Source organism: Dehalobacter sp. DCM (genome assembly GCF_024972775.1).
In the GTDB taxonomy this organism is placed as follows: Bacteria; Bacillota; Desulfitobacteriia; order Desulfitobacteriales; family Syntrophobotulaceae; genus Dehalobacter.
Window position 1 is genome coordinate 3,796,520 of record NZ_CP092282.1, and the last position, 57,671, is coordinate 3,854,190.

Below are 57,671 nucleotides of genomic sequence, written 5' to 3' on the forward strand. Positions count from 1 at the left end.
GAAAAGCAACTCTATTTCTCGTACCTATTATTCATTAGTTTACCACCAGCAGCTAATATACCTACATAATAAGGAAGTACCATTAAATCAAAAAAAAGATATGGATCAGGAGGACATCTATGAACTTAAGGGAAAACGTTATGGCTATTTACAACAGAAAACAGCCGGATTATTACGGGGATCTGATGGCCGCGCTTGAATTCGTCATAGACCCGGTATTCGAACGAGATGGAATGATCCCGCAGGATGGGAAAGAACACAAAGATTCGTGGGGTACTGTCAAAATGTTTCTGCCCGGCTCTCCGGGAGCGCATCCGCATCTAACACCGGAAAATATCGTCATTAAGGACATTGAAAAATGGGAAGAACAGCTCGTCGTACCGACAATCGATGATCTTGACTGGTCTAAAGCAAGGGCTCAGGCGGCTTCGATCAAAAGAGATGAAAAACTGGCAGCTATCTTTTCTCCGGGAGGCCTTTTTGAACGCAGCCATTTTCTGATGGGTTTCGAGAATGCGTTAATGAGTTATATGGAATATCCGGATGAAATGAAAGCATTGCTCAGAAAAATTGCCGATTACAAAATAGCTTTTATCAGGAAAGTTGCTGAGGAATGTCACCCTGATATCATCTTCTACCATGATGACTGGGGTTCCAAACAAAATCTGTTATTACCCCCAAGAGTATGGCGGGATATCATCAAACCGCTGCAGAAAGAGATTGCAGATACGATCCATGACTGCGGCATGATCTACATGCACCATGCGGACTGCATATGTCAGCCCATTGTCCAAGACATGGTTGAGATCGGTGTGGATGTCTGGCAAGGCGTTATCGCTCAAAACGATATCGTCGAAATTCAGCGTATTACTCAGGGGAAGATGGCGTTGGTCGGCGGCATCGACGGACCGAAGATTGATATCGAGAACATCACGGAAGAAGCCATTCGGGCGGAAGTCAGACGGGCGATTGATACCTACTGTCCGGCCGGACGTTTCTATCCTTCTATCCCCAACGGCGTATGTTTCAGAGAATGGAACAACCAAATTGTCATGGATGAACTTGCTTCCTACGGCAAAAAGTACGCCCAGGAACATCCCATCGCCAATTCGTGATTTTTTTCTCAAGAGATTGAAAAAGCCCCAATCAATGCGTGTACACTAATAAAACTATACGATAAAGCCTCCAGTAAAGGCATAATATGAAACAGCCGGGACTCCTTAAAAAAAGAGCTCTGGCTGTTTGTATTTCACTCTGGCAAGAAGACTTCCTGCTACGATTACTCAGGAAACGATTCATTTTTTACCTTTTAACAGATTGCGATCGAAAATGACAAAAAACTGACCAAACCGTAAGGACTGACTGGAACATCTTGTCCTGTGACTGACATATGATGGTATTGAAAAAATTGGAAGGCAGGAGAATCAATGACACCACCTTTTATCACCTACTCAACCTTTCACCGGCTCGGTTTGAATGTCAGAAACCTGAACGCATTACTGTTAAATACGACAGATGATTTCGAGCTTCACATCATCGATAGCAATTCCCAGGACGGCACCTGGGATTTTATCAAGAGCTTAAGCGACAGCCGGATAAAATCGATAACACGGCTGCCGATGAATTACGGTCCAATCTATGCGCTGAACTACAATCTAGCCCGCAGAAAACCCGACCAGTATTTTATTGTTCTTGAAAGTGATGTCTATCATTATGTCCCGGATTGGATCAGTCGTTTTATGAAGGTGTTTGATATGTTCCCCGATGTTGGGCTTCTGGGATTAGCCCGATCACACCCGTACCCGGTTTATTATCCCGAAGTATCCCTGCAAGAAAAAAATGGCGTTCAATATCTGCAGTTAATGCACACCGAGGTTGGCAATGTTATGGATTTCGTTCCCGGACAATGCCAATTCTTAAGACCGGAGCTCATCGACCTAATCGGTTATTGGAGCGAAGAAAACGGCTACGGAGATGCCGAATTGTCGCTTAGAGTGACTAAATACACCCCGTTTAAAGCCGGATACGTTATCGACGTCCCTATCGATATGATTCAGAGTGTTCCCTGTGAATCCTGTGAAGGACGCCCATGGTGTCAGCTTGACAAGGTTAATACGACCTGTTTCAACATTTGGAAGAGCAAGCATCGAAATGAATCCTTTGTGTTAACAAACGGTACCCGAAAATATCTGGAATGTTTCGACGAACTAAGGCAGGGCAAGAGAACAGTCTATTGTGCATCGATTCATGATCCTGATTCCTACAAAAATCACCTCTACCATATGGATTGGGCCCTGGAGAATTTCGATTACTATGCCAACAATTCCAATTAGATAGAAATAACAAGAAAAATGCCTAAAAAACTAGCCCGTTCTGCTGAGAATATCCGATCTCATGTCGTCGGCAATTTTGATCGAAGCGATATTGATGTCAGTGAGCTCGGGGACCGAATTATTTTTTATGGGTTAAGGAACAAAAGCTTCTTTCCAACTTTTTATTCTGGAATAGACCTGATCGTATCTCCGAACCTTCCTTTTGTCCTGATACCAGGCAAAAACTACGATGGGTTCCCGACAGGTTGTTGTATTGACGCGGCTTTGCACAATGTCGGCAAGCGGACAGAAGAAATTTAGACAAATCTTTAATTTTCAAAAACAAATGAAAGAAAGGGGCTCTGTCATCGGGCAAGCCCTTTCCTTGAAATAATTTCTCTTGGAAAAATAACCAAATGAATGAGATAAACCCTGGGCAATCGACGGTTATCTTTTTAAAAACCCTCGTTCTTCATGTGTATATAGGGATGCTTATTTCATTTTAATAGAGTTGAATGAAGGAAAAACTGTGTTATTGTCGAAATAATGCAAAATTTCAACTTGTGAGTAATGTGGGGGACGAAAATGGAATTGAAGTATTATAAGATCATTGTTGAATCTTCTCCGAATATGATTTGGAAATCAGGCATCGACGGTAATTGTAATTATTTCAATAATACCTGGCTGGAATTCACAGGAAGGACAATTGAACAGGAGTTAGGTGATGGCTGGGCAGAGGGTGTTCATAAAGACGATTTAAAGAATTGTTTGAAAGTTTATCTCGATTCATTCCATAATAGACAGCCATTTGAAATGGAGTACCGTCTACTGCGCGCTGATGGAGAGTATCGATGGATTAATGACAGAGGAGTCCCTTTTTTTGAAGAAGGTGAATTTAGCGGCTATATCGGAAGCTGTATCGATGTCAACGAAAAAGTTGAAGGGAGACATTTAAAATTCAAAGCCCAAAGGGATGGTTTAACAGAAATCACCAATCGGGAATACTTTGAAAAAATGTTCCTGCAGGAATTCAAGAAAGCCAAAAAAATGAAATCCCCTCTTTCTATCATTATGATCGACATTGATAATTTTAAATCAGTGAATGATACATATGGACACCTTGCCGGGGATAAAGTACTTATTGCTCTTGCAAAGACAATACAAAAAGAGATACGAAATATTGACTTGTTTGGACGATACGGGGGGGAAGAATTCATCATCGCTTTACCCGAGATTGAAGGCTCGTCGGCTAAGTCAATTGCCGAACGTCTTCGGAAAAAAATCGAAAAAACGAAAATATCCTATAAAAAACAAGCTCTCCGAGTCACTGCCAGTTTTGGAGCCGCCCAATTATCCGACGAGAAAAATCCAAAAGAACTTTTGGACAAATCGGACCAAGCCATGTATTTATCTAAGGGAAACGGTAAAAATCGTGTCACACTTTTTGAATGACAAGTACCATGTCAACCCTAAATCCTATATATCCTGACGTCAGATTTCTTTTAATACTGCGTTGTCATCATTCGCCATACGCTCGGTATGCCTCAATCCTTCGCCTTGTCTTAAAAGAAATCTGCTCATCATTATATTACAGTTTTTAGGTTGACAAGGTACTGGATTATATCAGCTTCTCCGGAACAAAACGTGCTGCTGCCTTCCGCATCAGTATAAAGTCAATCATAAAGACGACAGCACCGAATCCGCCAAGAATAGCCTCATTCAGCACGAACAATCCCGTCATCTGCCCTACCAAAAGTAAAATGACCGGGATAATAATAAACGCGCTAGTTTGCTGTGCTTCTTGAAAGGTCTTCGCTTTCGCTGAAACGAGAACCATAAAATAGATGGATAGAATCGTCACGGCAGGAGAGACCCATAAGATCAGGATCAACCATTTGATGCTGGGAAAAACGATTTTCCCAAAGTACATCCATCCCCCGATATTCATAACGATGCCAAAGACAACGGCAGAAAGCAACGTAATCACAATAGCCGGTACCGCGGTAGCAACAACCTTGGCGTTAAAGAGCTCGCGGATACTGATCGGGGTATAAAAGAGAGATTCCATGGTTTTATGTTCTTTCTCCCCGACAAAACTGCTGGCCCCGATGATACTGCCGGACATGATCGGTATCAGGAGAAAAAACACAGGGAACATGTAGTTCAAAGCAATTTCAAAGAGGAGTTGGGCGTTAGTCAGGTCTGCGAACTGGTCGCCTAAAGCGTTGATCATATAATCCATACCATTAATCGCCGAGACCCCATATCGTGCCCCGATAACGAGGATTAATGGTAATATCACCATCATGACTACCGGCACAATCAGCATCGGCATGAGTATTTGTTTATCTCCTGTGACCTCCCGAATATCTTTATAGATCATGGCACGCTGCATGGCGTTCATAAAATCACACCCCTCTGAAAACTAAAATATAAATCTTCAAGATTCCAGCGCACTTGCTTCGCTTCATAGACCTTACCGCCACGCGCAAGAATATCGGCAAGGACCTGAGTGACCTCCGAATCGCCCATGATCGGAATTCGCAGCCTGCCTTCCGGTGTTATTACCGACGCGGCGATCTCCGGGAGTTTTTCGCCTCTTATTTCCAAGTAGATCTTACTATCCTTTTGTTTTAATAGTTGCTCAAAAGTACCTAAGCCGATGATCTTACCCTCGTGGATAAATCCATAATAGGTGCAGATTTCCTCGGCATATTTCAGCTGATGGGTACAGACGAAGACGGTGACGCCTTGGTGCATGGATAGTTTACGGATCATTTGAGTCACGTTCATTGCGGCTTCTGGATCTAATCCCGACGTCGGTTCATCCAGAAATAAAACCTTCGGGCTGTGCAGCAGCGCCCGAGCCAGGGACAAACGTCGTTTCATACCCGTGCTGTACGCTTTCAGCTTCTTGTCCTTAGCGTCAATGATTTCGAATGATTCCAGCAGTTCAAATCCCCGCTTTTGGATAGCCTTATCATTCATCCCATGCAGCCTGCCAAAGAACGAGAGATTTTCCATACCCGTCAGGTTTTCGTACATCAAGGCTGTCTCAGTCATTACCCCGCAAAGTTGATGGATACCCGCCCGATCTTTTATTATGTCCTTACCCATTACCGTGGCCCGACCGCCCGATGGTTCAAGAATCCCATTAAGCAACCTTACCGTGGTCGTTTTTCCCGATCCGTTGGGACCCAGGAAGCCGAACACTTCGCCCTGAGCGATGGTAAAGCTGGTTTCATTCAAGGCATACGTACGGCCGTCATAGGATTTTTTCAGTTTATTGATTTCAATAGCGTTCATTTTCTTCACTTCCCGTTTATCGTTTCCATATTTCAAGAGGCACCACCATTATCATGCACGCCATTCAATAATTCAATGATAATTTCCAATCTAACACGTATGATAATTCCCAACTGACTTTATTCATATAAAAGACGCCTGGATATTTAGGCGCCCCCATAAACGAATAAATGAATACAGCTTGATTATTTAGCCTGCGATAACCCGATTCTTGCCATATTCTTTGGCCAAATAAAGCAACTGATCGACCCGGCTGATGAGTTTCCGCTTTTCATCCCCTTCGCCAAATTCGGTGACGCCAAAGCTTGCTGTGACCTTTCCTGTAACTTTATCATGTTCAATTTCTTCAATAAGTTCTCTGAGCCGATTGGCAATATCCTTGGCAATTCTTAGCGTTGTCTTCGGAAGAATGACGATAAATTCCTCTCCGCCCCATCGGGCGACAATGTCCTCTTGTCTGACTGCTGCTTTCACGGTATCAACCATTTTTACAATGACATCATCTCCCACCATATGGCCGTAGGTATCATTGATGCGTTTGAAATCATCGATATCAAATAAAATAAGAGAAAACGGAACGTGGCCGGCGCACATTTCATTAAGTATACTATCACACGCTGCTCGATTGGATGCTTTGGTCAAGGTATCTGTTTTAACCAGTATTTCCAGCTGTAATTGCTGTAAGTAATTCAACCGTCTTTGTTTTCCGTTTTGATAGATTAACGCACTGATCACAACGATGTGTATGACTAAATAGATTATGAGATTGACTGCAGAACCAATAATAACATTGGGAATAGTCCACGGTATCAGCGCGATAAAAATGATAAATAACAAACACGCCGTAATAACATTAAAGATCCACCGGTTAGGTATCATAAACAGACATAATGTAACAATCAACAGATTAAACGCCTCGGACATGATACTAACTGGAGCAAGCTTAACGGCAACGTACTCGTGTAACAGGTAGACGACCAGCGTAAAAACGAGGATGAGAGGAACGGTCTTCGTCTTATCTTTTGGGTTCGTAAGCAGGACATAAACAATGATCCCAAGGACTAACACGATAATTCGATGAACCAATGAATACTTGATGATTACGGCTGTATCAATATCCAGAATAAAGAAGTAGTCCGAGATAAAAAACAGGAGATGCAGGATGCAGAAAATCAGGATAATGTTCCTGCTTACCCTTATCCCTTTAAAAACTTGATCATCATGATATTCCTTTTCCAGTTTTTTGTCTTTAAATTCACCTAAGCGATTAATGGACTTTTCCATGACAACCCATCCTATCGATTTTCAAGTCTTTCTATCTATGTTATCGTCAATTTTCTAAAAAATCTTTCGGTTGATCAAAATAAATACGAATTCCATTTTCCTCCACTGAGGTCTTGATTGTAACACCATAATATCTTATTGTAGATACAGAAGTAATCATTAATTATTAATAAATTATTGCAGACAATAGTTAGTTACAGACCATAAGGATATTTATTATTGACAAAACGGCTTTATCCCCTATGATTAACTTATTTGGATGCTGTATTTGGATGCCGAAATTATTTCGATGAGGATGGTCAGCTTATGAAAAAAGGCGTAATCCGTTTGATCCTATGTATTTTGATAATAATTACATTGGTCTTAATATCCGCCTGGTACACCCACCGCCAAGAAAACAATAATGCCGTCTCTGCGGAAAAATCCGCAGAAAAGATAGCTCTGGTACGCTTGGAGGATGTCGGCCCCGGCGAACATTACAAACTTCAAGAGAACATAGATAAACTGATGGTCCTGGCTGATTATCTGCAACAGGAAGGCATCCCCTTTTCTGTCTCATTGATTCCACGCATGGTGGAACCGGATAGAAACTATGATGTTTCGATTGGCGACGACACGCCCTATACCCAGCAATTCCTGGCTGCAATGAAAGGCCTGGAACAGAGAGGCGGTATTATCGGAGTCCACGGTTATACACACCAAAGCGGAAGCAGCCGTAGTGTTGCCGGATATGAATTTTACAGTAAAGCGAAAAATCCGGATGTACCAAACACTTTTACCTACGCCGAAGAACGTGCGGACAAAGCCATTGCCTTATTTAATCAAGTCGGGATCAAACCGGCCTATTGGGAAACGCCGCATTACAGCGCATCTGCTCACCAACTGGTCGCTTTTCAAAAAAAATTCGGTATAATTTATGAAAATAATTACTATTATCCGGAAGCGTGGAAAAGATACGCTGTCCTGAATGAGAATGATCAGTATTACTGCGGTTTGGACGTTGTGCCTGCTCCCATCGGTCATTTAAACTCACCGGATCGCCTTTCAGCCATGCTGGCTGTCCTGGATGATCCGGAAAAGTCCGGAACACTGGCATCTTTCTATGTCCATCCGACTTACGAGTTTCAGTTTATTAAAAAGGTAGAGCTTGAAAACGGTAAAACACAATACGTCTATGATGAAAACTCTCTCTTGCACCAGTGTGTGCGCGAATTTAAAAGCAGAGGGTATCAGTTTGTGTCTCTGTATTCCCTGGTCGGGTTCGTGCCGGCTCAACGGGAAGAGAAGATTCTGTTTAATCCGGGTGATGAATTATATGCGGGTCAATTTGTCAAGGGTACTCCGGGGAATTCTCTGCTTGTGTGGAATAAGAAAGCAGATCAGTGGCACATGTATCAGTACACCGCACCTTGGTTTGTGCCAAGGGATTTAAAAGCCTTTGCGGATAGGGGAGTCTGGCTAAAAGATTTAGCACTGCCCAAAGGCACAATTCCTTTAACCGGGTATTTTATTAATAACGCCAGGCAGGACCTCATGCTATTCAACCCGGTTTCGAGGAAAGTCATTCTGGCTGAAAACGACGGCGATAAATTCATTCCCCAGGATATGCCGATGACTGCGTTCAATAACTTGAAAAAGGCCCAACCTTTGGCTGGCGACCTGAATGGCGACGGCCTGACTGACCTTTTCCTTTATGACAGAGACAATAGCCGAATTGGAACAGCAATCAATACAGGCGGTACCTTCACCGATTTTTCATGGCAGCCCTTTAGTTTGCTTAAAAAAGAAAATCTTCAGCTGACAGTCGGAGATTATAATGGTGACGGGCGATGTGACATAGTCATCTTGGATCCGGATAAAAATCTAGGATATTTGCTATCCGGGAATACATCAAACAACTTCACTCTTGGAGATCGGATAAATAATCAAATCCAGATTAAAGAAGACGAACGTATCACCACCGCCGACGTCAACGGTGATGGCAAGGACGACTTGCTCATTATCAACCCGAATGGCCTTTGGCAATATGCCATCTCCAACGGCAGTGAATTTGACTCCGTAAGATCTTACGGCCCATGGGGGCAAGGGAAAGATGAAGCTGCTCTCGCCGCCGATATTAATGGTGATAACAAGGCCGATCTGGTTATGATCGATCATGCGGCCGGCCGTTACAACATGAATACCGCCATATCCGTTTTGGATACGAACTTATAATTCTTAGACTTAACAAATTTTATAACGTAAAAAATCCCGGTAAATGCTAAATCATTCTGCATATACCGGGATTAATTCTTCTTTATACGACCATATCCTTAAGTGTGATGGTTGGACACTGGTACCGTCCCCATTGCGTCGTTTTATCCTCAAATTGGATAGCCTGATTTGGACACCAATGCATACAGGCCAGACAAAATTCACAATGATGCTGCCAAGAAGGCGTGTTATCTGCTATCCGGATATTCCCGGCAGCGCAGACCTTTTCACACGTACCGCAGCTATTGCACTGGTCATTAAGCCAGAATTTCTTATCGATTTCATAGGGAACGAACTCCGGCCGCTGCCAGCTATCTTGTGTGTCCGTGTCGTCCAGAGTTGGGCTGAAAGTTGCTTCATTAACAATCTTGGCGATGCCCGCCATCATCTTTTCCTGGATACCGATCATCGTATTCTGCTCAGCTTCTGGGGCCGGTGGATAGAAGACATTGAAGTTATCAGGCATTTGAATCTCAAACGTATCCGCCAGGATCAGATTTTTTTCTGCAAGGAGTTGTTTCAATTGGGTGAGCGAACACCCAGAAGATTCACCGAAATTTGAAATGGCAAAAACATAGGTAGTCTGATGGGGTACAACGTTTATTTGTCGGACAAAATTCTCAACCAAAAGCGGCACGCCTTCGGCAAAAACCGGAAAGACGATGCCGATTTTCTCTGAATGGACAGGAATTTCTTGTGCAACTAATTTGCCGGTGATACGTACAACCTCGGAATCTTTCAGCAAACAGCAAAGATCCTTAGCGATTTTTAAAGAGTTTCCCGTCCCGGAAAAATAATAAATCGTCGTGCTCATAAAACCCTCCCAGTTTATTTTTTCACATGGTATTTAATCATCTAACTAATCAGCATATTAAATTATATCGAATCACATCATCTTAGGCAAAATAATTCTGATAAAATGTGGGAAACTAAAACATAATTAATTAAATTTAACCATCAGAGGTGAACTTACGATGGATGAACTGCGTATAACCAAATTGAAAAAGTTATATGAATTGGAGAATTTGCTTATCCATTATTACAAATCGCAATTGTCCGAAAGCGAGGATACGGTGTTTAACAGCGCGTTGACGAAATTTATTAAGACCGATACGGTACACGCAGACTACTTTCATGAGCTATTTCGTGAACAGGACATAGAAATTCCGGTAATCACAGCGGCGATAGCCGATATTACCGGAAATCTTGTCGGGGAAGCAGTCGAATTGACGGGGATCGGAAATGTTTGCCGTATCGGCGTCTCTCTGGAAAATCAAATTGCCGAATTATACGCCGACCTGATTGAAGAAAATCCCTCCTCGAAAATCTTGGATATACTGCTCAGTTACAAGATTGATAAGGAATTTCATGCGTTATGGCTGCAGCGTTATGGGCAGTTTCTCAAACAACAGAAGACGTGTACCACCAATCTTATTCAAAATGCTATCGATGGTCATCCCACGGTGAATATGAATGTACGCTTGATCTAACTAAAATAGCGGATCACACGTTTCAGGGCTATCGCAAACCAATACGTATATTCTTCCGGTTTTTTCCTCACCTGATCAGCCAATTGGTCTAGTCGGATCCATTGATAATCGGAAACTTCATCCGGATTGGGGACCGGATCTCGGTTATATTCGCCAATAAAAACATGGTCGATTTCATTTTCGGTCATCTCTTTATCCAGAGCAACCGTGTATTGAAAAACAAAGATTTCTTTTAATGGACAGGTAAAGCCCATTTCCTCCATCAAGCGCCGTGTTGCCGCCGACATCAGATCCTCGCCCGGACGCGGATGGCTGCAACAGGTATTCGTCCACAAATCTTCGGAATGGTATTTGGTTGCTGCGCGTTTATGTATCAGCAATTCATGCTTATCATTAAAAACGAAGATGGAAAAAGCACGATGACGCAAACCTTGACGATGCGCTTCCATTTTCTCCATTATCCCGACTTCCCGATCCTGTTCATCCACGAGGATTACCGTCTCTTGCATTGAATTCTCCTTCTGTTGTCGATGTGATCTCCGCCCTCTGTAATGTTTCTATATTATCATGTTCATTCTGTTAATTTCCACTCTAATTATTTGTAATTTGAAAAGGCATCGCGTGTATCTCCTCATATTATTTGTTTTCTTTGCCGCAAAAACAGTGTAGAATAGAAACACGAGTGTCGCAAGATATTTGTTTAAAAAACTATCAAACACACGTTCCCATTTGGTCTCTTTTATGTTAATATATGGAATATAGATTAACATAATGTTTATCTGGGTGGAGGAAAAAATGGATAACGAGAGGTTTCAAGAACGCGTATTAGAGCAACTTGGTTCTCTTGGAAATAAAATGGATCGAATGGAAACACGCCAAGAGAGTCTGGAAGTCAGACAGGACCGATTTGAAGACGTCTTGATGGATCTTCGTACCGGACAGCAGGAACTTCGTACTGATGTAAAGGAACTTCAGACCAACGTCCGGGAACTTCAGACTGACGTACAGGAACTTAAGACCGACGTCCGGGAACTTCAGACTGACGTACAGGAACTTAAGACCGATGTCCGGGAACTTCAGACTGATGTACAGGAACTTAAGACCGACGTCCGGGAACTTCAGACTGATGTACAGGAACTTAAGACCGACGTCCGGGAACTTCAGACTGATGTCCAGGAACTTAAGACCGACGTCCGGGAACTTCAGACTGACGTACAGGAACTTAAGACCGACGTCCGGGAACTTCAGACCGATGTCCAGGAACTTCGTACCGGACAGCAGGAACTCCGTACCGGACAGCAGGAACTCCGTACTGATGTTCAGGTACTTCAAACCAACGTCCGGGAACTTCAGACCGACGTACGAGACCTTAAATATGGCCAGAAACAAATATGGAACTGCATCGAAACGATTGCTATTAACCAGGAAAACATGCAGCAGGACATAACTACGATGAAAACTGACCTCCGGAGTGTCATTCAAAGTCAAGCCCGTGTGGAACATATCCTGACCGGAAAGGTTAAATCTTTATACGATTTTCGGGAATGCCAGATTGAGACAAATGAGAAAGTCGCCGCCAGACTTGACCGGCTGGAAGCAAAATGCTGAAGTACTTGGTAGGGCCGTACATACATAGTATATACGGCCCCTTTCTCTGTTACAATGATATATAATCACGATGTGAATTCAATCGCAGGAAAAAAAAGCAAGTCTTCGTCCCTCTTGTCCCCTTATGGGAATATCGCGGTGATGACGCCTGACCCGGCCGCATTGCTCGCAGTTGCTCCCGGTACGCTGAAATAGTTCTCACTGACACTATCGAGCGTGTACCCTTCTTTCGGGAATAACGTGACCGTCGCGGTGTATTGCTGGCCTTCCACAAAGGGATCATCTGCCGGCGTCCACATAATGGCCCCCGTATATTGCTCTGTTTCAGTTATCGTCGTGGCTGGTACCGCACCGGGCGTTGGCGGTGTTACTCCTGCGATGACGCCGATATCGATGGGCAAAGCTTCCGGCAGAGCCGGTTCTGAAGCCGGGAATACCGCCGTAATGATGCCGGAATTCGCTGCATTTTGGGTTGTTGCGCCAGGTACTTTAAAGAAGTTGGCTGCGATCCCTTTCAGAGTGTACCCCGTTTTGGGAACTAAGGTGATGGTTGCGGTATATTCCGTACCTGCCACATACGTACTGTCCGCCGGTGACCATGTCACGGTGCCTGTGTATTCTTCGGAATAAATCGATGTTACAGGTATAGCTCCCGGTTCCGGTATGGTTACGCCGAGTATTTCCGGCATGGTGATAACGGTCTGCGTTGTTGGTGTTGTCATATGCGCTTTGACATCGGGATCCATAGAGGTTATTACCGAGGTGTCCCAAACCTTATCGGTGGTTTTCCCCAGAAGAAGATTCTGGGCGACTTCTTTCGCTGCCTCGCGGTTGACCTCCCAGTAGCTTAACCCGTCAAGATTAACGGCATCGCCGGGCAGTGTCTGCGTAACAATCGTTGCTTCTTCGAATGACTTGGCCGCTCCGGCCAGCCTTGTCATATCTTTAAAAGTTAAGTCTGTCTCTACAGCCTCCAATAATTGCGGAATCAGCTTAGGCAATTTCAGGACCGTCGCGGGCTTTAGCATTTCTTTTGCTACCGCGGTCAATACTTTCTGCTGTCGTGCAGTCCTTCCGATATCGGCAGTCGCGTCGTGTCGGAAGCGCGCGTATTGGAGAGCCTTCGTCCCGTTTAATTCTTGTACGCCGGCCTTCAGATCAATAACTCCGTCCTGCTTATCCCCGGTCTCGTAATACATATCTTTTTCGACATCAATGGTTATTCCGCCCAGAGTATCAATGATGTCCTTAAAGCCGTCAAAATTCGTCAGAAGATAGCCATTCAGTTTGATGCCCGTCAACTCCGTGACTTGTTTTTTAAGTTCGTCAATATCCCTGAGCATAGGAACCGCGTTGATCTTGCAATAGCTGTCCGAGCCCGATAGTGTCACGCGGGTATCGCGGGGAATTGACAGCAGAGAAATAATTTTTGTTTCCGGATCGAAGCTGGCAACAATGATGGAGTCCGAATTAAATGATGTCGCCCCGGGCCGTTTATCAGCCCCGATCAAAAGAAAACTGACCCGTTTATTCAACGTATCCCCGCCGGGAAGGGTGTCGCTGCGGAGATAAAACGTCGCAAACGCTGCTGACCCGAGAAGTACCCCAACGATTACCAGTGCTATGATTATGAAAGTTCTTTTCACTTTGCTTTTCTTTTTTGGTCTCTTGGTTCTACTATCTTTGTTTGTTGCATTCGTGGATACCATTATATTCACCCCATTCTCCTTTTGAACATTAAAACCATACCACTTCTCCGTGTGGGTATCAAGACTATTTTTATTTTTTATATGATACCTGTATCCATCTTCATTGCAAAAAAAGACCAGTACGGAATAACCGACTGGTCCAAGATAACTTTCAATCTATTAAAAATGTTCTGCTCATACTTGTTAAAAAAGCAACTACAGTTCAGCAGCTAACTTATCTAAGCGAGCGGATAAACTGGCCAACTCCTCAATACTGGCATTGACCTCCTGACTCGCTGCTGCCGTTTCTCCTATGGCGTGTAGTACCTCCTTGGAGGATCCGGTGGTTACCCCGACAGAGCGTTGGATTTCATTAGTAAGCTCGCTGATTTTGACTACTGTTTTCCGGGATTCTTCGGATAACTTTCTGATTTCATCCGCAACGACTCCAAATCCCTTTCCCGAATTTCCTGCTCTGGCTGCCTCAATGGCGGCATTGAGACCGAGCATGTTGGTCTGTTCCGCAATCTCTTTGATAAAGGTCATAACTTTGTCGATGTTGTCGGTTAATTTTTTTACGTTCTGCACTTCGGTATGCAAATGAGTTTGGCTTCGATTGATTTCAGTGGCGGATGCTGTGATTTCTTGCATGGCCGCTGAGACGCCTGCCAGACCATCACCCAGTTTTCGCGACATTTCTTTCAGATCGGTTGCCAGCTGACGGGGAAGAACTAAGCCCAACGCGGCAATAGCCTCGCCCGAGTCTTCATCGATCATCGGTGTACAGGTGAGTGAACAGGGAATTCCAAAATAGGATGGATCAATATCGGCTACCACTTCTTTGCCGGTTCTAACCGCTTCCAGGGCTATTTCATCGGCTTGCTCGCCGATCTTTATATTCTGAACATCAAACTTTTGGGAGCCTTGTTTGTGCCGGTATACTTGCTTATCATTGATAAATAACACGCCCCCCTCGGGCAGAAGGTTGGTCAGAATAGGCGCGTAATATTTGAATGAACTGGCTAAAGGGTGCCTGCGCGGTAAAGCAAAAGCCCAGCTTCCGATAACTTCGGAGTCATCATCGGCCCAAATAGGCCCACTGATAAACATCACTCTGACACCATAAACATGCGCATCATACTTTGTAACATCAACCCGTTGATTCTTTATTGCGTTGTCTGCTGCATACCCTGCTTTGATCCGATCGCCGACTCTCACACTCAATGCTTCAAATTTATCAGCAACACAATACGTCACGTTTTCTAAATCACTCAGTAAAAAAGCGGCTCCCTGTGAATATGTCGTCACGAGAAAGGTAAAAAGTGCTTTCATTAGATCTACCTCTCTGGCATGAACTCGAATTTCCTCCATATTATCCCTCCGTTTATTCAACATTCCTTATTCAGTCAACACATGGCATTATTGCAATAAAGATGCCAGAATCAATAGAATCCCCAAATAGTGCATTATTCCTGGAATAATAACGTGTATCGCTGATTTCTTTCAACCGGTTGATTATTTTTTTGAGAATAGCAGAGGTTGTTTTATATTAGAAAAGGGAAAATTCAGCCATTTTAAGCTATTTTTCTACAATATCCCTTTTTGCTACATTTTTCTTCTTTTGAGATATTACCATAGCAATATACGTGCAAAAAGGAGACAAAGCCTACGTCCCTTTGTCTCCCAACCTGGCAAAAAGGAAAAAAGGAGACAAAGTTCTACGTCCCCTTTGTCCCCTTAGAATGAATCATCTAAAAGTGCGGGTGTTGTTAAAATGATGCGTTCAACGACATTGTCCGCCCGTATATCTTTTGGTGTTTGTCCTTCTTTCAGATTAAAATTGAAATAGAGGGCGGCCGCACCTTCGACCTTGAACAAACCGTACAGCTTACCGCCATGAACGCTTTCCGGCTCGATATAGGTATTCCGATAGATTGAAAACACCTTATCCGCCCTGTCACCGACACCGGCGCCCAGATTGGTTTCCGCATCGGAGGCTGTGGCTGAGATTTCAAGAACTTCCCCTGACTCCGCACTAATGAACACACGGTAGCCTTTACTGTAGTCCCAACGATACACTTTTCCCGGAAAGTTCAATGTTTCTTCACCTGGTGGTGTTTCGACGTAATCAGAGCCCAAAGCCGCTTTCACTTAATCTTTAGCAGTTTACTCATGGTACTCACTCCTGTTCACAGATTATTGTCAAAACGTTAAACCAAATAAGACCATCATCAATGTACCCCTTTTACACACAACACACATACAAAGAAAATGACGGATATAATTGATTAATCCTGACGTTGAAGACAGCTGTCCGATTCAAAAAAAACTCTGTTTGCATACCCAGTAAAAAAATAACTCGTTTACATAGTGTGTCCAGCTGAAAGATAATATGCAAAAGTGTTATTTTATTGGGGTTAGTAAACAGAGTGTAACAGAAGGAAACCAAGTTTATTGAACGGTTAAATGCTTACAGCAAGTAAGCACTATCAAATCCACCGGCAATGGCGCTGCGGATTCTGCCGGGTTTATCGGCGTCACCGATCACACGGACCCGTTCAAAATTTCGTACGATCTCTTCCACGAATTGGGTGTTGGCGCGCATGCCCAAAGAGACAACGAAATAGTCAAACTCGAACTCCTGTGTTTTGCCTTCGGCAAGGAGCTCAAAGGTCGCTATACTGCCATCGATCTTTACCAGCTTATGCTTCGCCAGGGTTGGGACTTTCGCTTTACCCAGCCGCATCATGATATCGATCAGGTTCTGGAAGAACAGATCCGGCCCGATATTATCCGCCATTTCAAAAACGGTAACCTTATTGCCTTTTTCTGCCAGGAGGTCGGCTGTCTCCAGTCCGGTCATACCCGATCCGACAACAGCGATATTCTGATTATAGAGCTGGACTTTACCGGTTAAAATATCCGGCGGGGTAAACACGTTTTTCCCGTCCAGTCCCGTGATCGCTCCGGGCAGGATCGGTTTCGATCCCTGAGCGACAAAAACAGCGTAGGGGTTTAATGTTTTGATCGCTTCCACCGTCGGTGCGGTGTTCAGTCGGATTTCAATACCCAGCTTTTCCGCTTGGATCTTCAAGTAATTAATCAACCAGGTGATCTTGTCTTTAAAGGGCGGCTTATTCGCCAGTTCGAGCTGTCCGCCGACCTGTGAAGACTTTTCAAAAACGATTGGCTTAAACTTACGCATAGCCAGGACTCGGGCTGCTTCCAAGCCGGCCGGACCTGCACCGATAACCACGACGACTCGGCCGGCACCATCCTCTTTGATGTCCGAATATTTCAATTCCCTGCCAGCCATGGCATTGACAGCACATTCCGCCGGTTCACCGGTCATGTCTGCTTTGGTCAGGGATTCCATACAATGCAGACAAGAGATACAAAGCCGGGCTTCATGCGCTCTGTTTTCCTGCGCTTTGATCGCCCACTCCGAATCAGCAAAATGCTGCCGGGCTGAACCGGCAAAATCCATAATACCTTCTCCAATGATTTTATCGGCAAAGGCAGCTTCTCGTATTACCGAAACTCCGATGACCGGGATCTTCACTGCTTTCTTGACTGCTTCAGACAAGTGGAGCTTCCAGCCCTGAGCGAAGGAAGAAGGCTCCCATGCGACGTTCATGGTCTCATAAATCCCGGAACTGACATCAATGGCATCGACGCCGAGTTGTTCCATTCTTTCGGCGATCCTGACGCCTTCGTCCAAGGTCAGGCCTGTGTCCTGAACGCCGGCATAGTTTAAGATCTCATCAACGGATAAGCGAACGATCAGCGGAAAGTCCTTGCCGCATTTTGCTCTGACTCCAAGAACGATCTCCTCCAGAAAACGCATCCTGTTCTCAAGGTTTCCGCCGTACTGATCTGTTCTCTTATTGGTATACGGGCTTAAAAATTGGTTGATCAAGTAACCATGAGCCCCATGCAGCTCAACGCCGTCAATTCCCGCTTGTTGAATTCGCCAAGCGGCCGCGACGAAATCCCGGATCACTGCTTCCACTTCGCTGATCGTCATAGGGTGAGTATCCTGCTGAACCATGCGGCAGGGAACATCACTTGGCGCCAACATGGGCTTATTGCCGTTAAGCGCTGTGATACCCTGTCTACCGGGATGGTTGATCTGGACGATAATTTTCCCGCCGTTTTCATGCACCGCAGCGGCCAGCTTTTTGAGCCCCGGAATGTGTTTGTCGCTCGCTGCGGACATTTGATGGCGATTGGCGACACCATTTTCGTCATTGATTCGGGCGACTTCCGTAAATATAAGACCGACGCCCCCCTTGGCCCGGGCGGCATAAAATGCGATCAATTCTTCAGATACGGTTCCGTCTGTGTTACTGAGGGCATTGCCCATTGGCGTCATAACAATGCGGTTCTTTAAATCCAGTGTGCCAATTTTTCCTGTTGCAAATAGATTGGGGTACATACCTTTCTGCCTCCTGTAATCTGTCAATTCTCTGGTTCATCATTGCTAACGTATTAAAAGAACGTTATTAGGATTATAATGCAAAAAAAGTGCCAACGATCGCATTAACGAAAGGGCCAAAGAATGGGCTTTTTCTTGCACAATCCTGTTTACGTTTCCGCAAATTCGTTGCTGCGTATTTTCCGTTACTGTAAATTCAAGGATTCCCTTTTTCGTTACAGTAAATCCATCACGATTGTTCATTTTACCGAAAACACAGTATCAAATCAACCTGCCAAATTAACAGCGAAAATCAACACCCACCGAATACAAAATCCACATCACCTGCTATGTGGCGATGTGGATTGTTTTTCGATGAAAAACGCATGGATTGTTTAACTTTATTTCGTCGATAGTCCGTACTCCTTGATTTTACGATAGAGAGTCGCTTTACTCATGCTCAATAACACTGCCGCCGTTGAGACATTCCGACCCGACTTGACTAACGCGTTTTCGATCATGATTCGTTCAGATTCTTTGATATAAGAATGCCGGGTGGCGTCATCATGACGAATCTGCCTTAAATCAGTCTCAGTTGATAACGCACTGACAATATCTTTGGGCAAATGATTCTCTTCGATTCTGTCTTCATCCGCCAGATTCATCGCATAAATTATCGTATTCTCCAGCTGTCGGACATTGCCGGGCCAATCATAAGCCATGATCCGACGATAGGCACCCTGGCTCAATGTCGGAACACTCTGTCCCCGGCGCTGGGCATGACGTTTAAGAAAATACTCCGCTAAAAGAGCAATGTCCGTTCCCCGCTCCCTCAGGGCGGGAATCTCTATGGTCAGCACCGATAGTCGGAAGTAGAGATCCTGCCGAAATGCCTTTTCCTGAACCAATTGCCGTATATTCTGGTTCGTCGCTGCGATCAACCGGAAATTGACATGCAGCGGATATTTGCCCCCAATACGGACAACCTGCTTGTCCTGAAGCACCCGTAGCAAGACGCCCTGCAGGTCATAAGGCATATCCCCTATTTCATCCAGAAACAAGGTTCCTCCATTCGCAAGCTCTATCTTCCCCGGTCGCCCGTTTTTATCAGCGCCGGTAAACGCACCGCTCTCATAACCAAACAATTCACTTTCAATTAAGTCCTTGGGCATTGCGGCACAATTGATCGCAACGAATGGCCCTGCTGGACAATATTTTTGGTGGATGGCCTGTGCAAAAAGTTCTTTTCCGGTTCCGCTTTCCCCAAGTAAGAGTATATTATCGGATGCCGAAGCAAACCGATCGGCTAGGTTGATGACGTCAGTCATCGGTTTACTTTCCGCAATGATGTTATCAAAGCAGATTTTGGGCGGGCTGATACGGAGGAATTTCAGTATAGCCGCATCCCATAGGCCGTTCATTTTCCGGACTGGCCAAATACTGACCCGATAGGGCTGATCATCCAGTTCCAGTTTGACGTTTTCTTCCCAGGAATCAAAACGATCCTTGCGATCCCTGAGTTTACGCAAAAATGTCCGGTCCGTGATAAATTCAAGGATATTGCGGTCTTCCAGCTGTTCATATTCGACATGGAGAATTTTCTTGCCTTCCTGATTCGCGGTAATAATGGCTCCGTCCGGGGTAATAGCGACGACACCTTGATTCGTCTTCTCCATGAGGACATTCATGATTTCCTGTGTTTTTTTCAGGTCATCTCTGACTGTATCCAGGGTATGATTACTTTTCTGCAATTTGATTTGGCTTTCAATCGCCGTTACCAGATAATTCAACCAGACAATAAATTGTGTATGTGTTTTGAATATACTCTTTTCCCAAGCACTATCGTCCATATGGGATGTCAGCGCCAGGGATCCCAGTAAATCACCGTTCTCATCCAGAATCGGCACCGCATAGCCAACAATGTTTTCCAACACATGTAAATAGTGTTCCGGGCCAACTAATAAATACGGCCGTTTATAATAGGTTGCCAGAGAAGTGGCTGTTGTCCCGGCAGTATGCTCATTCCACCGCATGTTCTCTGCCGGAGCGTTCTTAAATAATTTGAGGTGTGTTCCAATCAGAAATACGGAGTTCTTATCGAACAGCCCCAAAGCATAGCCTTCATTTGCAGCCAGCTCCAGGACCTCCCGAATCAGGGGGCCTGCAGCCCGGATCAACAGACTATTCTCTTCCCAAATCCCTTGGAGATCGCTTTTGGATTCATCAAGAGCATACTCAAATAAGAGGTTATCCGGACTTTTCCCGGAATTCATCGTCCGAACCCAGGACTCGACAACCTCCTGGCGCAGAAGAGGGCTTTGACACGGATCGATCCCCCTATTAAAAAATTGTTCTTTACAGCGGATGATTTGGTCAAAGTATTGCTTTGAGAACATCGCTGTTAAATCTAAAACATGATTACCTTCAGGCACATCGGTCAGTTCCAAGCCTTTTGATTTGATCAGCACAATGCATCCACCTCGTCCAGAATGCTCAAAGTCAACAATGAAAAATCGTTATGAGAACATTTTAACATAATCAAAAATAATCTTCTATGATACTTGTACCTCGTTAACCCCTAAAACTAACCCCCGGTTACTTCTAAGGACAATTTAATTCGGTCGCCGTCCAGGATAGCCTTTTGAGGATATTCACTTGCGGGAACAAAACCATTATTGACAATCAACATCATGAAAGGAGTTAGCAGATAATTAAATTTACCTTCCTCTTTTAACATAGCCAGCATGGATTCTGCAGTCATACCCTCTTCCCAACTATATTCAAACCCATTCACTGTGATCACCGTCATCCCTCCTTCAGTCTGTGCACACAAAGGCGCCGGTCGGCGCCCTTTGTATCTAGTACACTGTTCTGTAAATAAATAAGCAAAAAAACAACGTAAATTACTTGGGGTTGGTCTGATTGCCACAATTCCGCTTTCGGCAGATTGCGCCCTCCATGGCGCAAACAGCCGCGCTTCGCTATCCATGCTCCGCTTGACGCTGGAACTTGTGTCACTCAGACCTAATTTGGGGTAAGTTGACGTTTGAGCAGAGAATTAAAGAACGTTTTACTAGTATTATGATCTTTCAATAATTAGACAAAAATATTCTTTTCGGTCCGGTCCGCGCTCTGCAATCCTACTCCCCTTGCCGCAGGAAATGTGGTACGCAGACCAAGCTATGGGGGTTGAATGTCCAGTTATTTAGAGAACGTTGTACTAAATAACTAGTAAGAATACTAAGCTTTACTCTCGGGTTGGTCTGTGTGCCACATTCCGCTTTCGGCAGATAGCCAAGCTGTGACGGTCATGGATGACCTAATGTCACGAACACCATGGAGGGCATGGAGCGATGGAGCGATGAATGGCGCAGAAATGCCTTATCGGGCCTTTATGCTGCCGTACGCGGCTAACATTACAAAGACCAGCCCGAGCAATGCTTAATATAGATGTTTGCGAATTCAATAACCTCTACTAGCGTTTCATTTATACGACAAACTTTATACTAATACTTTCATTTACACTGTCACTAACCCCAGATCAGTCTTCGTAATGAGTAGCCAGCGTCAAGCGGAGCACGGATTGCGAAGCGCAACGGTCCATGGATGGACCTAAGTTAAAATTCGCCAAGGAGGGCAAAAGAATTTTAACTTCCGAAATGTAAATTCATGGATGGCGCTATCTGCCGAAAGCGGCTATCATTACGAAGACCAGCCCGAGCAAAGCTAAATATTCAGATACTAGCCATTTTTTTATAACATCTACAAGTCTAACGTTTCATTTCTACTGCTCAACTTCAATGTAATTCGACGTGATTAATTATAAGCCTCTTTCATTTCTTCCGGAGTAATATCGAAGATAGCCCCGGTAGCCGGCGACTTTTCTTTATAGAAGAACTCCGGCAGTAAATCATCGGCGTCTGTGAATCCCACCGCTTTATTATAGGCCCGTTCCATCATCAGCGTCTGAGCTCCGATCCCGATGACTTTATCCATATTCCATTCACCGCCGTATAACCCGGCCATGAGATCGGGTACAATTGTCGGATCAGTCATGAGAGCACCGGTGATAAACGTACAGGACATATTATCGGCAAGGCAGGTAACAATCTGGTTCTCTTTGGAGAAATTGACCGCATTCTCCTTTTTGGTACCATCGATAAATGGCCGTAACGTATTGCCTGCGGTATGATCCGCGCCCATTGGGGATGTTGCAAACGTAACCCCGTTACCCTTGACGTTTCTCGGTTCATAGGCAGCCATCGCCTGTTTTTTGGTGGTGGGAATTTTCCTGCAGTTTAAAGCTACGCCGGTGGCATGAGCGCCATCACCCAAGAGATTGCCGAATTCTGTGCCGTCATACATTTCCTGCATGGCTGCTTTTACCGCCGGGATATCTCCCCACGCTATCTTGCCTGCTTCCATACATATCCCGATAGCGACGCCAAATTCAATGGTATCGATCCCGATATCGTCACAGAAGCGATCCGCTTCCATCAAAAATTCCATATCGGAGATATCACAGTTGGGGCCTATCATCGCAACGGTTTCATATTCCAAGCCGGCTGTCACAAATTCCTTTTTGCTGTTGTTCCAGGCATTAGAGCACCGGACCAGACAACCGGGCTGACAGCCGAGTCCCGCTTTTGAACCATTCTTTTCAAAGTCTATCAGCCATCGGTCGGCACTGATTTCATCGAGCTTTTCCTTTGGGAAAAATTCCCCGCTGAAGTTGTGAACAGGCAATACACCGGTCGGCCCGGTCAGACTGACCAGCATTCCCGTCGTGCCAACTTTTCTTTGAATTTCTACGGCCGGGTCTTCGACAACCAATTTGGCCATTTTCTTCAAGGCAGCTTGGAATTTTTCTTTGTCAACATACGTAACTTCTGCTTTCTCCGCAGGCTTTTCAACGATGATTGCCTTAATCTTCTTGGATCCTGCCAGAGCTCCTAATCCTCCTCTGCCCACGGAACGCGCCGGATGGCCTGTCGCAAAATCGGTGGCTTGGAGAGACGCACTGCGATATAAACGCTCACCGGCAACCCCAATCGAAAGAACAGCAATATCGTTATTGAAGTCTTCTTTGAGTTTCTCAACGAGGACATAGTTGTTTAGTCCAAGGTATTGATCCGCCGGTAAGAGTTGAATGGTTCCTTCACGGTTGACATAGAGGATAATCCAGCTGTCATCCGCCGGCTGATCTTCACAAATAATCATTTTAATACCATGCTGGCCAAACATATAGCCGATAGTTCCGCCAACGTTTGCTTCTTTAATACCCCCGGTCAATGGGCTTTTGCCGCCTACAGAGAGTCTGTTGGAAGTAGGTACGGCTGTTCCTGAAAAGAGGCCCATGGCAATTATCATTTTATTATCCGGACCCAAGGGATCGCATTTTGGGTCAACTTCATCGGTCATAACCTTCGAGATTAAGCCCCGGTTACCAAAGGTCAGATACTCTTCTTTGATTGCTTCTTCCGTTATCGCCTTTGTCTTAAGATTAATTCTATAGACTTTATTCATTGCGCTGCCCCCTAAAAAGCTTTCTTAAGAATTCCGAGTGCTTGTTCTTCGTTAGCTTTTTTCGGTGAAGCGAATTGGAGCATTGGCTCAGATGCAACCAATTTGGCGATAGCCGGTAAATCCGATTCCGCGATACCTGCTTCGCTCAGTGTCGTGGGCATGCCGACGGATTTCACAAAAGCTACAAAGCCGTCTTTCACTTTCTGGGCTAATTCGTTTGCTGAAAGATCTTTGGGCAGATCCAAACCAAGAATCTCGCCGATCCGACGGGTCTTTTCGGGAGTCGCGTCGCCTTGATAATCGAGCATCATGATGTCGCCTAATGCGCAACTGGTACCGTGGGTAATATGTTTAACAGCGCCTATGGATTGTGCTATACAATGGCCCATATGCGTAAATGCATCCGAAAACGCCATGCCGCCGAGCATAGCAGCGAAACTCAGCGCTTCCCTGGCTTGCAGATTTTGTGAATCTTTCAATACAACAGGCAAATTCTTAACGACGAGTTCCATACATTTTTCTGCATGCATATCGGAATACATGCCGGCAACGATACTGGTGTAAGCTTCTATGGCGTGCGTCAATGCATCCACGCCGGTTTGGGCTGTAATGCTTGCTGGGAGATTGAAGGTCAGGGACGGATCGATAATGGCCAGTTTGGCAACACTTGCTTCGCCGGCTACACCGATTTTTGCGTTATTCTTCATATCGGATATAACAGCAACAGCCGATACTTCACTGCCTGTACCGGCAGTCGTGGGAATGAGAATAGTCCCTTTTACCGGATTCAACCCCACACTGAGACCGAAATATTTGCTGATCGGCGATGGATTGGTCAATAAAATATTCACGCATTTGGCCAAATCCATGGAGCTTCCGCCACCAATGGCGACAACACCGTCTACTTCAGCCTTTCTGGCAATTTCGGCAGCTTCTTCAATTTGGTAATCCGGCGGATCAGGAATACAATCACCAAAGTCGACAAATTGAATGCCTGCCTCGCTTAAACTTGCCTGAACTTTATCCACGATCCCAACTGCTTTGACACCTTTGTCGAAAATACAGATGACCTTTTTCCATCCAAATTCCTTTGCCTTAGCACCGGTTTGGTTGACAGTCCCATCCCCAAACAGAACTGATGTCTTGGAAGAAATAGTAAACATAGTGCACCCTCCTTAACTTATCGAATTATTATCATCCAATAATACACATATCTCACCCAGTAGCTAGTAAACTATTCTCGAATTAGTTACTCAAATTGCTCCAGAGTAAGGACGCGTGCACAATACCGGCGTCAAGCGGAGCACGGATTGCGAAGCGCGGCTCTTTGTGCCATGGAGGGCACAAGAGCCGAAAGTGGTATTGTGCATGCGGCCCAGCCCCATATACGAATATTTGCTAACGTATTTAAAGAATGGTGTACTAGTATACTATTTACCTTTTTTAATGACTTTTTTCTCATATAATTCTTGAATCTGCTCTTCAGTTAAGCCCAGATCGGATAATATTTCTTCATTATCCATACCCATACCCGGCATTGGCCGCCATACTTTGCCCGGATGTTTTTTAAACTTCGGAACAACATTAAGTCCTCTGATTTTTTTGCCTTGCATGGTCTCCCACTCGATAAATACATCACGTGCTAAATAATGCGGATGATTCACGATCATTTCATAATCCATAACCGTGCAGCAGGCAACGCCGGCAGCTGTCAATTCTTTTTCTGCTTCTTCCACGGTTTTCGTCGCGCAGTATTCTTCGAGTTTTTGATCCAGGATCGCCGCACCTTTGCTTCTTCCCTTCATAACATTTGGGCTGCCCGCGGGGAATTCCTCGGATCCGTACCCCAACCCTAAAAACTCGACAACATTCTTGACGCCGCCGCCGCCGGATACCGCGATAAACAGGTCTTTACCGTCTTTACAGGTGAATCCGCCCCAACCGGCCAGCATAGCGCTGCGGTTGCCTTCACGGGGGAATGTCATTCCCGGCACGTTCATATAATCGACCATATAACATTGGATACGCGCCATGGCTTCGAACTGAGCCAAGTCAATACTGTCACCCTCACCTGTGGTTTTGGCCTTATACAAAGCGGCCAAAGCCGAGCCCAAAGCGAACAGGCCGGTAATATAGTCAGCAACCTGCGGCGCAGCAGGGATAGGCGGCCGATCCGGGAAGCCATTAATACTCATGAAGCCGCTAAACGCCTGTGCAATCGGGTCATAGGAGGGACGGCTCACATGTTCCGGAATACCGGTTTGGCCAAAACCCGAGACATGAACGATAACCAGAGCGGGATTCTGCTCCCATAACACTTCGTCGGTAAGTCCCCATTTGGCGTACTGACCGCCTTTGGATGATTCAACAAAGATATCCGCATCCTTGAGCATCTTCAAAAAAATTTCTCTTCCCTCGGGTGAAGGGATATTGAGTGAAACGGATTTTTGATTACGACGGTCCTGTTGTCCCAGCATACCCGGGCCTACCCGGGAAATATCCGGCATCAGAGGGCTCTCAATCCAAGTGACATCCGCGCCATAATCCGCCATCATCATGACAGCAAACGGAGCGGCCATCGCCAATGCTGCACTGACGACTTTGACCCCTGACAAAGGTCCAAATTCCGGAACTACGGTTTTTCCAGCCATATTAATTCCCTCCTATTTCTTATAAATATGTTGTTTTCTTAGTTACTTATTACCAATTCGGAGTATGTCTAGCAGTTGTCTGCTTTTCTTATCCTTGTCTATAGATAATACCAAATCCACCTTGAGGGTATTTCCAGGAAAGCGCGTCCTTAGTGCACACTGCCAGACAGGTCCCACATTCTAGGCACCCTGCCCACTCTACGGTGATTTCGCCGTTTTGTTCGCTGTAAAGCTGGGCAGGACAAGCGAATAAACAATTCTTCTCACCGCACGTCCTGCACTTTTCTTGATTAATAAGGATATGCGGTTCGCCCTCGTTAACTTCAAACTTATTTAAAGCGAGTTTATCTGCCATGGTCAACCGGATCATAGGGCTTTCACTCCCTTCCAGCCGTCTTTGATCAGATCCAGCATGGAAATGCCGTTATCCTTCATCGACTTCACGGCCGTTTTCATCAGACGTTCTTTCGGCGTTAAATCATGGGTATAGATGTCTCCAAACAACTGATTAACCATGGATGCATATTTTTTATACAGTCTGTCACTTTCCATAAAGTCGGGTGCCTTGGCATATAGCTTCAAATCTTTCATGACAAAGCTGTTTTCTAAATTCCGGCTGTAGGCACTCAGCGACGCGTCGGAATAATCGCCTTTCTTCTGGGCTTCAAGGACAGCATCAGCTGCTGCGATTCCCGAACCGATTGCCAGATCCATCCCTCTGATCACCAGACCGCTATTAATGGTAAAGCCGGCTGCATCACCGACGATCAGGTATCCTTCACCATACAGCTTTGCCGGCACCATCTTAAAGCCGCCTTCACCGGTAAGGTGCGCGCCATACTCCACCATTTTCCCGTCCTTTACCAATGGTGCCACCATGGGGTGCTCCAGTAAATCATCCAAGGCATCCGCAGGCTTGACTTTCGCTTTGACCAGGTCATCCAGACGCATAACAACCCCAATGGACAGACTATCCCGGTTGGTATAGAAGAATCCGCCGCCGGCAACGCCATACGTGGCTTGGCCTAAAATGGCGTAAGCAGCACCTTCCTGGCTGTTTAAGTGAAATCGTTCTTCAATTACTTCCGCGGGAAGTTCAATGAGCGCTTTCGCGCCAACGGCCAGATGGTCCAAGTGGATATTTCCGCGTAACCCCGCTTCTTTGGCTAAAAAAGAATTAATCCCGTCAGCCAAAATCACAACATCGGCCAACATTTCTTCATCGCCGGTGCTAACACCCACGATGCGGTTACCTTCTTTCAGTAACTTCTCGACTTTAATTCCTGTGACCATCATGACGCCGGCTTCTTCTGCCTTATCCGCCAGCCAACGGTCAAATTTCCCCCTCAACACCGTGACGGCATTATACGGCGTGGCGGCGAGGCTTTTGCTTTTGTATTCCAGATTAAAATAATCATCTTTGGTCATCAGGGTGGTGAGATAGTTTGTGATTGGCCTTTCGATCACCGCATCTTCCCAGTATCCCGGTATGAGCTGATCCAAGACTCTGCTGTAAAGTACACCGCCGCTTAAGTTCTTGCTGCCGCAGTAGTCGCCTCTTTCGATCAAGACAACCTCCGCGCCTTGCTCAGCCAACCTATATGCTGCGGCGAGACCTGCCGGTCCTCCGCCAACGACGATGGCCTGATATTTATCCGTACTCATTTCTTCACCTCAATTATTCTGGAAAAGGAGATCTATCAAAAAGAAATCTCTTCTGATAGATCTGCCTCTATAGCTGCTTATTTTTTCAGCACCTCGATTAAAGCCGGGATGGCTTTATAAAGATCACCGACGATACCGTAATCTGCTTGTTGGAAAATCGGAGCTGCTTTATCTTTATTAATGGCAACAATGGTTTTGGCCTGGTTGCAGCCGACCATATGCTGGATCTGACCGGATATTCCGATCCCAATATAAAGATCCGGTTTAAACATGACGCCGGAGACACCAATGTAGCGTTCTCTGGGCAGCCAGTCGACACCTTCTGCCAGCGGCCGTGAGCAGCCGATTTCGGCGCCGAGAAGTCCGGCCAACTCTTCGATCATCTTAAGGTCTTCTTTATTGGCAATACCACGACCGACAGCAACAACGCGTTTCGCTGCAGCCAGGTTGACCGACTCGCCGACTTTCGGGCGTTTTTCGACACAGGTAATGGCGGAACCAGCCGCTGCAGCAACGTCTTCAATTGTTCCCTGACGTCCGCTGTCCTCCGGCAGTTTCTCAAAAACACCAGGTCCTACCGTGGCAATGGTCAGATCAGCAGCGCTTGACTCCGTCCGAACGGCCGCCCCCCCGTAAACCATGCGTTTCGCCTGGAGGCCGTTGTCCGTTGCGCTGAATTCCATGACATCCATCAAAGCAGAAGTTCCCAAGCGGGCGGCGAGACGGCCAGCCATCAATTTACACCGTTTCGTGGTGCCTAATAATACGACATCGGGTTTTTGGGTCTGAATCAGATCAAAAATGGCGGCAAAATAATCCTCGATCAATTTGCCGTCCTGTTTATCCCCTAACCAATAGACTTGGTCTGCTCCTCCGGCGATAACTTGCTCTGCATCGGTGCGGGGCGCTATAACCAACGCGGTGACTTTATCACCCAACGTACGGCCTCCTGCACATAATTCCAGTATCGCGTCCTTTTTATCTGCAAATACCCATATATTTTTCATTCCAGCCATGAATTTGCCTCCTTTCTTATAGCTCTTTACGCAGATTCTCATAGAGTTTTTGGATAACCTCTTCAGAATCGCCTTCAAATAGGATTCGTTTACGGTCCGCCTGCTCCGGCGCTAATGTACTGTCAATCTTGGTCGCACTGCCCTTGCCGGCAAGGTCAAGATCAGCAAGACCCCACTGGGTGACCGGTTTTTTGCCCGCAGCCAGGATTTCTTTCATACTGGGAATACGCGGCAGGTTAATGTCTGTTGTTACGGAGATAACCGCAGGCAACGGGATCTGGAGAACTTCCACTTCATCCTCTAGTGTCCGCTCCACCAAAAGTTTACCGTCTTGAACTGTTATTTTGCTTACCGCATTGATCACCGGGTAACCGAGCAGCTCACCGAGCTGAACCCCTACTTGCTGGGTATAAAGATCGGAAGACCCTTCACCGCAAAGCACTAAATCGACATCGCCAATTTTGTTTACCGCAGCAGCTAACGTACTGGCTGTCTGGAATGCATCGGCATTGTCCAACGCATCATCCGCAATAATGAAAAGATCCTGCGGTCCTCTGGAGAGAATTCCTTTCTTTAATTTGGAATTCTCCAACTGTTTGGTACCGGCGCTGAGAGCGGTAAGTGATCCCCCGTTAGTTTCACTTAATTGCATACCGGCTTCCACTGCACACAGATCATATTGCCCGATTTTCCATTCGGCTCTTTCCCAGTTAAGTGTACGGTCGGGACGGATGATAAGGTCTTGTTCTTCGGGAACTATTTTGTAACAAGCTACAATTTTCAAATTCTTCACCTCTCGTCAGGATTATTAATCAGGTTATTAATCTGGTTATAAATTATGAGTAAGGCCATCGGTATCATCACCTACTAAAAGTACCGTGGGAGAAACCGGCCTGCTAATAAGGCCGGTTTCTCGTCGCATGGAGTTCTTTGTGAAGGTCGTTATCCTATTTACTGTATTCTTTTAAAATGGCACGGCCGGCAATATGAACCATAATCTGGTCTGTTCCGCCCGCGATTCTCTGGGAGCGAAGGTCTCTCCAGATCCGGGATACTCTGTGGTCCGTTGTGTATCCGATCCCGCCCAGAATCTGCATCGCATCGTCGGCGATTTCAAAAGCGGATTGAGCACAATACAGTTTCGTCAGTGCGGAAGAAGTTTTAACGGAGATGTTGTTGTCTTTCTGCCACGCTGTTTTGTAAACCATGTTCTTCATGTTTTCAATTTTAATTGCCATATAGGTCAGTTTTTCCTGGATCAGCTGGAAGGAGCCGATAGGTTTGCCGAACTGTACTCTCTGGTTGGCATAGCGAGCAGCATCTGCAAAAGCGCATTGCGCAGCGCCGAGACAACCGGCAGACAGCATGAGGCGTTCAATTTCGAAGTTCTTCATCAGCTGAATAAAGCCCTTGCCTTCTTCACCTACAAGATCTTTTTCCTCGACCACAACGTTGTCTAAATAAACTTCGCAGGTCGGAACCATATTCATACCGAGTTTGTGCAGAGGTTCGATCGTAATGCCCGGGCTGTTCGCCGGAACAAACCACATGCTGAAGGTCTTATTCGGATCGGTGGTATCGGCATTTCTGGCCATACACAGAATATACGGTGATTGGCTGGCACCGGTGATAAAGGTTTTATGGCCATTGATAATGACCTTGCCGTCTTTGCGCGTGTAGGAAGTCTGTAAAGAACTGCTGTCGGATCCGGCTTGGGGTTCGGTAAATCCTAAGCTGAAGGACAATTCACCTTTTTTGGCATATTCCATCGTGATGGCTTTCTGTTCGTCATTGCCGAAAGTAAGCATGTCGTCGATACCAAGCGCATTACCGTAAAGGTAGGTGGGAACGCCCTGCTTCGCGATCTCCTCGGCGACCAGCATCAGGGTAAGAATATCGACTTCCGTGCCGCCGTATTCTTCCGGTACGCCAAGCATACCAAAACCGTTATCTGTCAGTGCCTGAATAAAGCTGCTGGGATAGGTGTGGTTTTCATCATGCTGTTTGATATACTCTTCGGGAGCTTCCCTGGCAACTAACTCGCGCAGGCTTTCCAATAATAATTCTTGTTCTTCGGAAATTCTAAAATCCATTGTTATACCCTCCATTTTGCTTAATTAAAATATAATAACTTTCAACCAACTGATTTATCATTTCAAGTTAGAAAGAATGACCTTTCAACTTGAACGTTCCCCTTGACCATGCTCATAATCAAATAATTTTGTCCGCGTGGAGTCCGGCAATTTTCTCATCGGAGAATCCGAGTATTGTCCTCAGAATATTTTCCGTGTCTTGACCCAGCTTTGGGCCACCGCGCCATACTTTCCCCGGATTGTTTTTCATTTTTGGAATAACATCAAAGCTGGTGACTTCTTTACCGGAGTTATCATCGATATAGGTTACAAAATTATCTCTGGACAGAAAATGCGGATGGGTCAGACAATCAGCCACCGTATTGACGACGGCAGCCGGGGTTTTGGTCTTATTATAGAGATCCTCTACTTCCTGCGCGGTGTGGCTCCTCATCCACTCATCAATTTTGGCTGCAAGTTCTTTGCCTTTGGGTGATTGGGTTGCGGTATAGCTCGCACCACAGGATATAAAATCAAAATAATCCGTATCCAGCCCCATGACTTTGAGCGCCCGATAATACGTGGACGGTCCGACAGTACCTACAGCAACATATCGGCCGTCTCCTGCCTGATAGACACCATATGGCTGAGAATCGGAACGCGTACCGGTTCTTGGCGGCAGTCTTTTGGAATACTGATATTCCACAAATTCTCTGTTCATGATGTAGGATGCCGCTTCATACTGTGCCAGATCGACGATCTCGCCTTTTCCGGTTTTTAGTCGCCGGATATACGCGGACAGGGCCCCGAAAACAGCGTAATAGGATGTTAAATAATCATCCAGCATGGGTTTACCCGGTGAGAAGTCGCCGCCGTCAACACCGGTAAGGGACAGATAACCGCTAAATGCTTGCCCGATGATATCAAACGAGGGACGATCGCAGACTTCGGGAATTCCGCCAAATTCTTTCTTGCCATACCCGCTGACATGGACAATAACGATCTGCGGATTCGCTTCCATGATCATCTCGTCATTGATCCCCAATTTTTCCAGCCAGACCAGGCTCTCCACCCAAATGTCAGACTGCCTAATCAGTCCTAAGAATATTTCCTTGGATTTTTCATTATTCATATCCAGTTCCAAGGTCATGCTCAAGCGGTTTCTCGCTTGGGCAGCCCAGAAGGAATTGACACCAAATTCCCCGGGGACAGCACGCGCCGTATCGCCCACACCCGGCCGCTCTAAATGGATGACTTCGGCGCCCATTTCAGCCATCAACCCGGCTGCATAGGGTGCAGCGATAATGTTACCGCTGGATAATACCCGTACCCCGCTTAGAGTCCCAAATTCAGGGATCAGTGACGCACTGCGTACACTTTCTGTAGACATTAATTCACCTTCCTTATAGTCACTCTGAATAAGTTATTTGTATCACTACATTAATAGATAAATAGCAAAAATCGTGCCAGGCTTTTTTTTTAGCTGAGAACCATTAAAATTAACCCTTTACGGGCTCATTGCTTCTCATTGCTTTCTCACGATTCTTAAAACTGCGTCTTTTTTACCAAATATGATAGATGGCCGAAGCGAATTCGCAAGGAAGTGCGATAAAAGATAAAACGGACAAACGTTATCTAAGGGATAAAAAAACCGGTAAGGAAATACCATTAGGCTCCCTTTACCGGTTTGCATTTTTCTTGCTATTATTTGCTTCTTTATTTAACGTACGTAATACTAGTACATTGTATTCTAAATAACTAGGCAAACAAATACGTAAGCTTTATTCTGCGGTTGGTCTGCATGCCACATTCCGCTTTCGGCTCTTGTGCCCTCCATGAATTTACATTATAGAAGTTAAAATTCTTTTGCCCTCCTTGGCAAATTTTAACTTAGGTCCATCCATGGACCGTTGCGCTACGCAATCCATGCTCCGCTTGTCGCCGGAACTGTGGCACGCAGACCTAATTTGAAGTAAATGATTGAGATATTCTTTTGTGTAGTTATTTCAAATACGTAATACTAGTTCAGTATTTTTTAATACCATGACAGAAGTACGTAATAGTGTATTATAAAACTATTCAAACTATGACATACTGACTAACTAAATAGGTCAAGCATGATCCGCTTTTGAATATTTGAGAAATCCGTGATCAATATTCAGGGTCAACCGACCTGTTTCATGCAGATATTCAATGTAAGAATGCAGCATGCGATCAACAAACGCATACTTATAGATCGTATTTACCTGAATGTTGTATTTTTTTATAGCCGCTTTAAGAATATCTTCCTTCGTCATGGCCCCTTCAACAACAGCATAGATACGCTCTGCTCTTTCCCTATAACAGTCAATGTTGTCCGTAATCAGATCTGTTATATCATCGTATATGCCTCTATGGGCTACAATGTATTTACTGCAGCGTAGACCGTAAAGTTTTTTCTTGCTTCTCAGATCCTCACTGAGGATAAAAGCGTAAGGAATTTTCGAACCTTTCATCACATCATGACTGATCAGGGCATCCCCCAGATAGGCGACATTATCCGGTGTGACGATACAGATATGTGCGGGGCTGTGCCCCGGCGTATGAATGATCTTAAACTTAACACCGCACAAATATATTTTTTCTTGCTCATCTGAAATCAGAATATCCGTCTCACAAATCATGTTGCCATAATGTTCGGTTATTTCGGTCAATGTCTGACCGCTGTAAAATGTCTTGAGATGGTTGACCGAACTGCACAGAAGCGCTTCAAATGAGGGCATGGCGATGGTACTGCCATGTTTCTCCTTATAATAGGCGTTATTCCCAACATGGTCGATATGGGCATGGCTGCATAGAATCGCTGCAACCTTGAAACCTCGCGATTCCAACAGCTCGTCGATACCTTTTCTTTCACCTTTGGCCCAGCCGGAATCCAACAGGATGATTTCCTCTTCGTTAATCTGGTAGTAGGGTATGTAGGTCATACCCGTATCAATGCAGAAGGTGTTTCCCTTGACTTGAATAATATCCATCATGATGATCAATCCTTTTATACGTTCCAATGAATTGCTTACGTCTATTATATCATAACGATGGATAAAACGATTCTTTTTAGTGTTTATCAGCAAAAGCCTTGGCGCCGCTGAGCGAATCAGCATTGCTGTCTAACAGTTCGGAAAAAGTATCACTGAGATCAAAGGCCTGCTCCAGGCTGAGATCGATCGCCGCATTGATCCGCCTCGCCACTCCTTTCCCTTCACTGGATTTATTTCCCATAACGCTATTGGTTTCCCTTTGAATATGACCTGTTATCTATTGACCGATTGATTGATCGATTGATTGACCGATAAGATCACGTACTATTTTTGCTGGTACTGAATAGCGTGTTTCTTGAGTTTTCGATATAAGGTCGTCTTATTGACACCTAAAAGCTTGGCTGCTGCAGCGATATTATTCCCTGCACTATCCAATGCGTGCAAAATGACATCTTTTTCTGAATCCTTGATGGAGAAGTGAGCAGCCTGTGTATTTTCCTTGCTCTGTGTTGACTTGGGCCAATAGCCTTCATTGTCTTTCATCTGAAGTACTTCCTTGGGCAGATGATGGATGTCAATGACCTGGTCTTCTGCTAAATTGACGGCATAAATCATGGCATTTTCCAATTGACGCACATTACCCGGCCAGTCATATTCCAAGAGCTTCATCCTTGCCGCCTGGGTCATACGCGGTACCTTAAAGCCCATACGCGTAGTGTATTGTTCGATAAAGTAATCTGCCAACAGGGGAATATCATCCATGCGCTCCCGTAAAGGGGGGATCTCAATGTAAAGCACCGAGAGTAAAAAATAGAAATCTTCACGAAATGCTTTCTTTTTAGCTAGTTCAGTCAGATCATGACTTGTTGCGGTAATCAAACGAAACTGGACATGGCGGTATTGCTTCCCGCCTAAACGCATGACCATTTTGTCATTCAGAACCCGCATGATCGCCGCTTGAATTTCATAAGGCATCTCACCGATCTCGTCAAGGAAGAGCGTTCCCCCGTTAGCCAATTCAATTTTCCCCGGGCGGCCGTTTTTCTCTGCCCCGGTCAATACCCCACTCTCATAACCGAACAGCTCACTTTCGATCAAATTTCTGGGCATGGCTGCGCAGTTCAGGGTGATAAACGGTCTATTCGGATATAATTGATTATGAATCGCTTGGGCAAATATCTCTTTGTCCGTGCCGCTCTCTCCAAGCAGCAATATATTTTCCTGAGACTCAGCGAAGCGCTGGGCCATTTTTTTCGCACGCACGACACTCTCGCTGTGACCGATGATATCTTCAAAGCGGAACTTCGCCACAGCACCGCTGCGAGCGGCAACCAGGGCATTAATCTTATCCGCATAGTCCAAGCGGAGGATTGCAAAATCAAGTTCAGTGGTTTCCGGCTTCAACACCGGCCGAATACTGAGAAGATAAGGCTGTACCTCATCATTGACGTGGATATTCTCTTCGATATAATCCACACTTCTCTTTTCGGCTAAACAGTCAGGTATAACCGATCCTCGCTGTAAAAATTCGGCGATATTGCGTCCTTCCAGAAAGCTGCGTTCTGCTTTCAGCATTTTGCACCCTTCTTTATTGACACGGCTAATGATTCCTTCGGCGTCTGTCGTAATGACACCTTCATCAAAAAAGTCCAGTGTTATCCTTAAAGCTTCGGATGTTTTGCGCAGTTTTTCATTTATTTCCCTGAGCGATACATTGCGTTTATGGATTTTGATTTGCTCTTCAATGGCCATAACCATGGAACATACCCAGGCCATGGATTGTGAGTATTTTTCAAAGGCATATTCATCCCAGGGATTTTCTCCTAATATCTGCACATAGTCCAAGGTGCCTAAGACAACCCCCTCCTCATTGATGATCGGTGCAGAGGTGCAGACAGTATTCTTAATAATCATCAGATAGTTTTCAGGCCCGATGAGTTGATAGGGTTTTTTGTGCAAAATAGCCAGGTCATGGGCCGTCGTCCCCGTCGTCTTTTCATTCCAGATCAAGCTCTCGATTTTGTCATCGGTGAGTTTGACATGGGTTCCGGAAATGAAGATACCATGGATATCGTACAACTCCAGGGAGCGATTGGGTGAGGCTGCATCGGATTCGATAAACTTTTGAATGATAGGTTCGGCAAACTCAATGAGCAGCTTGTTTTTTTCTTTGATATCTGTTATTTGCCGATAGGTCATCTTATATTTTAAGTGATCCGTATCCAATTTTACCCCATTTTGTTTGGAGCGCATCCAGGATTCGGCGACTTCCCGCCGAATAGCCACGTTACTTAACGGATCAATGTTGTTATAGACAAAATCCATTTTACACTGCTCAATGGCCTGCCAATATTCACGGGTACGGAGTAACGCAACTTTATGTTCCATCATATCCCTTTCCCAACTCCTTCGCTGCTTTTAAGTAAAAACTTGGCTGGCGCTAGTCCTTAGATAAAACAATCATTTATTATTCTGCACTAGCATTCTTTGACCATGGACACCGAAATAAGAGAACGTGAGACACTTTATATTTGCTTTAAAGCAATGCGTTTAAACAGTGCAACAAGCGTTGCTCGGCAGATAAAGATGATAAACAGAGTATTCATGAAGATTAAATACACCGGGAATGCCAACGATGCAAAATCCCATGCGGTTAATGCTGCAAATGTTGTCAGCTGACCTAATAACCCTGTGATATAGGGAGATATGTTTTCTGTTTCCGGATAATGAAACGTTTTTACTAATGTCGGTAATGCCGCAAATCCGTCACTGAGTAAGGACAAGGTGATAGCAACCCAGGGTTCCTTCGTTACTCCCCATAAAATCAGTGCCATTAAAGAAAAGACCCCGCAAACGTAATCGAACTTGCCTAACTTCCAGTAGGCATTTTTATTGACAAAGGAAAAAACAAAAACAATGAATGGGCCAAATCCCGCCATAAATGTCGGTAGAATTGCCCAACGAACACCTTCGGAGAAGGCGGCACCTGAAGCGATCATCGGAGCGATCGACCACATCAGCCAAGTCACTTTATTTGGTTTTGTTTTGCCCAACAAGGTGTCTTTGATATAAAAGAAACATCCGAACAACTGAATACAAGCACCCAGAATTACGACATACTTTATTATTTCCGGCATATAGTTCTCCACATTGTGTAAGATTTGTCGGTTCAAATCCAAATGACCAACACTTTATTATCCCCTATTTCGTGTGCTTGTTACAACCACTATTTTTAAACCATGACACGATCAACGCTATTAATATTGAGCATAACCTTTCGTAAAGCCATCTGAAATATTCCTCCTTTAGACACCGAATAATTCACATGAGAATATAATTAAAGGCGGTTGTTAGGATACGCTACCCGATATAACCGACTCATCCAGAACACACAGACTCCAATACTACTATTTGCAAGAATTGTGCCATAACATGCAGTACCCAGACGGCACGCTGTCATGGGTTGGGTATTATCTGATTACGCAATACTGAGATTCTTTTGCATTTATGAAAAAGAGTTTTCCCATTATTTAGAATCCGGAATTATTAATAAAGCGTAAAAAAGGAGCGATTGCATACGATTGATAGAAATCGTAGGGCAATTGCTCCTTTTATTTTTCAATTGTCTCCACAATGACAATGACGTCTTCCGGCATTTCCGGTATAACCATACCGAGTAATTCTGTGCTAACAGCGGCTTTGTTGCACCCGGCAGGCTGCCGCAATGAACGTTTGCAATATGGGATTAGTTCTATCCTTTTTCCAGGCTAAATCAATATTATAGCGATGGACACTGTTCATAATCTTCAGATAAGCGATACGGCTACTTCTCGGTAAACGGGGAGAGTCCGGGAGAAAAGCGACGCCTTTATCCATTTCAACCAGCAGCATATAGGCATCAAAAGATAATATCTTATCGCATTCAACAAAATTAGGTTCGTAGCCGTCCAGCCGACAAGCTTCCAGGGCATAGTCAACCATCTCCGGACCGATATCCCGTGCTGACATCAGAATTTTTTCACCGGCAATCTCTGATGCGTCGATGGTAAATTGCTTCGCCTTGGGGTGGTTTTTGCTGACACCAAGGAGCAGTTCGGCACTGCATAATCGCAGTGTTTCAATATCTTTTATGTCCCTAAAAAGCTGAGATGGTGCGATGACAGCATCATACAGGTCATTCATCATTCCTGTGTTAAGATCCATAAAACCGATTTTTTTGACATCAATCGCGTTATGGTTATCCGGATTCATTTTCTGGTATTCCTCAATAATATCGGCTAGAAATTCCCTTTCTGTTTCATCGGTGAACGCCACCAGAATGCTGTGCGGCGCGTTGTCGCGTAAGTTTTTAGCTTTCTGTACCGCCCGTTCATAGCGATCGACAATGCCTTTAACATCTTCCAATAAAGAACATCCCGACGCTGTGAGCGCCACCCTGTTCCGGGTGCGGGCAAACAGCATAAACCCAAGCTCCTCTTCCATCGACGCGATTTGCTGACTCATCGCGGTTTGCGAGATATAATGCTGCTTGGCTGCTTTGGTAAAACTAAGCGTCTCTGCAACGGAAATAAAGTATTTCATTTTTCGAATATCCACCGAAGAGCCTTCTTTCATCATAGGGTTCTGAGAATATTCTAATTCATGGTTTGTTTTTTGTAAATTTGCTTGAAGAGCAGTTTGCGATGTTCTCTGTTCTTTCATTCAAATTTAAACGGGGGTATTTATATTGGTAAGCAATAATATGTCTAATGCCTTTAAGTTAAAACAGTCCCTGAATCGCAGTCAACGAATCCATCACGTCGTCCTGACCTTTGGCTAGCATCGCCTGAATAGAAGTACCCAAAACAGTTCCCAGCAATACTCTGGCTAAAACCGCCGGCTCTTGGTTTAATGGCAATGGTCTTTCAGAATCCTCCTGCTTGAATATCAGCCTTTCAATAATTCGGGTCATGTCGTTAAAAAGATTCGTCAATAATGAACGTAAGGACTCGGACCATATTGCCTTACTGCTTAAATCAAAGAGAAGTTTAAACAGCTCTGGTTTTGTACTCAGCATTTGCTGAAAATACGTGACCAAATAATGTATCCGCTCCTTTTTTGATTTGCCGCCTTGGATTACGGACTCAATTTCACGTAAGTATTGTACCGATAGTGTTTTGACAACCTGGTTAAAAAGGCCTTCTTTATTTTTAAAATAATAGTTTAACTGGCTTAAGGCAACTCCCGCTTCATCTGCGATATCTCTTAAGGATGCTTCTGCATATCCCTTGACAGCAATGCAGCTTAACGCGGCATTCAGGATCCTTTGGGCTTGCCGGTTATCCTTATCACTACCTGCCACTACGGCCATCGGTTCCATTCGTTTTTTTCCATTTCCGTTCATCATCGTATTGCACCTCTTAATCTACAACTGCATCCCTTCAAATCCTTACTATATCAAATATACTGTCTCAGGTATACCGGGGTCAAATATCGTTCGACTGTGGATTTCTGACATCATCCGGGCAATCATGGAGACAGAACCAATAACCTCCATCCCCGTACAGTACTTATCAATCACGGATACCAGCAACGCTTCCTTACAGGCCGGCGGGACAATTGTCAGTGGCCACATATGTTTGAGAATAATATCTTCCTCGGCAGGATTCAAGCGAAAGTATTTTTTAGCATTTTTCAACGCGATCCGCGGGTGAACTAACCCATGCAAACCCGAATCGGGCTTTTGCTTATGCCAGTCATATAAGAAAAAATCATGCAGAAGTCCGCCCCGGGCTGCGGAACGGTAGTCAAACCCCCAAGCCTTGCAGAGTCGATAGCTCAAGAAAGACACATAAAAACTATGCTCGAGACAGGTGGTGTTTCCATGCTGGAGATAGTCGGCCATTGTGTAAAGCTGATCATTCCGGATTAAGTCGCCGACACATTCCAGATAGTGATCAAAATGATTGGAACCGGTTTTTGAGTTCCAGCTTAATTTTGTTAAACCGCTCATTCAAGATACTCCTGATATCGTGGTTGATGCTGCCTGCATTCAAAATCAGCAAGCGCGGAAAAGCAAAAAAGAAACGTTTATTATGATAAATTATTTTACGATAATGATTGATCGGGACATTCGCATAATTTAAGACCACTTCCCTCAGATCCAGGGTATCAATCACCGTTTTTGTCGTATCGATAAGGAAATACGCCGCTAAGACCAAAACGAGATACCCTTTGAACTCAGTCGGTATCCATGCAGCCGTAGCCGAAACTTCCGGCTGAACAATTTTTATAAGTAAGAAAGCCAGCACTCCCCATAGCAGTGAAAATCGGAGTGAAACGTATCCGCACAGATTATCCGGATAGTTACTATAATCCCACCATTTGCAGTGAAAGATCTTTTCCAGCAAATATCCCGTAACAAATTCCAGAACCGTTACCAGGAACACAATAAACAGCAGGTATATGGCAAGGTATAGTGCTTTATCCGGAAATAATGGGTCAGCCCACTTTGATAATAAGATGATCATTACCGCACCAAAGCCATAAATCGGGCAAAAACATCCGTTCAAAAACCCCCTGTTGACAAACTTCTTTTGCTCCAGACTGGCAAACATCGTTTCCAATACCCAACCTGCAAAGGAATAGAGAGAAAAATATAAAATTAAGTCTAAGCCAACTGCCATTTTACTGCACCTCTTTTCTCTAACATTCTCCCTCTAAGAATTAAAGAATAATTCAAACGTTCGTACTAATTGTAATGTGTCATATAGTTGTTGTCAATTTTTTCAATCATCGCCATTTCATGATTAATAAAATTATTATTCTCTTGGAAGGAAATTTGAATCCTCCCAGAACTATCGTCCACAACTTTAACGATAGTTTCACCTTCTTTACGCATTTGATACTATTTTATGAGGAATATCAAACTCTACAACCGGAAGTTCATCAGAAGGGAAATAATTATTAGTATATTTATCGCTGAGACAATGAGTATATAGCCCTTGTCCTGAGCGGTCATTTTCGTTCTTTTTGCCTTCGAGCAAGATTCACACGGTTGGTGTTCCGAACAACCTGCCTGTTCCGCTGTTCGCATTGGCACTTGATTAATCACTTCGTTCTTTCCTATTTGAAGTCCGACCAACCTATGCTTCAACTGTGTAGCATAATCCAGAATAGTGCCAACCGGGCAGAAATTTCTGCACCAAAACCGCAACAAGGTAATCGACATGATAACAACAATCCCCATGATGGCCCACTGTGCCCAATTGCCTCTGCCGTCAAAAAAAACGGAAAACGGTTCATAGCTCGCTGCCCCAGGATGATTCCCTATCAACGTGATCATCGCCACAAACCAGAGTATCGGCCAACGATAGCTTCTGCTCATAGATTGGATCTTTTGGGAAGGAGTAAACGTCCATAAGTTGAGACCCCGAAATATCCCTTCCTGGACTGCCCCAAAGGGGCAAAGCCACGAACAGTAAACGTTTTTTCCCCATAGAACTGTAACCAGCAGAATCCCGGGCACCATCAGATACCAGACCGGCCGTTCTAAAAAGTTCGGCAGGTTTCCTGAAATCAGATTGACATAGTTGCTGTAGGTTAGTGAGGCATTCAAAACAAACCCAATAAAAATAACGGAGACGAGCAATACCCAGGATCGGAGTTTTTTTAATTTCAGTGCTGACCCGGCAAATGCAAGAACCATCAGCGCAAGTGCCACAAAATCCTGCCATCCCAAGTTGATTGTGTTCTCAAGCGGAATATTCAGACCAAATTGTTCATTGCCTAACTGGCCGGTCCCTTTTTGGACTGCTTTGACGATGCCTCGGGTGGTTACCGTAGCACCGGAAACAGCGTCGATGTCCGCATACCCTTGGGCGATGCTTCTGCCGGATATTTTCTCCAACAGCCCGGCATTCTGAACTTTGTTTAAATAGAGCGGTGTTTCATTATGCGCAATGATAACCGCTTTTTGAAGTATTCCACCGACATCAACAATACTTAGTACTGTGATCTTTCCACCGTACCCGGAAGCGGAAGAAATAACACCGTATCCCAACAATGCCTGACCAGCGTCGAACAGTTTGAAGGTATTGGCTCCGCCTGGAAGATTTTCATAGGCCGCAGCAGCCAGCTCTCCTTGCCGCAACACATCCAGAGTGTCCTGATTGCTGGCAAAATGCTGGTATATTGAAGCGGCAATGAGCAGCACTAACGCAATCCCAATCCATATTGATTTCTGCAGCTTATATTTATTCATTTCGTTTCCCATGTTCTTCATGCCCTAATCGTCTACAATGCATCCAACAGCAATTTCTTACACGTTTCATGAAAACTGTCGGCAATGCTTGTTTCCTCCCTGCACCAATAGCAAAGTTTTTCAGGATGATCAAAGGTGACTCTGGAACAGCGTCGGCATGTGATGACCGGTGATATTTGAACTGTTTCTGCCAAAAAGGGCTTTGACACGCAGATTCGATCTTTCTGAATTGCTTGGGATGGACAGGAAAGCTGACAGATCCGACAATCCAGACAGAGTCCGCTGGTAAAAGAATACGTGCAAATCCCATTTTCAACGGTTATTTTCAAAGCCCCGGAAGGACAAAATTTTGCGCACATCCCACACTGCACACACACGTTACTGATGATAATACTTGGCCAATATGCAGGAGGAGAACCTTCAATCGTATTCGCCGAGAAGATATCCGCAAGCCGTTTCTGCCAATCCGTCAGGTATGTGCCGCGTTTCTCCTGAACTGTATCCAAAGCACAGCCTTTGGCTTTTTCATTGGTTTGACGGACCTTTTGGGTCAAAGCCAGAAACAGATCACGTCGGGATGTAACTTTTTGACCGCTTTCAATGGCTTCAAGGCTTCTCTTTTTCTTGACATCATTACCCTGGTGCAGAAAATTAAATTTCGGCCTATGGCCTATCGATTCGAGCCATTCAACGGCTGTTCTCACCTTAAATTCCAGGCTTGAGATAGTTTTGGCCATCGGACAGCCTTGGCATTGATCCAGATGGTTTTCCACAGCGGTTTTCAGACCGATTTCGAACCAGGCGCCTTTAGAGACACTGCTTAGACAGACCGGAAGCTGTATGGCGCCGCGGTCTCTGTCCTTTTCTCTTTGATATGGAGCAGTATGCCTGCCGCAAAAGAACTCTGTCGTTTTCCAGCCTTCTTCATCGATATCGCGGACGATCGATGTTTCATCCCATTGCGCAGAGGTAAAAACCTGGGTTGGACAATCACTCAGGCATAAACCGCAGCCATTGCAAAGGTCTTTATCGATATAGACATGGCTATCGAGTATCAGTATCGCTTCAGCCGGGCAATGATTGACACAATGTGTGCACTCCACCCCAGAATATAACTGATTCATACACTTTTCTTCTTCTATTTTTAGCATATGGCCTTTTGCGAATAGCATATTCTCCCCCCATTCCGTTCGCTTTTTCGGAATATCTTTTGCACCATTCTCGTAAGGCTTTAATACTCTCTTCTTCTCTTTTTTTCTTTACTCAGAATCAGCGAGCACTTTCTTTAGATACAGACTGCCGATCTCACTGAAGAGACGGTAGACAGTACTGTGGGTTAGAGATCCGCAGTGCTCAAAGAATGAAACAGCCCACTTCTGCAGATGCACGTGGTGAAATTCTTGAATTTCGACAGTCCTCCTGGCCAGTTCTTCCTGATCGTTCGCCTGCAGTGCAGTGGCTTGCTTCAGATACAGGTACATCATAAATTCCATTTCTGTGGCCAGATGGTCCCCCGGTTCATTCACCTGCGCGGATTTCTGAAGTCCAGCTTTTTTGTAACACCGTTCGGCGTCGAGTGCTGCCGGGCTGATAAAAAGGCTTGGTTTGGCTTGGCTTTTTTCCTCCGGACGATAGAGAAACATGGTTTCGTAAATATCAAGGACAGGCCTTTTAGGGTGGTAAAACAGCCGGGTATATTCCTGGCGCATTTCAGTTACTAGTGTTTTTAGATCGGCTGAGGACTTTTGGCAAGTTGCCAGTCTGTCTGCGATATTCTGAAGTTCTGAATCCTTAAATCCGAGCTCGCGGAAAATGGCGGCCACATCGTCAGCCAAACTGCCGTCCAATAAACCCATAGCAAGTTCCTCCGATGGCAAGCGGAAAAACATCGCTAACAGCTGATAAAGATCCGAAGCCGCCAAAGCTTCTCGCAATTCCAATTCCGGACTATTTTGCATGGTTACTCCCCAATTCTTTTCAATCTGTATCTTGTCCTACAATGCTCTTACAATCATTATACAATAAGCTTCACCGTCATAAATTATTGGCACAGTCAAAAATATTGTGCCGATTTTCGATTGCCGGCACAATATTTTCTCCGATACAACTGCTACAAAGTTCCACAAACGATGATCGCTATCCGATAAATATTTACAATCGGAATGTTTACAAATTCGAATTTACTCCCCGAGCTTCAGTATTCGCAACCCAAGGTTTAAAAGTAAACAGCCCAAGGCGATAATGCCAAGTGACAATCCGATTTCCACAAGAGAGGGGAAATACGGACCGGAAACACTGCCAACCATCGGAGGTCCGGGGTAGGTAAGCAACGGGTTAAACAATTGGGCTTGCAACAGATTATTCTTGACCAGGAAGATAGCAATCAATGCGATGATTGCACCGGCCAGCAGGGTCTGTGCTTTGACCGGACCTTTCTTCAGCACCAGAAGGATTGCTGCAAGCAGGGTAATGAGTTCCAGCCAGAAACCTGGAGCGCCTTTGCCTGCGGCCAACCACAATGCAGCTTGATAATGTTCACCGCTGCCGGGATACAGGCCGACAAGGACTTCGGCCAGAGCAATCACCAATTCTGCGCATAATAAGATTCCCATCAGCCTGCCCATTTTGGTCAGCATTTCGACGGGCATCTTGATGTAGCCTGTTTTATTCAGGACAGAAGCCAAAATGACCAGTACTGCCAAGGACAGGACTAAGGCAGCGATCAGGAAGGACAGCGGCTGCACGGGATTATTCCACATCGGTCTCGCAATCTGAAAACAAAAGACGAACGACGTGACCGTAACAAGAATCCCTGCGATAAATGCAACCAGCGCAATGGGTTTCAGGGATTTCTCATCTGCTTTGCCCTCAGCAGCAAGAATCAGCATACGCGTAAAGATGACCGAAATGACCATATACGCCAGCAGCATGATAAAGTCCCAAAACATTGGCGAGGAGAGATTGCCGCTGGTAATAAATAACCAGACCCGTTCCGGGTTACCGATATCCACAATGATGAACAACGATGCCGCAATAATACTGGAGACAGCGCCCAGATAGGAGGCAATTTTGCTGTAAGGCTTGAATCCGGTCAGATTAAACAAATACGGGACAGAAGCGAAAAGCAGACTGCCGGCGGCTACGCCGGTAAAAATCATGAAGCCAACAATATAAAGGCCCCACATATTGGTAACACCGAGGTTCGTCATCTGGAGTCCCTTACCAAGTTGCACTCCCCAGCATATCATCCCGATCACGGCAACCACTGCGAAAATAATCAACCACAGGTTGGACGAAGCGGTCTTGCCGGTATTGCTTGTTATTGCTGTGTTTGTTTGCATTTTCCTATTCGCACCTCCTTACTTAAGTTAAATAGAAGATCGAAGGCTTGGTGCCTTTTTCTTCTAACAAATGAATGATGTTACGTCCTTGGATCGCTTTACTCACTTCGCTTGTCGGATCATCAAGGTCACCGTAGTATCGGGCACGGCCGGGACATAACACCATACAGGCCGGTTTCTTGCCTTCGGCCAGACGGTTGGCACAGAAGGTACATTTTTCAACCGTGTTGTATTGATGCGGTGTCGCCGAAGCATCGCCAAGTTCAAAGTCAACGTGATACTCCGGTTTCTTCCAGTTAAACTGGCGGACACCGCTGTACGGGCAGGCAACCATACAGTAACGGCAGCCAATACATTTATCATAGTCCTGGACGACAATGCCGTCTTCTTCCCGCTTATACGTTGCTCCTACCGGACAGGCTTTGACACAGGCAGGGTTTTCACAATGCTGACAGTTCAGCGGCAAAAAGTGCATTTTATTATTTGGGTAAGTGCCCGCCATCGTGTCAATCGCTTCACCACCCACAGTCAGAATCCGGTTCCACCAAAGTTCATTTGGCAGATTATTCGCCATTTTGCACGCTACAGAGCAGGTATGACAGCCAATGCAGCGTTTCAAATCAATTGCCATTCCATAACGCATGATTCATTCCTCCTCTATAGTTTTTCGATCGCGACAGCAACGTCAAAGAAGGCGCTGTTGGCACAAATCTGATTGACAACATGCGATGTCAAATTAGAAAAATGTCCGTCGATATACTGTTGTTTTTCCCAACCTTTTGGTGCCGTCAACACACCTGGCTGAACGCCGTTGTTGAGATGCGCTTTCATGACGACATAGCCGCGATCATTGAAGATTTTTACTTTATCCCCAGTCTTAATGCCGTATTTGGCCGCATCTTGTGCGTTGATTTTCACAAACGGCTCCGGATCGAGCTCCAGCAGGGCCGGCACATCCCACCACTGTGTATGCGTACGGTAGCGTGAGTGATCGGAGATGATCGTAAACGGATATTTGCTGCGTACCGGCAAGTCATACCAGGCTTCATTGGGTTTTTCCCAATACGGCAGGCGATCCTTGGCGGCATCGAACTGCTGATCATAATTCTGATTAGGCATCGGAGTCTCATTATAGAATTGAGCTCTACCGGTTGCGGTTCCAAAGACACCGCTTTCATTGGCAATGAAGGTTTCGCCGGGATAGGTTCTGAGTGCTTTCTTTTCCAATAGACCTTCGAAACTGATGTTCAGTGCTTTGGCTGCAGCACCGTCCAAGAGCAACTGCATATATTCTTTTTCAGTCATATTGAAGGCAGCACCATAGCCTAGCTTTTCAGCAATCATCTTGATAATCTGATAGTCAGATTTGCATTCGTATAACGGCTCGATGGCTTTCTCCTGCAGCAGCACATAGGGATGCGTACTGTAATTGACGAAGAGATCATCTACCTCGAACCAGTGAGCGACCGGCAACAGAATATCGGCATACAAAGAGGTTTCGTTCATATTCATATCCGCCACAACGATGAAATCCATCTTGTTGAGCCATTCAAGAGTATAGTTTCTTTCAGCCTGGTTGCCAATCAGGTTGGTATGGGTCAGGTAGATTCCTTTAATGACAGCAGGCTTATTGCCATATTTCTGTTCACTCATGACGCGGCCCATTTCCGTGGTCACCAGTGTCATGGATGGACCTGTCGCTCCTGCCGGGTAAAGACTCCCCAGAAGGTTAATGAAATGGAAGCCAAGGTTCTCTCCCATCCCGACGGAAGCTCCGGGTTTGCACATATTACCCGTAATCATGGCCAGCGCATACATCGCAAACAGACTCCAATGACCGTTGACGTAATGATCGATTCCAAAGAAGGAATAAATAGTCGAAGGTTTATTCGCCGCATACATCCGGGTGACTTCTTCAAGCTGCGCAATGGGTATATTGCAGATCTCCGCGGCTTTTTCCGGAGGATATTCAGCAATTCGTTCCAGAAGCAGGCTGTACGCTGTTTTTACCTTTATGCCGTTGATCTCAAAGCTGCCTTCCAGCACCGGATCAGTGATTTCCGTCGCGGACCCAATTTTACCAGCAGCATCGCGGACGATGATCCCATCGGTTGGCGTCCCAGCCGTTGCTTTTCCTAGGTCGCTCAAGCGCAGGTATTTACCGTCGCTGTCTTTAACGAGGAAAGGTGCAACCGTTGATGCTTTCATAAATGCTTCATCGGTCCATTTTTCACGAACAATGATGTTCATCATCCCCAGAGCCAATGCCCCGTCCGACCCGGGACGTACCGGGACAAAAACATCCGCCTTGGAAGCCATAATGTTGTACGTGGGGTCAATGACGACCAGCTTGGTTCCCTTTTCTTTTGCTTCGAGCAGGAAATGCGCATTATGAATCTGGGAAATAATCGGATTGGAGCCCCAGATAAAAATATTATTGGCATTCTTAAAATCCGTACTCTCATTTAAAGTAAAGTTCGGTCCCCAGCCAACGGCATTCCCCGCAGTGAATCCGTGCGCCGCATCCACCGTCATGGAAATATTGGATGCGCCGGTGACATTCAGTAAGCGGTTGGTTGCACAGCCCATCCCCTGGCCGCTCACGGATCCATAGCTGCCTGATCCCCAGGCAATACTAAACGCCTGCTTTCCGTATTGCGCAGTGTATTCTTTCCATTTGTCGGCAATCGTGTTGATTGCTTCATCCCAGCTGATGCGCTCCCATTTTCCTTCACCACGTTTACCCGCCCTTTTCATGGGGTACTTCAAGCGATCGGGATGATAAATTCTCTGCATATGGGTCAACCCTTTGACGCAGATGCGGTTGTACTCGGGATTAGGCAGTTCACGCATCGAGGTTTGCACGACCTTGCCATCACGTACATGAATATTCAAAAAACAGCCGCCGCCACAATTACCGCGACAAGCCCCAGCGTAGAGAGTCTCTCCCGCCGCTGCTGTACCGCCTGTCTGTTCCCCTGCCGCTAAAGCCTGCATCACTGTGTTTCCCGGACTGGCAAGTGCGACCCCGGTCACTGCGAAAGCGGCCGCGGACCCTTTAAGGAAATTTCTTCTGCTGAAATCTTTGTTGAAGATGATTTTTTCCTCAGATAGGTGATCCTTTTCAGTCATAAATGATAAACCTCCTCACCTTGAATTTTGACGTTTGTTCAATTAAGCGATAAAATAGAACATAAGTACCATTTGTGAAATTTAGTATCCATTCGATTCTATTCTACATTGATTCCGTGCTGGTTTTCAGTAGTATCCCATACGGATGAATGTAGTCCAGGCTACATTTTCGGATATCATTCAAAAATGAACCAACTGGAAGGATGGGTGCTGTGAACCAAAATTGTCATAATAACGGATTTTGCTGCAACCTACAAGAAGATTTTCGCAACAGGCTATGCAAAGCGTGTTTCCGTTTATCATTAAAGCCCAAACAAGAGCTTTTATTTGACCATTCTACAAAACAAGTGGCGATCATCAATGAAGGGGTCGTGATTTCACTTTTTCTTTTAGAGGACGGCCGACAAAAGAGTGCGGAGCTACTTAAAGCCGGTGATTTGCTGGGTGCGTACAGCTTATTTCAGGAAAACAACTCCCAAACCGGCTATATGCTTTCTCTGACAAATGTCGGACTCTGTATGTTTCCTGCAGAAGTATTCGAGACTTTCTTCCAGCAAAGTCCGGAGTTCTCAAAGACAGTCCTGAGAAGTCTGTCCGACCGCTTTCATAAAAGCCTGAACCACTTGCTGCAGATGCAGATTTCTAACAGTGAAGATAAAATACGCTATGTTCTTGATTTCTTAAAGGAAGCAGGCATCGACCCGTCGTATCTTACCCATGAAGATTTGGCACTGCTTTCTGACCTGAACAGGGTAACCGTCACGCGAGCCATCAAAGTCATTAACCAGTTACACAAACAATAGCTTCTTGAAACAATCGCCGCTTCTCTCATCCATGAGCCCGGGGCATAAATTCATCCATGAATAAATAAAACCTTATGGTAGAACAAATAGCTATTATTCTATCAAAAGGCTTTTTCTTTTTGTGTCAAAATCACAAGTTGCAAATTCGAACGTTCAAAATTGAAGTCAACGACAATACTATTTTCAAAAAAATGAGCACTATCATACGATTAGGGCTTTTTCCTATTTGGCACAAAACGTGCAATATACATCCTTCAGTGTATTAAGGCAATCAAAACCATTACAAATAAAGGAGCGTGTTTTTGATGACGATCCCCAAGTTTGACCCCAATGAGCTGAAAATCGTTGCAGAAAATCCTGATTTTTTTGGCGACCCTGAACCGATCCCTGTCTACAATACTCCTGCCACAGGAAAAGAGGCTGTGAAAGCCTTGTTTGAAAGAAAAGCAATGTGGCAGATCCTTAATAGCTTCGGCACCGAACTCAAGACCTTTGCGCCAAGAATCAATCCGGAGAATATCGCCAGAGCTATGGTTCTCGATGCCCTTGCCGGCCCCGGCGGCGATAATCCGCAGGGAGGGAAGGACCTTTTCGGCATTGACTGGGAATTCATCCCTTCAGCGAATGGAAGTATGGTTCGACCCGGCAAGCCCTTTATTGCCGACGCCAATGAACTAATGGACAAAGTGGTCTGGCCGGATATCGACAGCTGGGATTGGGAAGGCTGCAAAATTACCAATAAGGATTACCTGAGCGGACCGTATGGGTATTACATTATCTTATTCACCGGTTTTTTTGAACGGCTGATCTCTTTTATGGATTTTGAAGGTGCCATCATAGCCCTGGCCGATGATGAGCAGCAAGACGCAATTAAAGAATTCTTCGATAAACTCTCGGATTTTTATATCCGCCTTATCGATAAATATATTACCTTTTTCCCGGAGATTGATTTTTTCACGCTGCATGACGACTGGGGCGCACAGAAGGACACCTTCTTCAGCCCGGCGCTGGCCAAGGAAATGATTGTGCCCTATATGAAAAAGATCGTGGATTTCGTCCATGCTAAAGGCAAATATATCGAAATTCACAGCTGCGGCTATAATATGAAACAAATCGAAAACTACATCGCCGCCGGCTTTGATATGTGGTGCCCTCAGCATATGAATGATACCGTGAAGTTATATGAATGTTACGGGGATAAAATCCTGATCGGGGTCATGCCTCCGGACTTTGATCCTAAGACGACTTCTGAAGACGAGCAGCGAGCGATCGCCAAGGCCTATTGCGAAAGATTCTGCCGGCCGGATAAACCCTCGATGCTGAACTACTCCGCCTATTTGAATTTCACCGGCATCAATCTCATGACGCGGGCGTTCCGGGAAGAAATTTATAAACAATCCCGGATCAATTACAGTAAATAGTTCACTTGACGCATGTTGCTGGGTGCAACGTCTGTTGGCTGCTAATTGTTAAGTGCATCGACCTCCAAGATCTTTGATTTTGGAGGTTAAACTATTTTTACACGCCCTTCTGCGTGTTCGGTTTGATTGTTTAAACAAAGGAGGATTTCTATGGAGAAAAAAATTGCTGAGAAATTGTTATATGCCGATATTATTGTGGTAAATATGATTTATTCAACTGGCACTATTCAAAGCTTCTGGTCGCATAATATAAAACCTTCCTAATTAACTTCGTTAAATTCAGTACAATTAAGGAATTAAAAAATATATAATAGTCAACTATAACACCGCCTTTTCAGAAGTTTTAGTTCTTCAGATCAAATGACTGCTTTAAAGCCCCTTCCGATACAATCTTAGGCTGGATTTCAACGGTAATCTCAGCTTCCCGGAAGGCTTTGCGCCAATCCGACTTAATTTCTCGCCAGGCTGAGGGATTATGGCGGTGCAGATATTGCATCAGACCCAGGCAGTCAGAGTCAAGTTCCTGGGTTTTCGCTATCGTTTTTAAGGTCAGATACTTAATTTTCTCTCCGACAGCCGCTTCTATACTACCTACGTTTTGAGCAGTAATGTGTAGATTATTGTTTTCGGCGAAAACACCGAATGTTTGGACTGTAATCTGAAAATAAAGCCTCCCCTTTACCATTTCAGCTTTAATTTTGTATTTGGAGCCGCCCATATAGTAACTCATTATTTGATTATCGAACTCAAACTTAAGCGGAATCCTGATATTTTTTAGATTTTCGGTCAGCAGCAGATATCCTGTCGCTTCATCTTTTTCCAGCCAGCCGACTAACTTGTCACTGCGGAAAACACCAAAACCTTCTATGATTAAACTATTGATTTGCGATTTTTCATTCCATTTCATCTGGGGCAATACCGGATCCCGGTCAGGGCTTAGAAGCCATTGACAGAATTCCTGAGATGTTACCCCTCTTGACACCCCTGTGATATGAGCAATCGCCTGCTGCTTCTTGGCCTGCACATATAGATTGGAGACAGTTAGCGGCTTTGCTTCCAGGAATGGTGCGGCCTTGCCTCTGGTTACAAATTGGTATCCGTTGGGCCTAACCTCAGGATAGCGCAAAAAGTCCTCTGTGATCTTCACCAATCCTTCCCTGGCTATTGATTCGCCAAAAATCATAAATAAATGATGCGTATAGATTGGCTTACGCGGTATTTGTTTGTCCATATCATTTAACGCATCCTGAAAGGTTTCACCTTCCCCCTGAAGCGTGATATCAGCCGGTGACTGGCTGGAAGATCCGCTTGAGCCGGATGTTTCACCGTTTGGCGCCTTAAGTATTAGCCAAACCCCTTTATACATCGGCTGACCGTTTTCCGTCACATAATCCAAACATCCTCCGGTGAGTATTGCTAAATCTTCTACTTCATTCCTGCTCCAGCAGCCTGAGAAAAAAAATAAACAAAGAACAAGCATGGCAACTAAAAGAAATTTGCCATATATGATGGTAAACTTTATTGCCCTTCCTTGCAAAAGGATACGCCTCCTTCTTTTTTTCGGATCACCGCCAGAACAAGAACCAGGAATGGCAACATAATTTGAAACAAAACCGCTAAGGGTGGCCAGTATGTTGTTAAAAGTTCCAATAAGACCATCGTATTGGGAAAGGCAAATGTTGCTCCGCCGAAAACAACGAGGCCGATGAACACGGCGATTAACTTAGGATGCTTCCTGCTGATCGTCTGAGTAGCTGCTAATACGGTAATATTTATAAAAAGAGAAGACTTTATCATTATTCCTGTCAGCCATAAGGGCAACAGTATCGTTTCTACACGTTGAATATAATTCCCGTATTCAATCCCCTTAGCAACGAACCATAACGGAAAAATCATTTTGCCGGTCATTTCCGGACCAATCATAACAAGTACGGACAGAGAACCAAACGTCATAAAGAAAATAGTGGCCATCACCGCATAGGAACCTTTTTTAAGTGTTTCCTGAGGTTTATTGATAAACGGTATCAGCATGAGAAGGACAGCAGTCTCGCTGTAATACAGGGCCGGAATCCCGATATTCCGGATCACCGGGGTTATCCCCTCTTCCAGTAAAGGCAGCAAATTGCCCGAATCGGCTTTCGGAAGCGGCAGGATAAAGGCCAGCAAATAGGCTAAGGTAAATAGCGGCAGAATAAACTGATTCATCCGCACGATAACCTCGATCCCTTTTTGCGATATATACCCGCATATCAAGACTAAAAATAGGTTGACCACAATCATTGGCGTCTCAAACAAGGAAGTCATGGTTAATAATTCGGAAGTCTCTCTGACAATAATGATATTCAGTGCTACTAAAAATAGCGTATACAAAGCCGACAGAATTTTGCCGCCAAACTTCCCTGCAATGAGCGGCATATATTCCGTAAACGTAAGCCGCGGAAACCGTAACCCCAGTTTGACGGCAATCAACAGCGCCGGAAAGGCAAATATGCCCCCAATGAAAGGAACCAGCCAGGCAGACTGTTTCGCCGTCGAGGCGCTGAGTCCTGGATTAAATAGCATGGCGGTAGGGGCGATCACCATGAATAGCAACATCGCGGTCTGGGTACCTGAAATCCGTTCTTTGTTTATTTTGTGTCCCCCCTTTTACGCTTTGGCGGTTGGAGTTTTTGCCGCATTTGTTGATCTGAATTGCGCTGCGGTTTTCTGCTGCCGAAAAACCGGGGACGGGTCAGCATTGCCCACCAGGGTACCCGGATAAACGTATCTTTCAGATCACGCGGTGTCAACGGGGCAATCGGGGATAAATAGGGTATCCCGAAAGAACGCAGGCTGCAAAGATGGGCAAGCAGGATCATTAAGCCAAAAATGATGCCGATAATTCCAAAAACACTGGCCATGATGATCAGCGCGAACCGGGCGATCCGGATGCTAGTCCCGACATTGTAATCCGGAAAGGTAAAAGAAGCAACTGCTGTCAAGCCCACCACAACCACCGACGTTGGACTGACGATCCCGGCATCGACAGCGGCCTGACCGATAACCAAACCGCCGACGGTACTGATGGCCTGACCGACAGTCCGCGGCAGGCGCACACCGGCTTCCCGCAAAAGCTCAAAAACCAGCTCCATTAAAAATATTTCCAGGGAAATCGGCAGCGGAAGATTTTCCCTGGCCCCGGCAACCGTGTTCAAGAGTGATACCGGGATCATGGCCTGGTTAATGGAAAAAGCAGCTACCGTTGTGGCCGGCGCCAACAGAGCGATATTGATGGCGACAAAGCGTCCCAAACGGGCAAAAGAGGCAAAGAGTGCGCTGTAATAATAGTCTTCGGAAGCCTGCATCAATGTGATAAAGGTGCAGGGGACTATCAAGACTGAGGGGGAATTATCGACAATAATGGCGATCCTTCCTTCAAACAGAGACGCCGCCGCTCTGTCCGGCCGTTCGGTATATTGCACCAACGGGAAAAGCGTCAGCGGATGATCAGAAATGAGTTCCTCCACATAACTGCTATCCAGTACACTATCGATTGAGATCCTGCTGATACGGTCTTTAACTTCCTGAATTACCTTTTCATTGGCGATACTCTCGATATAGCAAACATACATCTTCGTTTTAGACAATGTCCCAACAGTGAGACTTTCTGCTTTCAGTCGGTTGGTCCTAATTCTGCGCCGCAGAAGACTAAGGTTGGTTCCCAGATTCTCCACAAAACCGTCCCTGGGACCCCGGATGTTCGGCTCGGTCGTCGGCTCATTAATTTGGCGGATATCGTAACCCTGCACTGATGTTTTAATCCCGACCGGATATCCATCGATAATGAGTACAAGATTATCCTCCATTACCGCGTCCGTTACTTCAGAAATCCGTGATATTGTGCCTGCTTTATAATTGGTCAGCAAATATTTCAGAATTATCCCCGGAACGTCTCCTAGCAGTTCTTTCTTATTCACATATAATTCCAGCATAATTGGTTTTAGGATGGCTTCATTAATCATTTCCGGCTTGCATAGACTATCAGAATAAATTATAAAGGCATCGATGCGTTTGTCATAATCCAGCTGAAATTCCCGCACGGAAATATCCGAGCACTTATTAAAAATATGATTCAAAATTTGTCGGTTTTCTTCCATGCAGGACGTCAAAGGCCTATCCGGGCTTTCCATCGGGAAAGGTTTCCCCTTCACTTTATTTATCCTAAACATTTTACTAAATAGCTCATGACGCATTTTTCGGTCCATCCCCATGATGTGCTCTGCCTTTAGTATGGCAAATACGACTCTTTTTAGTCCATTCTCTTTCATAATTCCGGCTATACATCCCCGATATTTTTAGGATTACTTCACATGCTTCAATCGTTAACTGATATTCATAAGAAAACGTTCAATTAATGCACGGGTCTGGGATACTTTATACGTATTTTTTTCAAGCGGAATAACATCCGCCATGCCTGATTCCACAGCCTTCTGGATCAACGTCTCAGTAAGCTGTGTGTCCAACTAAAATTTCTTCGACATTTTTCAGCCTATAGGGTACAGGCGCCACGCCTCCCAGCACCATTGAAAGCGAAGCCAGGATGTCGTCCTCTATCTTATAAGCTGTTGCGAGACTTACAATGGCGAAATCGATAGAATTCCGAATACGAAGCTTTTCATAGTGCGTTGTATAATCGGACATATCCTTGATATTAATTTCCTTTACCAACTCACCGGCTTCCAAGATATCATCGGTTTTTAGTTTTAGCGTAAAGAAGTCGGAGGCTTTGATCGTCCTGTGCGTGGTAACAATATCGGCGTCTACGGCCATCAGCATCGGTGAAATATCGGAGGCATTGACGGCATAGCAGCCGCAGTTCATGCATCGGCCCGCCTCAGCCAAGGCTTCATCCTTCGTGAGGGAGGCGGCATCTTCTTTGTCCAACGAGCGCTCACCGACCGGAAGTTCATTCAGTTTAGCAGCCTTTTTCGCATGAAGCTTGGTATAATCTACTGACAGCGGTGCGCTCTGGTTAGCCTTTTCGATTTTATAGCCGAGATCACGGCTCATAACCTTGGCAGCTATACCACCGGCTTTGATGGCGCTGATGCAAATAACGGGTCCGGTTACGGCATCGCCGCCCGCATAGACGTTTTTGATGCTTGTTTTGTAGGTATTCGTGTCCACGTTGATCAAGCCCCGCGGCGATTTGATTTGAGAAGCAAGCTTCTCGTCCAGGAAATCTGTGCCCACGGCTTGACCGGTCGCCAGGATGATATAGTCGGTTGGGATGACTTCGGTAATACACTCATCATAGGTCGGAGCAAAGCGTCCTTGCTTATTGAAGACAGCGACACATTTCTTGGTCTCAAGACCAACAACCTTACCACCGGACTCAACGACCTTTGACAAACCAAGGGAGTTCCTGATGACAACGCCCTCTTCCACTGCCCGTTCAATTTCTTCTCTGGCAGCGGGCATCTCACATGCCTTTTCCAGGCACACCAGTGTAACGTTTTTAGCCCCGAGACGTTTCGCCGTCAGGGCAACATCCATGGCAACGTAGCCGCCGCCGCAGACGATAATGTTGTCGCCAAAATTCACAGCCTTCTTGAGATATTTATTGACTTCAACGAGGAAATCCATGCCAAATTGGGTTAGGTTCTCGCCGTCGATACCGAGTATGGGCTGTTTCCAGGCGCCGGTACCGATATAAACACTGTCATATTCAGACTCGATGTCGGCCATCTGGATATCTTTGCCCACCTCGACACCCATTTTAAACTGAATACCCATCCCTTCAAGGGCAGCAACCAATTGATCAACAGTTGACTTCGGCAGGCGATAGTGCGGGATTCCGTATCTTAAGACACCGCCGGCTTTTTCCATTTTGTCAATAACCGTCACACTGTGCCCCTGCTGACGCAAATAGTAGGCGCAGGTCATGCCTCCGGGGCCGGCGCCAGAACTATCAAAGAAAATATTGTCTATTGCAAGTAAAACGTAACAGACGAACAGGTGGTTGCCGCTTGCAAAGCGGTTGGGCTTCATCACTTTATCAAGACGCTGCCGCAGGGATATGACACGCCACTCAACGATAAAGCAAACCTTTCACAGGGGCAAAAGCAGCTTGTGACCATTGCCAGAGCTATGATTCAAAATGCGCCCATGTTGATTTTGGACGAGGCGACTAGTTCGGTAGACACCCGTACTGAACTGCTTATTCAGGAGGCAATGGATAAGCTGACGAAAGACCGCACATCCTTTGTGATTGCCCACCGGGTTTCAACTATCAAAAATGCCGACTTGATTTTGGTCATGAAGGATGGGGATATCATCGAAAACGGCAACCACAAGGAACTGCTTGCGCAGGGTGGCTTCTATGCCGACCTCTACAACAGCCAGTTTGAACCTGCTGCGTAAAGCAACACATTAATAACGGAATTTT

At 45.3% G+C, this 57,671-nt stretch carries 48 protein-coding genes and 1 pseudogene; 10 read left to right on the forward strand and 39 right to left on the reverse strand.

Annotation, left to right across the window (positions count from 1 at the left end):
* The first annotated feature begins 119 nt into the window (after nucleotides 1-119).
* The 4 genes from LPY66_RS17635 to LPY66_RS17650 all read left to right on the forward strand — a co-directional run bounded on the left by LPY66_RS17635 (nucleotide 120) and on the right by LPY66_RS17650 (nucleotide 3,764).
* The gene (locus tag LPY66_RS17635; protein WP_337985554.1) at nucleotides 120-1,115 is read left to right on the forward strand and encodes a uroporphyrinogen decarboxylase family protein; all 996 of its coding nucleotides are present in this window, start codon (nucleotides 120-122) and stop codon (nucleotides 1,113-1,115) included.
* A 312-nt stretch (nucleotides 1,116-1,427) separates the two neighbouring features.
* Nucleotides 1,428-2,333: a glycosyltransferase gene (locus LPY66_RS17640; protein ID WP_337985555.1), complete on the forward strand. Its 906-nt coding sequence runs from the start codon at nucleotides 1,428-1,430 to the stop codon at nucleotides 2,331-2,333.
* A gap of 18 nt (nucleotides 2,334-2,351) precedes the next feature.
* Entirely contained in the window at nucleotides 2,352-2,633 is a 282-nt protein-coding gene (locus LPY66_RS17645; protein WP_337985556.1) for a hypothetical protein, read from the forward strand.
* Between the two features lie 264 nt (nucleotides 2,634-2,897).
* Nucleotides 2,898-3,764, forward strand: coding sequence for a sensor domain-containing diguanylate cyclase (locus LPY66_RS17650; protein ID WP_337985557.1), 867 nt, complete (start codon nucleotides 2,898-2,900; stop codon nucleotides 3,762-3,764).
* A gap of 166 nt (nucleotides 3,765-3,930) precedes the next feature.
* On the opposite strand, the gene LPY66_RS17655 is transcribed toward LPY66_RS17650, so the two are convergent.
* The 3 genes from LPY66_RS17655 to LPY66_RS17665 all read right to left on the reverse strand — a co-directional run bounded on the left by LPY66_RS17655 (nucleotide 3,931) and on the right by LPY66_RS17665 (nucleotide 6,902).
* Nucleotides 3,931-4,716: an ABC transporter permease subunit gene (locus tag LPY66_RS17655; RefSeq protein WP_337985558.1), complete on the reverse strand. Its 786-nt coding sequence runs from the start codon at nucleotides 4,714-4,716 to the stop codon at nucleotides 3,931-3,933.
* On the reverse strand, nucleotides 4,713-5,618 hold the full coding sequence (locus LPY66_RS17660; protein ID WP_337988133.1) for an ABC transporter ATP-binding protein: 906 nt from the start codon (nucleotides 5,616-5,618) through the stop codon (nucleotides 4,713-4,715). The genes LPY66_RS17655 and LPY66_RS17660 overlap by 4 nt, the downstream gene beginning before the upstream one ends.
* A gap of 189 nt (nucleotides 5,619-5,807) precedes the next feature.
* Complete coding sequence (locus LPY66_RS17665; RefSeq protein WP_337985559.1) at nucleotides 5,808-6,902, reverse strand: GGDEF domain-containing protein; 1,095 nt, start codon at nucleotides 6,900-6,902, stop codon at nucleotides 5,808-5,810.
* A gap of 306 nt (nucleotides 6,903-7,208) precedes the next feature.
* Here LPY66_RS17665 and LPY66_RS17670 point away from each other — a divergent pair, with 306 nt between their 5' ends.
* A complete protein-coding gene (locus LPY66_RS17670; RefSeq protein ID WP_337985560.1) occupies nucleotides 7,209-9,116 on the forward strand; it encodes a DUF2334 domain-containing protein in 1,908 nt (635 codons plus the stop codon).
* A gap of 82 nt (nucleotides 9,117-9,198) precedes the next feature.
* On the opposite strand, the gene LPY66_RS17675 is transcribed toward LPY66_RS17670, so the two are convergent.
* Nucleotides 9,199-9,969: an EFR1 family ferrodoxin gene (locus LPY66_RS17675; RefSeq protein WP_337985561.1), complete on the reverse strand. Its 771-nt coding sequence runs from the start codon at nucleotides 9,967-9,969 to the stop codon at nucleotides 9,199-9,201.
* 160 nt (nucleotides 9,970-10,129) lie between these two features.
* Between LPY66_RS17675 and LPY66_RS17680 the strand changes: the two genes are divergently transcribed.
* Entirely contained in the window at nucleotides 10,130-10,645 is a 516-nt protein-coding gene (locus LPY66_RS17680) for a hypothetical protein (RefSeq protein WP_337985562.1), read from the forward strand.
* On the opposite strand, the gene idi is transcribed toward LPY66_RS17680, so the two are convergent.
* A complete protein-coding gene (idi, locus tag LPY66_RS17685; RefSeq protein ID WP_337985563.1) occupies nucleotides 10,642-11,154 on the reverse strand; it encodes an isopentenyl-diphosphate Delta-isomerase in 513 nt (170 codons plus the stop codon). The two genes, LPY66_RS17680 and idi, sit on opposite strands and share 4 nt — an antisense overlap.
* A 286-nt stretch (nucleotides 11,155-11,440) precedes the next feature.
* Here idi and LPY66_RS17690 point away from each other — a divergent pair, with 286 nt between their 5' ends.
* A complete protein-coding gene (locus LPY66_RS17690) occupies nucleotides 11,441-12,253 on the forward strand; it encodes a hypothetical protein (RefSeq protein WP_337985564.1) in 813 nt (270 codons plus the stop codon).
* A gap of 122 nt (nucleotides 12,254-12,375) precedes the next feature.
* On the opposite strand, the gene LPY66_RS17695 is transcribed toward LPY66_RS17690, so the two are convergent.
* The 29 genes from LPY66_RS17695 to LPY66_RS17835 all read right to left on the reverse strand — a co-directional run bounded on the left by LPY66_RS17695 (nucleotide 12,376) and on the right by LPY66_RS17835 (nucleotide 49,020).
* Nucleotides 12,376-13,962 (reverse strand): LCP family protein, encoded by a 1,587-nt coding sequence (locus LPY66_RS17695; RefSeq protein WP_337985565.1) that lies wholly within the window; start codon nucleotides 13,960-13,962, stop codon nucleotides 12,376-12,378.
* Nucleotides 13,963-14,157: 195 nt separating this feature from the next.
* Nucleotides 14,158-15,312, reverse strand: coding sequence for a methyl-accepting chemotaxis protein (locus LPY66_RS17700; RefSeq protein ID WP_337985566.1), 1,155 nt, complete (start codon nucleotides 15,310-15,312; stop codon nucleotides 14,158-14,160).
* Nucleotides 15,313-15,678: 366 nt separating this feature from the next.
* Nucleotides 15,679-16,080 (reverse strand): hypothetical protein, encoded by a 402-nt coding sequence (locus tag LPY66_RS17705; protein ID WP_337985567.1) that lies wholly within the window; start codon nucleotides 16,078-16,080, stop codon nucleotides 15,679-15,681.
* A 331-nt stretch (nucleotides 16,081-16,411) separates the two neighbouring features.
* Nucleotides 16,412-18,379, reverse strand: a complete 1,968-nt coding sequence (locus tag LPY66_RS17710; RefSeq protein ID WP_337985568.1) for an oxidoreductase — start codon at nucleotides 18,377-18,379, stop codon at nucleotides 16,412-16,414.
* Nucleotides 18,380-18,759: 380 nt separating this feature from the next.
* Entirely contained in the window at nucleotides 18,760-20,826 is a 2,067-nt protein-coding gene (locus tag LPY66_RS17715; protein ID WP_337985569.1) for a sigma-54 interaction domain-containing protein, read from the reverse strand.
* Between the two features lie 116 nt (nucleotides 20,827-20,942).
* Complete coding sequence (gene thiS, locus LPY66_RS17720) at nucleotides 20,943-21,161, reverse strand: sulfur carrier protein ThiS (RefSeq protein ID WP_337985570.1); 219 nt, start codon at nucleotides 21,159-21,161, stop codon at nucleotides 20,943-20,945.
* 1,013 nt (nucleotides 21,162-22,174) lie between these two features.
* Nucleotides 22,175-23,884, reverse strand: coding sequence for an aldehyde ferredoxin oxidoreductase N-terminal domain-containing protein (locus tag LPY66_RS17725; RefSeq protein ID WP_337985571.1), 1,710 nt, complete (start codon nucleotides 23,882-23,884; stop codon nucleotides 22,175-22,177).
* Between the two features lie 11 nt (nucleotides 23,885-23,895).
* Nucleotides 23,896-25,047, reverse strand: coding sequence for an iron-containing alcohol dehydrogenase (locus LPY66_RS17730; RefSeq protein WP_337985572.1), 1,152 nt, complete (start codon nucleotides 25,045-25,047; stop codon nucleotides 23,896-23,898).
* Between the two features lie 267 nt (nucleotides 25,048-25,314).
* Nucleotides 25,315-26,535, reverse strand: coding sequence for an L-carnitine CoA-transferase (gene caiB / locus LPY66_RS17735; protein ID WP_337985573.1), 1,221 nt, complete (start codon nucleotides 26,533-26,535; stop codon nucleotides 25,315-25,317).
* 88 nt (nucleotides 26,536-26,623) lie between these two features.
* Nucleotides 26,624-26,905, reverse strand: coding sequence for a ferredoxin family protein (locus LPY66_RS17740; protein ID WP_337985574.1), 282 nt, complete (start codon nucleotides 26,903-26,905; stop codon nucleotides 26,624-26,626).
* Entirely contained in the window at nucleotides 26,902-28,200 is a 1,299-nt protein-coding gene (locus LPY66_RS17745; RefSeq protein WP_337985575.1) for an FAD-dependent oxidoreductase, read from the reverse strand. Before LPY66_RS17745 ends, LPY66_RS17740 begins: the two co-directional genes overlap by 4 nt.
* A 77-nt stretch (nucleotides 28,201-28,277) precedes the next feature.
* Nucleotides 28,278-29,216, reverse strand: coding sequence for an electron transfer flavoprotein subunit alpha/FixB family protein (locus LPY66_RS17750; RefSeq protein ID WP_337985576.1), 939 nt, complete (start codon nucleotides 29,214-29,216; stop codon nucleotides 28,278-28,280).
* A 16-nt stretch (nucleotides 29,217-29,232) separates the two neighbouring features.
* Nucleotides 29,233-30,000: an electron transfer flavoprotein gene (locus tag LPY66_RS17755; RefSeq protein ID WP_337985577.1), complete on the reverse strand. Its 768-nt coding sequence runs from the start codon at nucleotides 29,998-30,000 to the stop codon at nucleotides 29,233-29,235.
* Between the two features lie 163 nt (nucleotides 30,001-30,163).
* On the reverse strand, nucleotides 30,164-31,309 hold the full coding sequence (locus LPY66_RS17760; protein ID WP_337985578.1) for an acyl-CoA dehydrogenase: 1,146 nt from the start codon (nucleotides 31,307-31,309) through the stop codon (nucleotides 30,164-30,166).
* Between the two features lie 118 nt (nucleotides 31,310-31,427).
* Complete coding sequence (locus LPY66_RS17765; protein ID WP_337985579.1) at nucleotides 31,428-32,678, reverse strand: CaiB/BaiF CoA transferase family protein; 1,251 nt, start codon at nucleotides 32,676-32,678, stop codon at nucleotides 31,428-31,430.
* A 721-nt stretch (nucleotides 32,679-33,399) separates the two neighbouring features.
* Nucleotides 33,400-34,302: an MBL fold metallo-hydrolase gene (locus tag LPY66_RS17770; protein WP_443112498.1), complete on the reverse strand. Its 903-nt coding sequence runs from the start codon at nucleotides 34,300-34,302 to the stop codon at nucleotides 33,400-33,402.
* Between the two features lie 79 nt (nucleotides 34,303-34,381).
* Entirely contained in the window at nucleotides 34,382-34,546 is a 165-nt protein-coding gene (locus tag LPY66_RS17775) for a hypothetical protein (RefSeq protein WP_337985581.1), read from the reverse strand.
* Between the two features lie 83 nt (nucleotides 34,547-34,629).
* A complete protein-coding gene (locus LPY66_RS17780) occupies nucleotides 34,630-36,696 on the reverse strand; it encodes a sigma 54-interacting transcriptional regulator (RefSeq protein WP_337985582.1) in 2,067 nt (688 codons plus the stop codon).
* Nucleotides 36,697-36,830: 134 nt separating this feature from the next.
* Nucleotides 36,831-37,442, reverse strand: a complete 612-nt coding sequence (locus tag LPY66_RS17785; RefSeq protein WP_337985583.1) for a hypothetical protein — start codon at nucleotides 37,440-37,442, stop codon at nucleotides 36,831-36,833.
* Between the two features lie 550 nt (nucleotides 37,443-37,992).
* Nucleotides 37,993-39,006 (reverse strand): LysR family transcriptional regulator, encoded by a 1,014-nt coding sequence (locus LPY66_RS17790; protein WP_337985584.1) that lies wholly within the window; start codon nucleotides 39,004-39,006, stop codon nucleotides 37,993-37,995.
* Between the two features lie 58 nt (nucleotides 39,007-39,064).
* Complete coding sequence (locus LPY66_RS17795) at nucleotides 39,065-39,691, reverse strand: TetR/AcrR family transcriptional regulator (protein ID WP_337985585.1); 627 nt, start codon at nucleotides 39,689-39,691, stop codon at nucleotides 39,065-39,067.
* A 45-nt stretch (nucleotides 39,692-39,736) separates the two neighbouring features.
* A complete protein-coding gene (locus LPY66_RS17800; protein ID WP_337985586.1) occupies nucleotides 39,737-40,297 on the reverse strand; it encodes an HD domain-containing protein in 561 nt (186 codons plus the stop codon).
* Complete coding sequence (locus LPY66_RS17805) at nucleotides 40,242-40,970, reverse strand: putative ABC transporter permease (protein WP_337985587.1); 729 nt, start codon at nucleotides 40,968-40,970, stop codon at nucleotides 40,242-40,244. Before LPY66_RS17805 ends, LPY66_RS17800 begins: the two co-directional genes overlap by 56 nt.
* A 245-nt stretch (nucleotides 40,971-41,215) precedes the next feature.
* Nucleotides 41,216-42,559, reverse strand: coding sequence for a 4Fe-4S binding protein (locus LPY66_RS17810; protein ID WP_337985588.1), 1,344 nt, complete (start codon nucleotides 42,557-42,559; stop codon nucleotides 41,216-41,218).
* A gap of 20 nt (nucleotides 42,560-42,579) precedes the next feature.
* Nucleotides 42,580-43,719 (reverse strand): 4Fe-4S binding protein, encoded by a 1,140-nt coding sequence (locus tag LPY66_RS17815; RefSeq protein WP_337985589.1) that lies wholly within the window; start codon nucleotides 43,717-43,719, stop codon nucleotides 42,580-42,582.
* An 87-nt stretch (nucleotides 43,720-43,806) separates the two neighbouring features.
* Nucleotides 43,807-44,505 (reverse strand): TorD/DmsD family molecular chaperone, encoded by a 699-nt coding sequence (locus LPY66_RS17820; RefSeq protein WP_337985590.1) that lies wholly within the window; start codon nucleotides 44,503-44,505, stop codon nucleotides 43,807-43,809.
* Between the two features lie 222 nt (nucleotides 44,506-44,727).
* Nucleotides 44,728-45,888, reverse strand: a complete 1,161-nt coding sequence (nrfD, locus tag LPY66_RS17825) for an NrfD/PsrC family molybdoenzyme membrane anchor subunit (protein WP_337985591.1) — start codon at nucleotides 45,886-45,888, stop codon at nucleotides 44,728-44,730.
* A 22-nt stretch (nucleotides 45,889-45,910) separates the two neighbouring features.
* Nucleotides 45,911-46,531, reverse strand: a complete 621-nt coding sequence (locus tag LPY66_RS17830; RefSeq protein WP_337985592.1) for a 4Fe-4S dicluster domain-containing protein — start codon at nucleotides 46,529-46,531, stop codon at nucleotides 45,911-45,913.
* Nucleotides 46,532-46,545: 14 nt separating this feature from the next.
* A complete protein-coding gene (locus LPY66_RS17835) occupies nucleotides 46,546-49,020 on the reverse strand; it encodes a molybdopterin-dependent oxidoreductase (RefSeq protein WP_337985593.1) in 2,475 nt (824 codons plus the stop codon).
* Nucleotides 49,021-49,232: 212 nt separating this feature from the next.
* On the opposite strand from LPY66_RS17835, the gene LPY66_RS17840 reads away from it, so the two are divergent.
* Together LPY66_RS17840 and LPY66_RS17845 are read left to right on the forward strand one after the other, a co-directional pair.
* Nucleotides 49,233-49,823 carry a Crp/Fnr family transcriptional regulator gene (locus LPY66_RS17840; RefSeq protein WP_337985594.1) on the forward strand — a complete coding sequence of 197 codons (591 nt, stop codon included), beginning with the start codon at nucleotides 49,233-49,235 and terminating at the stop codon, nucleotides 49,821-49,823.
* 305 nt (nucleotides 49,824-50,128) lie between these two features.
* Nucleotides 50,129-51,244, forward strand: coding sequence for a uroporphyrinogen decarboxylase family protein (locus tag LPY66_RS17845; RefSeq protein ID WP_337985595.1), 1,116 nt, complete (start codon nucleotides 50,129-50,131; stop codon nucleotides 51,242-51,244).
* A 343-nt stretch (nucleotides 51,245-51,587) separates the two neighbouring features.
* Here LPY66_RS17845 and LPY66_RS17850 read toward each other — a convergent pair whose 3' ends face one another.
* From LPY66_RS17850 to LPY66_RS17870, 5 genes are all read right to left on the reverse strand, one after another.
* The gene (locus tag LPY66_RS17850) at nucleotides 51,588-52,781 is read right to left on the reverse strand and encodes a Ger(x)C family spore germination protein (protein ID WP_337985596.1); all 1,194 of its coding nucleotides are present in this window, start codon (nucleotides 52,779-52,781) and stop codon (nucleotides 51,588-51,590) included.
* Nucleotides 52,763-53,875: a GerAB/ArcD/ProY family transporter gene (locus tag LPY66_RS17855; RefSeq protein WP_337988134.1), complete on the reverse strand. Its 1,113-nt coding sequence runs from the start codon at nucleotides 53,873-53,875 to the stop codon at nucleotides 52,763-52,765. Before LPY66_RS17855 ends, LPY66_RS17850 begins: the two co-directional genes overlap by 19 nt.
* Nucleotides 53,872-55,452 (reverse strand): spore germination protein, encoded by a 1,581-nt coding sequence (locus tag LPY66_RS17860; protein ID WP_443112499.1) that lies wholly within the window; start codon nucleotides 55,450-55,452, stop codon nucleotides 53,872-53,874. The genes LPY66_RS17855 and LPY66_RS17860 overlap by 4 nt, the downstream gene beginning before the upstream one ends.
* A gap of 153 nt (nucleotides 55,453-55,605) precedes the next feature.
* Nucleotides 55,606-55,746 (reverse strand): hypothetical protein, encoded by a 141-nt coding sequence (locus LPY66_RS17865; RefSeq protein WP_337985598.1) that lies wholly within the window; start codon nucleotides 55,744-55,746, stop codon nucleotides 55,606-55,608.
* Entirely contained in the window at nucleotides 55,727-57,214 is a 1,488-nt protein-coding gene (locus LPY66_RS17870; RefSeq protein WP_337988135.1) for an FAD-dependent oxidoreductase, read from the reverse strand. Before LPY66_RS17870 ends, LPY66_RS17865 begins: the two co-directional genes overlap by 20 nt.
* On the opposite strand from LPY66_RS17870, the pseudogene LPY66_RS17875 reads away from it, so the two are divergent.
* Nucleotides 57,191-57,646 (forward strand): annotated as a pseudogene (locus LPY66_RS17875) (ATP-binding cassette domain-containing protein); the annotation flags it as partial. The gene LPY66_RS17870 and the pseudogene LPY66_RS17875 overlap by 24 nt on opposite strands.
* Nucleotides 57,647-57,671: the final 25 nt, after the last annotated feature.

What these genes read in the sequence shown, in the direction of transcription:
- LPY66_RS17635 (WP_337985554.1), top strand. Translation starts at nt 120, where the DNA reads ATGAACTTAAGGGAAAACGTTATGGCTATTTACAACAGAAAACAGCCG.
- LPY66_RS17640 (WP_337985555.1), top strand. Translation starts at nt 1,428, where the DNA reads ATGACACCACCTTTTATCACCTACTCAACCTTTCACCGGCTCGGTTTG.
- LPY66_RS17645 (WP_337985556.1), top strand. Translation starts at nt 2,352, where the DNA reads ATGCCTAAAAAACTAGCCCGTTCTGCTGAGAATATCCGATCTCATGTC.
- LPY66_RS17650 (WP_337985557.1), top strand. Translation starts at nt 2,898, where the DNA reads ATGGAATTGAAGTATTATAAGATCATTGTTGAATCTTCTCCGAATATG.
- LPY66_RS17655 (WP_337985558.1), bottom strand. Translation starts at nt 4,716, where the DNA reads ATGAACGCCATGCAGCGTGCCATGATCTATAAAGATATTCGGGAGGTC.
- LPY66_RS17660 (WP_337988133.1), bottom strand. Translation starts at nt 5,618, where the DNA reads ATGAACGCTATTGAAATCAATAAACTGAAAAAATCCTATGACGGCCGT.
- LPY66_RS17665 (WP_337985559.1), bottom strand. Translation starts at nt 6,902, where the DNA reads ATGGAAAAGTCCATTAATCGCTTAGGTGAATTTAAAGACAAAAAACTG.
- LPY66_RS17670 (WP_337985560.1), top strand. Translation starts at nt 7,209, where the DNA reads ATGAAAAAAGGCGTAATCCGTTTGATCCTATGTATTTTGATAATAATT.
- LPY66_RS17675 (WP_337985561.1), bottom strand. Translation starts at nt 9,969, where the DNA reads ATGAGCACGACGATTTATTATTTTTCCGGGACGGGAAACTCTTTAAAA.
- LPY66_RS17680 (WP_337985562.1), top strand. Translation starts at nt 10,130, where the DNA reads ATGGATGAACTGCGTATAACCAAATTGAAAAAGTTATATGAATTGGAG.
- idi (WP_337985563.1), bottom strand. Translation starts at nt 11,154, where the DNA reads ATGCAAGAGACGGTAATCCTCGTGGATGAACAGGATCGGGAAGTCGGG.
- LPY66_RS17690 (WP_337985564.1), top strand. Translation starts at nt 11,441, where the DNA reads ATGGATAACGAGAGGTTTCAAGAACGCGTATTAGAGCAACTTGGTTCT.
- LPY66_RS17695 (WP_337985565.1), bottom strand. Translation starts at nt 13,962, where the DNA reads ATGGTATCCACGAATGCAACAAACAAAGATAGTAGAACCAAGAGACCA.
- LPY66_RS17700 (WP_337985566.1), bottom strand. Translation starts at nt 15,312, where the DNA reads ATGGAGGAAATTCGAGTTCATGCCAGAGAGGTAGATCTAATGAAAGCA.
- LPY66_RS17710 (WP_337985568.1), bottom strand. Translation starts at nt 18,379, where the DNA reads ATGTACCCCAATCTATTTGCAACAGGAAAAATTGGCACACTGGATTTA.
- LPY66_RS17725 (WP_337985571.1), bottom strand. Translation starts at nt 23,884, where the DNA reads ATGAATAAAGTCTATAGAATTAATCTTAAGACAAAGGCGATAACGGAA.
- LPY66_RS17730 (WP_337985572.1), bottom strand. Translation starts at nt 25,047, where the DNA reads ATGTTTACTATTTCTTCCAAGACATCAGTTCTGTTTGGGGATGGGACT.
- caiB (WP_337985573.1), bottom strand. Translation starts at nt 26,535, where the DNA reads ATGGCTGGAAAAACCGTAGTTCCGGAATTTGGACCTTTGTCAGGGGTC.
- LPY66_RS17740 (WP_337985574.1), bottom strand. Translation starts at nt 26,905, where the DNA reads ATGATCCGGTTGACCATGGCAGATAAACTCGCTTTAAATAAGTTTGAA.
- LPY66_RS17745 (WP_337985575.1), bottom strand. Translation starts at nt 28,200, where the DNA reads ATGAGTACGGATAAATATCAGGCCATCGTCGTTGGCGGAGGACCGGCA.
- LPY66_RS17750 (WP_337985576.1), bottom strand. Translation starts at nt 29,216, where the DNA reads ATGGCTGGAATGAAAAATATATGGGTATTTGCAGATAAAAAGGACGCG.
- LPY66_RS17760 (WP_337985578.1), bottom strand. Translation starts at nt 31,309, where the DNA reads ATGGATTTTAGAATTTCCGAAGAACAAGAATTATTATTGGAAAGCCTG.
- LPY66_RS17765 (WP_337985579.1), bottom strand. Translation starts at nt 32,678, where the DNA reads ATGTCTACAGAAAGTGTACGCAGTGCGTCACTGATCCCTGAATTTGGG.
- LPY66_RS17770 (WP_443112498.1), bottom strand. Translation starts at nt 34,302, where the DNA reads ATGGATATTATTCAAGTCAAGGGAAACACCTTCTGCATTGATACGGGT.
- LPY66_RS17775 (WP_337985581.1), bottom strand. Translation starts at nt 34,546, where the DNA reads ATGGGAAATAAATCCAGTGAAGGGAAAGGAGTGGCGAGGCGGATCAAT.
- LPY66_RS17780 (WP_337985582.1), bottom strand. Translation starts at nt 36,696, where the DNA reads ATGATGGAACATAAAGTTGCGTTACTCCGTACCCGTGAATATTGGCAG.
- LPY66_RS17785 (WP_337985583.1), bottom strand. Translation starts at nt 37,442, where the DNA reads ATGCCGGAAATAATAAAGTATGTCGTAATTCTGGGTGCTTGTATTCAG.
- LPY66_RS17790 (WP_337985584.1), bottom strand. Translation starts at nt 39,006, where the DNA reads ATGAAAGAACAGAGAACATCGCAAACTGCTCTTCAAGCAAATTTACAA.
- LPY66_RS17795 (WP_337985585.1), bottom strand. Translation starts at nt 39,691, where the DNA reads ATGATGAACGGAAATGGAAAAAAACGAATGGAACCGATGGCCGTAGTG.
- LPY66_RS17800 (WP_337985586.1), bottom strand. Translation starts at nt 40,297, where the DNA reads ATGAGCGGTTTAACAAAATTAAGCTGGAACTCAAAAACCGGTTCCAAT.
- LPY66_RS17805 (WP_337985587.1), bottom strand. Translation starts at nt 40,970, where the DNA reads ATGGCAGTTGGCTTAGACTTAATTTTATATTTTTCTCTCTATTCCTTT.
- LPY66_RS17810 (WP_337985588.1), bottom strand. Translation starts at nt 42,559, where the DNA reads ATGGGAAACGAAATGAATAAATATAAGCTGCAGAAATCAATATGGATT.
- LPY66_RS17815 (WP_337985589.1), bottom strand. Translation starts at nt 43,719, where the DNA reads ATGCTATTCGCAAAAGGCCATATGCTAAAAATAGAAGAAGAAAAGTGT.
- LPY66_RS17820 (WP_337985590.1), bottom strand. Translation starts at nt 44,505, where the DNA reads ATGCAAAATAGTCCGGAATTGGAATTGCGAGAAGCTTTGGCGGCTTCG.
- nrfD (WP_337985591.1), bottom strand. Translation starts at nt 45,888, where the DNA reads ATGCAAACAAACACAGCAATAACAAGCAATACCGGCAAGACCGCTTCG.
- LPY66_RS17830 (WP_337985592.1), bottom strand. Translation starts at nt 46,531, where the DNA reads ATGCGTTATGGAATGGCAATTGATTTGAAACGCTGCATTGGCTGTCAT.
- LPY66_RS17835 (WP_337985593.1), bottom strand. Translation starts at nt 49,020, where the DNA reads ATGACTGAAAAGGATCACCTATCTGAGGAAAAAATCATCTTCAACAAA.
- LPY66_RS17845 (WP_337985595.1), top strand. Translation starts at nt 50,129, where the DNA reads ATGACGATCCCCAAGTTTGACCCCAATGAGCTGAAAATCGTTGCAGAA.
- LPY66_RS17860 (WP_443112499.1), bottom strand. Translation starts at nt 55,452, where the DNA reads ATGTTTAGGATAAATAAAGTGAAGGGGAAACCTTTCCCGATGGAAAGC.